Annotated in this window: 46 protein-coding genes, 2 tRNA genes and 2 pseudogenes (1 of these 50 running past the window's edge); 17 read left to right on the top strand and 33 right to left on the bottom strand. The window is 73.0% G+C overall.

The window, feature by feature from the left end; all coding sequences use genetic code 11:
• The 3 genes from AB0O19_RS11915 to AB0O19_RS11905 all read right to left on the bottom strand — a co-directional run.
• Positions 1-1,279 carry the 5' portion of a S8 family serine peptidase gene (locus tag AB0O19_RS11915; protein ID WP_363619222.1) on the bottom strand. 41 nt of this gene lie to the left of the window's left edge, so only the first 1,279 of its 1,320 coding nucleotides appear in the window; it begins with the start codon at positions 1,277-1,279; its stop codon lies beyond the left edge, outside the window.
• Positions 1,280-1,378: 99 nt separating this feature from the next.
• The gene (locus tag AB0O19_RS11910; protein WP_363619221.1) at positions 1,379-3,055 is read right to left on the bottom strand and encodes a hypothetical protein; all 1,677 of its coding nucleotides are present in this window, start codon (positions 3,053-3,055) and stop codon (positions 1,379-1,381) included.
• A gap of 43 nt (positions 3,056-3,098) precedes the next feature.
• Complete coding sequence (locus tag AB0O19_RS11905; protein WP_363619220.1) at positions 3,099-3,545, bottom strand: hypothetical protein; 447 nt, start codon at positions 3,543-3,545, stop codon at positions 3,099-3,101.
• A 417-nt stretch (positions 3,546-3,962) separates the two neighbouring features.
• Between AB0O19_RS11905 and AB0O19_RS11900 the strand changes: the two genes are divergently transcribed.
• The gene (locus AB0O19_RS11900; protein WP_363619219.1) at positions 3,963-5,861 is read left to right on the top strand and encodes an FUSC family protein; all 1,899 of its coding nucleotides are present in this window, start codon (positions 3,963-3,965) and stop codon (positions 5,859-5,861) included.
• Positions 5,862-5,967: 106 nt separating this feature from the next.
• On the opposite strand, the gene AB0O19_RS11895 is transcribed toward AB0O19_RS11900, so the two are convergent.
• The 8 genes from AB0O19_RS11895 to rsmI all read right to left on the bottom strand — a co-directional run bounded on the left by AB0O19_RS11895 (position 5,968) and on the right by rsmI (position 14,820).
• Positions 5,968-7,827, bottom strand: a complete 1,860-nt coding sequence (locus AB0O19_RS11895) for an ABC-F family ATP-binding cassette domain-containing protein (RefSeq protein ID WP_363619218.1) — start codon at positions 7,825-7,827, stop codon at positions 5,968-5,970.
• Between the two features lie 244 nt (positions 7,828-8,071).
• A complete protein-coding gene (locus AB0O19_RS11890) occupies positions 8,072-8,989 on the bottom strand; it encodes a 4-(cytidine 5'-diphospho)-2-C-methyl-D-erythritol kinase (RefSeq protein WP_363619217.1) in 918 nt (305 codons plus the stop codon).
• The gene (gene rsmA / locus AB0O19_RS11885; RefSeq protein ID WP_363619216.1) at positions 8,986-9,909 is read right to left on the bottom strand and encodes a 16S rRNA (adenine(1518)-N(6)/adenine(1519)-N(6))-dimethyltransferase RsmA; all 924 of its coding nucleotides are present in this window, start codon (positions 9,907-9,909) and stop codon (positions 8,986-8,988) included. The genes AB0O19_RS11890 and rsmA overlap by 4 nt, the downstream gene beginning before the upstream one ends.
• Before the next feature lie 28 nt (positions 9,910-9,937).
• The gene (locus tag AB0O19_RS11880) at positions 9,938-10,537 is read right to left on the bottom strand and encodes a Uma2 family endonuclease (RefSeq protein WP_363619215.1); all 600 of its coding nucleotides are present in this window, start codon (positions 10,535-10,537) and stop codon (positions 9,938-9,940) included.
• A 70-nt stretch (positions 10,538-10,607) separates the two neighbouring features.
• A complete protein-coding gene (locus tag AB0O19_RS11875) occupies positions 10,608-11,486 on the bottom strand; it encodes a TatD family hydrolase (protein ID WP_363619214.1) in 879 nt (292 codons plus the stop codon).
• Entirely contained in the window at positions 11,486-13,105 is a 1,620-nt protein-coding gene (metG, locus tag AB0O19_RS11870; RefSeq protein ID WP_363619213.1) for a methionine--tRNA ligase, read from the bottom strand. Before metG ends, AB0O19_RS11875 begins: the two co-directional genes overlap by 1 nt.
• Before the next feature lie 151 nt (positions 13,106-13,256).
• Positions 13,257-13,682: a hypothetical protein gene (locus AB0O19_RS11865; RefSeq protein WP_363585339.1), complete on the bottom strand. Its 426-nt coding sequence runs from the start codon at positions 13,680-13,682 to the stop codon at positions 13,257-13,259.
• A 247-nt stretch (positions 13,683-13,929) separates the two neighbouring features.
• On the bottom strand, positions 13,930-14,820 hold the full coding sequence (gene rsmI, locus AB0O19_RS11860; protein WP_363585340.1) for a 16S rRNA (cytidine(1402)-2'-O)-methyltransferase: 891 nt from the start codon (positions 14,818-14,820) through the stop codon (positions 13,930-13,932).
• A 97-nt stretch (positions 14,821-14,917) separates the two neighbouring features.
• Between rsmI and AB0O19_RS11855 the strand changes: the two genes are divergently transcribed.
• Together AB0O19_RS11855 and AB0O19_RS11850 are read left to right on the top strand one after the other, a co-directional pair.
• Positions 14,918-16,813: a phospholipid carrier-dependent glycosyltransferase gene (locus AB0O19_RS11855; protein ID WP_363619212.1), complete on the top strand. Its 1,896-nt coding sequence runs from the start codon at positions 14,918-14,920 to the stop codon at positions 16,811-16,813.
• A 174-nt stretch (positions 16,814-16,987) separates the two neighbouring features.
• Positions 16,988-18,754 (top strand): penicillin-binding transpeptidase domain-containing protein, encoded by a 1,767-nt coding sequence (locus tag AB0O19_RS11850; RefSeq protein ID WP_363619211.1) that lies wholly within the window; start codon positions 16,988-16,990, stop codon positions 18,752-18,754.
• 25 nt (positions 18,755-18,779) lie between these two features.
• On the opposite strand, the gene AB0O19_RS11845 is transcribed toward AB0O19_RS11850, so the two are convergent.
• The 6 genes from AB0O19_RS11845 to AB0O19_RS11820 form a co-directional block, all read right to left on the bottom strand.
• Positions 18,780-19,979: a glycosyltransferase 87 family protein gene (locus AB0O19_RS11845; RefSeq protein ID WP_363619210.1), complete on the bottom strand. Its 1,200-nt coding sequence runs from the start codon at positions 19,977-19,979 to the stop codon at positions 18,780-18,782.
• Between the two features lie 334 nt (positions 19,980-20,313).
• Positions 20,314-21,813 carry an amino acid permease gene (locus tag AB0O19_RS11840; RefSeq protein ID WP_363619209.1) on the bottom strand — a complete coding sequence of 500 codons (1,500 nt, stop codon included), beginning with the start codon at positions 21,811-21,813 and terminating at the stop codon, positions 20,314-20,316.
• Between the two features lie 229 nt (positions 21,814-22,042).
• The gene (locus AB0O19_RS11835; protein ID WP_363619208.1) at positions 22,043-23,563 is read right to left on the bottom strand and encodes a penicillin-binding transpeptidase domain-containing protein; all 1,521 of its coding nucleotides are present in this window, start codon (positions 23,561-23,563) and stop codon (positions 22,043-22,045) included.
• Entirely contained in the window at positions 23,563-24,927 is a 1,365-nt protein-coding gene (locus AB0O19_RS11830) for an FtsW/RodA/SpoVE family cell cycle protein (RefSeq protein WP_363619207.1), read from the bottom strand. The genes AB0O19_RS11835 and AB0O19_RS11830 overlap by 1 nt, the downstream gene beginning before the upstream one ends.
• 185 nt (positions 24,928-25,112) lie before the next feature.
• Positions 25,113-25,793 carry an ABC transporter gene (locus AB0O19_RS11825; protein ID WP_363619206.1) on the bottom strand — a complete coding sequence of 227 codons (681 nt, stop codon included), beginning with the start codon at positions 25,791-25,793 and terminating at the stop codon, positions 25,113-25,115.
• On the bottom strand, positions 25,790-26,635 hold the full coding sequence (locus AB0O19_RS11820; RefSeq protein ID WP_363619205.1) for an ATP-binding cassette domain-containing protein: 846 nt from the start codon (positions 26,633-26,635) through the stop codon (positions 25,790-25,792). Before AB0O19_RS11820 ends, AB0O19_RS11825 begins: the two co-directional genes overlap by 4 nt.
• A 264-nt stretch (positions 26,636-26,899) precedes the next feature.
• Between AB0O19_RS11820 and AB0O19_RS11815 the strand changes: the two genes are divergently transcribed.
• The 5 genes and pseudogenes from AB0O19_RS11815 to AB0O19_RS11795 all read left to right on the top strand — a co-directional run bounded on the left by AB0O19_RS11815 (position 26,900) and on the right by AB0O19_RS11795 (position 31,223).
• Positions 26,900-28,141: a VWA domain-containing protein gene (locus tag AB0O19_RS11815; protein ID WP_363619249.1), complete on the top strand. Its 1,242-nt coding sequence runs from the start codon at positions 26,900-26,902 to the stop codon at positions 28,139-28,141.
• A 2-nt stretch (positions 28,142-28,143) separates the two neighbouring features.
• The gene (locus AB0O19_RS11810; RefSeq protein WP_363619204.1) at positions 28,144-29,031 is read left to right on the top strand and encodes a peptidase; all 888 of its coding nucleotides are present in this window, start codon (positions 28,144-28,146) and stop codon (positions 29,029-29,031) included.
• 158 nt (positions 29,032-29,189) lie between these two features.
• Positions 29,190-29,452 (top strand): annotated as a pseudogene (locus tag AB0O19_RS11805) (ATP-dependent DNA ligase); the annotation flags it as partial.
• Positions 29,453-29,702: 250 nt separating this feature from the next.
• A complete protein-coding gene (locus AB0O19_RS11800; RefSeq protein ID WP_359896573.1) occupies positions 29,703-29,921 on the top strand; it encodes a ferredoxin in 219 nt (72 codons plus the stop codon).
• 96 nt (positions 29,922-30,017) lie between these two features.
• Positions 30,018-31,223, top strand: coding sequence for a cytochrome P450 (locus AB0O19_RS11795; RefSeq protein ID WP_363619203.1), 1,206 nt, complete (start codon positions 30,018-30,020; stop codon positions 31,221-31,223).
• A gap of 54 nt (positions 31,224-31,277) precedes the next feature.
• On the opposite strand, the pseudogene AB0O19_RS11790 reads toward AB0O19_RS11795, so the two are convergent.
• Positions 31,278-31,637, bottom strand: a pseudogene (locus AB0O19_RS11790) (transposase); the annotation flags it as partial.
• On the opposite strand from AB0O19_RS11790, the gene AB0O19_RS11785 reads away from it, so the two are divergent.
• Positions 31,561-31,821: a hypothetical protein gene (locus tag AB0O19_RS11785; protein WP_363619252.1), complete on the top strand. Its 261-nt coding sequence runs from the start codon at positions 31,561-31,563 to the stop codon at positions 31,819-31,821. The pseudogene AB0O19_RS11790 and the gene AB0O19_RS11785 overlap by 77 nt on opposite strands.
• A gap of 259 nt (positions 31,822-32,080) precedes the next feature.
• Here the strand turns inward: AB0O19_RS11785 and AB0O19_RS11780 are convergent.
• The 8 genes from AB0O19_RS11780 to AB0O19_RS11745 form a co-directional block, all read right to left on the bottom strand.
• A tRNA-Ala gene (locus AB0O19_RS11780) sits at positions 32,081-32,154 on the bottom strand.
• A gap of 82 nt (positions 32,155-32,236) precedes the next feature.
• Positions 32,237-33,367, bottom strand: coding sequence for a gephyrin-like molybdotransferase receptor GlpR (gene glpR / locus AB0O19_RS11775; protein ID WP_363619202.1), 1,131 nt, complete (start codon positions 33,365-33,367; stop codon positions 32,237-32,239).
• 149 nt (positions 33,368-33,516) lie between these two features.
• Positions 33,517-34,143 carry a GNAT family protein gene (locus AB0O19_RS11770; protein ID WP_363619248.1) on the bottom strand — a complete coding sequence of 209 codons (627 nt, stop codon included), beginning with the start codon at positions 34,141-34,143 and terminating at the stop codon, positions 33,517-33,519.
• A complete protein-coding gene (locus tag AB0O19_RS11765) occupies positions 34,140-34,643 on the bottom strand; it encodes a MogA/MoaB family molybdenum cofactor biosynthesis protein (RefSeq protein ID WP_363619201.1) in 504 nt (167 codons plus the stop codon). Before AB0O19_RS11765 ends, AB0O19_RS11770 begins: the two co-directional genes overlap by 4 nt.
• Positions 34,644-34,681: 38 nt before the next feature.
• The gene (moaC, locus tag AB0O19_RS11760) at positions 34,682-35,122 is read right to left on the bottom strand and encodes a cyclic pyranopterin monophosphate synthase MoaC (RefSeq protein WP_350877780.1); all 441 of its coding nucleotides are present in this window, start codon (positions 35,120-35,122) and stop codon (positions 34,682-34,684) included.
• Positions 35,123-35,275: 153 nt separating this feature from the next.
• Complete coding sequence (gene glp, locus AB0O19_RS11755; protein WP_363619200.1) at positions 35,276-36,616, bottom strand: gephyrin-like molybdotransferase Glp; 1,341 nt, start codon at positions 36,614-36,616, stop codon at positions 35,276-35,278.
• A gap of 25 nt (positions 36,617-36,641) precedes the next feature.
• A complete protein-coding gene (gene galU, locus AB0O19_RS11750) occupies positions 36,642-37,562 on the bottom strand; it encodes a UTP--glucose-1-phosphate uridylyltransferase GalU (protein ID WP_363585354.1) in 921 nt (306 codons plus the stop codon).
• Positions 37,563-37,612: 50 nt separating this feature from the next.
• Positions 37,613-38,524, bottom strand: coding sequence for a GGDEF domain-containing protein (locus AB0O19_RS11745; RefSeq protein WP_363619199.1), 912 nt, complete (start codon positions 38,522-38,524; stop codon positions 37,613-37,615).
• A 101-nt stretch (positions 38,525-38,625) separates the two neighbouring features.
• Between AB0O19_RS11745 and AB0O19_RS11740 the strand changes: the two genes are divergently transcribed.
• Positions 38,626-39,201, top strand: a complete 576-nt coding sequence (locus AB0O19_RS11740; RefSeq protein ID WP_363619198.1) for a 5-formyltetrahydrofolate cyclo-ligase — start codon at positions 38,626-38,628, stop codon at positions 39,199-39,201.
• Positions 39,202-39,264: 63 nt separating this feature from the next.
• Here the strand turns inward: AB0O19_RS11740 and AB0O19_RS11735 are convergent, their stop codons facing one another.
• The gene (locus tag AB0O19_RS11735; RefSeq protein ID WP_363619197.1) at positions 39,265-41,976 is read right to left on the bottom strand and encodes a penicillin acylase family protein; all 2,712 of its coding nucleotides are present in this window, start codon (positions 41,974-41,976) and stop codon (positions 39,265-39,267) included.
• A gap of 311 nt (positions 41,977-42,287) precedes the next feature.
• Here AB0O19_RS11735 and AB0O19_RS11730 point away from each other — a divergent pair, with 311 nt between their 5' ends.
• The 5 genes from AB0O19_RS11730 to mscL all read left to right on the top strand — a co-directional run bounded on the left by AB0O19_RS11730 (position 42,288) and on the right by mscL (position 47,086).
• The gene (locus AB0O19_RS11730; protein WP_363619196.1) at positions 42,288-43,772 is read left to right on the top strand and encodes a potassium/proton antiporter; all 1,485 of its coding nucleotides are present in this window, start codon (positions 42,288-42,290) and stop codon (positions 43,770-43,772) included.
• A 495-nt stretch (positions 43,773-44,267) separates the two neighbouring features.
• Positions 44,268-45,539: an MFS transporter gene (locus tag AB0O19_RS11725; protein ID WP_363619247.1), complete on the top strand. Its 1,272-nt coding sequence runs from the start codon at positions 44,268-44,270 to the stop codon at positions 45,537-45,539.
• A 193-nt stretch (positions 45,540-45,732) separates the two neighbouring features.
• Positions 45,733-46,065 carry an FmdB family zinc ribbon protein gene (locus tag AB0O19_RS11720; RefSeq protein ID WP_350877692.1) on the top strand — a complete coding sequence of 111 codons (333 nt, stop codon included), beginning with the start codon at positions 45,733-45,735 and terminating at the stop codon, positions 46,063-46,065.
• Positions 46,066-46,372: 307 nt separating this feature from the next.
• The gene (locus AB0O19_RS11715; RefSeq protein WP_363619195.1) at positions 46,373-46,636 is read left to right on the top strand and encodes a hypothetical protein; all 264 of its coding nucleotides are present in this window, start codon (positions 46,373-46,375) and stop codon (positions 46,634-46,636) included.
• 30 nt (positions 46,637-46,666) lie between these two features.
• Positions 46,667-47,086, top strand: coding sequence for a large conductance mechanosensitive channel protein MscL (gene mscL, locus AB0O19_RS11710; protein ID WP_363619194.1), 420 nt, complete (start codon positions 46,667-46,669; stop codon positions 47,084-47,086).
• Positions 47,087-47,096: 10 nt separating this feature from the next.
• On the opposite strand, the gene AB0O19_RS11705 is transcribed toward mscL, so the two are convergent.
• Complete coding sequence (locus AB0O19_RS11705) at positions 47,097-47,372, bottom strand: hypothetical protein (RefSeq protein ID WP_363619193.1); 276 nt, start codon at positions 47,370-47,372, stop codon at positions 47,097-47,099.
• A 140-nt stretch (positions 47,373-47,512) separates the two neighbouring features.
• Entirely contained in the window at positions 47,513-48,484 is a 972-nt protein-coding gene (locus AB0O19_RS11700; protein WP_363585362.1) for a sigma-70 family RNA polymerase sigma factor, read from the bottom strand.
• A 441-nt stretch (positions 48,485-48,925) separates the two neighbouring features.
• Here AB0O19_RS11700 and AB0O19_RS11695 point away from each other — a divergent pair, with 441 nt between their 5' ends.
• Together AB0O19_RS11695 and AB0O19_RS11690 are read left to right on the top strand one after the other, a co-directional pair.
• Complete coding sequence (locus tag AB0O19_RS11695; protein ID WP_363619192.1) at positions 48,926-49,738, top strand: phosphatase PAP2 family protein; 813 nt, start codon at positions 48,926-48,928, stop codon at positions 49,736-49,738.
• 75 nt (positions 49,739-49,813) lie between these two features.
• Positions 49,814-50,686 (top strand): carbon-nitrogen hydrolase family protein, encoded by an 873-nt coding sequence (locus AB0O19_RS11690; RefSeq protein WP_363619191.1) that lies wholly within the window; start codon positions 49,814-49,816, stop codon positions 50,684-50,686.
• A gap of 77 nt (positions 50,687-50,763) precedes the next feature.
• Here AB0O19_RS11690 and AB0O19_RS11685 read toward each other — a convergent pair whose 3' ends face one another.
• The 4 genes from AB0O19_RS11685 to AB0O19_RS11670 all read right to left on the bottom strand — a co-directional run bounded on the left by AB0O19_RS11685 (position 50,764) and on the right by AB0O19_RS11670 (position 56,666).
• Positions 50,764-53,247, bottom strand: a complete 2,484-nt coding sequence (locus AB0O19_RS11685; protein WP_363619190.1) for an ABC transporter permease — start codon at positions 53,245-53,247, stop codon at positions 50,764-50,766.
• Between the two features lie 243 nt (positions 53,248-53,490).
• Positions 53,491-53,566, bottom strand: a tRNA-Arg gene (locus AB0O19_RS11680).
• Between the two features lie 213 nt (positions 53,567-53,779).
• A complete protein-coding gene (locus AB0O19_RS11675) occupies positions 53,780-55,072 on the bottom strand; it encodes a transglycosylase family protein (RefSeq protein ID WP_363619189.1) in 1,293 nt (430 codons plus the stop codon).
• Positions 55,073-55,220: 148 nt separating this feature from the next.
• A complete protein-coding gene (locus tag AB0O19_RS11670; RefSeq protein WP_363619188.1) occupies positions 55,221-56,666 on the bottom strand; it encodes a hypothetical protein in 1,446 nt (481 codons plus the stop codon).
• Positions 56,667-57,020 lie beyond the last annotated feature (354 nt).

Raw genomic sequence — 57,020 nt, 5'->3', positions numbered from 1 at the left:
GTCCACCGGCCTTCCGCCGCCGCAGCACGACGAACACCACACCGACGACCAGCACCAACCCACCCACCACACCGGCCACGACCGGCAATGCACCACCCGAGCCGGAGGACTTCTCCGCCGCCGGCCCCACCGGAGGCACCCCCACGGCCACCTCACTCGGACTCGGGGCGGCCGTACTCGGCGAAGGCGTCGAAGTAGCCGACGGGCTCGCCGACGCGGACGGGCTGGCCGAAGGCGCAGTCTCCGCCGCCGGAACCGGAGACACGTCCGCCGGCCCGGGATCACCAGGGTCCGCCAGAGCGACCCGAGGCCGCACTACGCCATAACCGACATCATTGTTGCGGACGGATCCATCAGTCGGCTTCCCGGCCGTATTGATCAACACCCGCAGAACCTGATTCGCCGACCAATCCTTGTGAATAGACCAGATCAATGCAGCCGAGGCAGAAACCAGTGCAGTGGAATCCGAAGTTCCATGGCTCTTGCAATAGCCGGTAGGGCCAGTGCAAGCCTCGATCATGTCTACGCCAGGAGCAGCAAGAATGACTTGCGGACCCTGCTGAGACTCTGCCGTCGCAATGACATCGCGACCAACCGCCCCCACCCCTACGACGTTGGGCAACGCTCCCGGATACTCGACCAGATTTCCTGACTGCGCAGAGTTGCCAACACTGGAAACAACCAGCGAACCCTTTGCCCTCGCCATCGCAATGATTGAATTCAACTTGGCCACGTCGCCGGGCGATGTCCTGGCAGCAGAAATTCCCTGCGAGATGTTGATGACCTTTACACCCTGATCGACCGCATAGGTGATGGCCTGTCCAATCTGGCCAAGGAAATCGGCAGAGACAAGCGCCCCCTCGGTCCCATTAGCAATCTTCAACGGAAGGATCTTTGCTTCTGGCGCCAGCCCGTAAGCTCCGTTCCCTCCTTTCGCCTTTCCAGACCCCGCAATGAGACTGGCCATCTGTGTTCCATGCCCCTCAGAGTCGAACCCGACTCCACCAGAGCTGCCACTGAAGTCCATGCCAGGCAAAAACTGCCCCACGAGATCCGGATGATCCATCTTGAAGCCGCCGTCGATCACTGCAACAGTGATCCCATCGCCTTTGGAAATCTTCCACATCTCCGACGCGTGCATGGCGTCCAAGTGCCACTGATCCGCACGGATCGAACCATCGGCAACCGCTGGGGCTTCGGCTGTACCGACCAAAGTCACCCCGGTCAGGAGTGCCGTAGCAAGCACCTGCCAACGCACTCGCGCGTTCGTCCGCCCCATCGCAACTCCTCGTCAATCTCTCCGTCGACCGGGGAGCGTGCCCCGAACAGGTCTGCCCGGCCACCGGGAGAGCCCAGTGGCCGGGCAGTCGTTGCCGTCCTACTCAATCACGTCCGGGTTGCTGTGCGGCGTACCGCTGGTCCAGGTCTCCTCGTCCTCGTGGAGGTAGTCGGCCCGCTTGCGGCGATCGCGCTCGTTCCGCCCGGAGTGACCCGCCGTTCCAGGGGCCATCATGCCGTTCTGCCCCGAACGGGCTTCGCCCTCGGCGACTCCCGCAGCAGCCGCCCGGTTACGCAGGCCCGTACCACCCGGCGTGAACTCCCCGCCAGCAGCCGGTCCCTTGCGGCCGCCGACCGCTCCCCCTCCGGTCGAGGTCAGGCCCCGGCCCCGCGAGCTGCCACCCGAACCAACGACTCCGGAACCACCACCCATCCCCGGATGCATGCCGCCCACCCCGCCCGTGCTGCCGGCTGCTCCCGCCCGACCCGCCTGGGCCTCGCGCGCGCCGAAGACCGTCCCGCTGGGCAGACCCGGGCTGCCACCGGACTTTCCCGGCACCGAGCCACCGCCGAACGGAGCCGTACGGGCGGGGATCGAGCCCCCGCCCCTGCCGGAGACGGATCCGCCACCACCCTTGGCCGGGATCGAGCCACCGCCGACCCCGGCCGAGAAACCGGTCACCGGGCCGCCACCTGGACCACCCGGATATCCCGGGGTGCCACCGGGGCCACCCGGGTATCCGGGAATCCCACTCGGACCGTCAGGCGAGAGACTTCCACCACCACTGGGGCCGAGCGGGCCGGTCTGACCTGGCAGGGTCGGCACGGTCGGCAGGCTGTCGAGGCCGGTACCGGGGCGGCGGACGGGTTCCGACGGCACAGAGGGAGGCGTCGAAGAGCCCGGGTCCACCGGCGTCGGCGGCACCTGGCCACCGCTTCGCGGAGGAATCGGGCCACCGTGTCCCGACTCGCTCGGCACCTGCGAGTCCGACCTGGGGTTGTGAATCGAGACCGAGCCGCCGCTGTAGCTGCCGCCGGACGGGCGGTAACTCCCACCGGCGGTACTGGTACTCGTACGAGCGTTGCGAACAGTGCCTCCGTAGCTGCCGCTGTATCCGTCATCACCCGAGTAGTTCGACTTGCCATCGCGATTGCCCGTGTCCGGCGTGCCCGGCAGAGCCACGTCCCCGAGCCCGGCCAGCTTCGTCGTCGCCGCCTCGTACGCCTGCCCCAGCTTCTCCATCTGGTGGATGGCTTCCTGGTGAGCCTTGTAGACCCGCTGGGAGGCGGCCAGAGCCTCCGTCTCGGTGACCCAGGAGCAGTTCTGCTTCTTCATCATGGCATCGACGGTGGCGGTGGTCGGCCCGGCCGGGGTGAAGTTGGCGCTCGTGAGCGCCAACTGGTTGGGCGCCCCCTGGGTCGAGCGCGTCTTGACGATGTCGACATCGTCGTGTGGCACGTCCGGCACGGCCACCTTGGCGGTGCTGAGTGCCTCACCGGCCTGGTTCATGGCGTCGCCGGCGGTTGTGGAGTAGTCACCGAGCAACGCGGCAGACTGCTGCAGGTTGCCGGCCCAGGTCTTGAAGCTCTCGGCGGCCGGCCCTTCCCAGCTGACGTTGCCGATGTGCGATTTGAGTGCCGCGCCGAGTTCCTTCAGGACACGGCCGGCCGACTGCAGCTGAGTCCCGCGACTCAGCACCGTCGTGGGGTCGGTGCTCTGGACCATTTTCTTGAGCTGGGCGTGTCCGACGCCCTCGAAGTTCGTTCCGTCTGCCACTACTTACTCCCCGTTTCCCCGTGGGCACCCTCGCCGACCACCATCAGAAGCCCTCGCCGCCGGCCCGCGTCGGCGTGGGGCCGCCCGCGTTCTTCGCGACGGCGTTCTGCGCGGCCGCCGTGTCGTCCTCGTTGGCCGAGTAGTTGCCCGCCGTCGCCGCGACCGCGGTCTTCATCGCCTCGATCTGCGCCACGAAGTCCTTGTGCAGCTTGACGAGCTGGGTGTGCACCTTGTCGTAGGCCGCGGTCAGGGCCGTCGCTTCGGCGAACTCCGCGCTGGCGAAGCTTCCGCCGGTCAGCTTCTGTTCCTGGAGTTTGTACGGGGCCGCCGGGGAGCCCTCCATGGCCTGGAGCAGGGCTTCGATCTTCTTGGCGAACGCGGTGAGCGTGTCGAGCTCGACCTTGACGTCCTTCTTGCCGAAGGCGGACACCAGGTCGGCGGCGCTGACGTTCGTCTGCACGGTGCTGACGAGGGGGCCGAACCCCAGCATGTGGCTGAGCATAAATGGCGTGACGTCACCGGACGTGTCCGGACTGGCCCCCGTGTTCGGTGGAACCTCTCCTGCCACAGCAGTTCACCTCTCCCCCGTACGGGCGGCGGTTCGGGGTAGCCCCGGGGCCGCCGCTCCGCAACATACCGTCAACTTCTCGGTCGTACAGTGCTGGTCGGTGCACCGCCCGCCCTGGGGGCGGTCTCCGCCTCCGTAATCGTAGCCACCGCCCCTGTCGGGTCGGCAGGGCCCTTGGCCCGCCTGTGCGGGATCGGTACGAACTTGACACGTGCGGCCCTCGGGGGTGTCGCGCCGGGCCCCGGTAGACTGGTCTCGCCCGGTTGGACCGGGTACGCCCCCATCTGCCGCGCAATGTCGCACAGCAGCGACCCATGGCCGCAGAACGGACGTGACCTGATGCCCGCAGACGAGTCCGCCCCCTCCTGGTGGGCCCGTGCCGCCCGTCCTTCCCGGCCGCCGGTGCCGCTGGCGCTGATGGCCCGCGCGGCGGTGGGCATGGCGGTGCCGCTGGCCGCAGGGCTGCTGGCGCACCGGCTGGATCTGGGGGTGTTCGCCGGTCTGGGCGCGATGCACGCGACGATGAACGACCGCGCGGAGCCGAGCGGCCTGCGGGTGCCCCGGATCGTGTCGGCGGTGCTGGCTTCGGCGCTCGGCATGCTGATCGGCACTTCCCTCCAGCACGCGCACGTTTCGGCGGTGGTGCTCGGTGCGGCGCTCACGTTCACGGCGTTCGCGTCCGGCGCGCTGAGTGCGACGGGCCCGCGGGGTTCGGCGGCGGGGATGCTGCTGCTGGTGTCGGCGGCGTTGGGCAGCGGGATGCCGTTGCCGGATCCGTGGTGGGCGGCGGCGCCGATGATGCTGGCGGGTGCCGCGTTCGTGGTGGTGCTGGGTCTGCCGGGGGGCGCGCACCGCCGTCCCGCCTCGGATCCGCGCAACCGTGCGCTGGCGGCCGTGTACGAGGCGTTCGGCCGGACGCTGGCCGATTTGGGCACGCCGCAGGGCGCGGCTTCGCGCCAGGTGTTGACGGCCCGGTTGAACCAGTTGCAGGACCTCCTCCCGCGACCGCACCGCCCGGGGTCGGAGTCCGCCCGTACGGTTCGGCTGCGCCGGATGTACGAGGCGGCGTTGGCCGCCACCGAGGCGGCGACGGGCCTGTTGTGGGCGTGGCGGCCGGTGCCGCCCGAGGTCGCGGAGGTGCCGCTCCGGTTGGCGGACGCGGTCCGGCGGGGCGGCGGCGAGGTCGCCGTTCCGCAGTGGCAGCCGGACACGCCGTCCCGGCAGGCCCTGGACGTGGCGTTGCGCGCGGCGGCCGACACCGTGGCCGGCCGGGAGGCGGAGGTCGGTACCGCCCCGGCGCCGCCGCCCGATCCGTGGCGGCTGCGGGTGCGGCTGCTGTCGCGCGGTTCGGTCCGGTACGGGCTGCGGGTGGCGTTGTGCATCGCGGTCGGTTCGGCGGTGACGGCCAGCTACCCGCTCAGCAAGAGCTACTGGGTGCCGATGACGATCGCCTTCGTGTTGAAGCCGGATCTCGGTTCGGTGTTCCTGCGGGCGGTGAGCCGCTCGGTCGGCACGGTGCTCGGGGTGGCGGTCACGGCGGCCGTGGTGTCGCTCACGACCGACGCGTGGGTACTGACGGCGATCGCCGCGTTCTGCGTGGCCCTGCTGCCGTACGCGACGGCGGCGCACTACGGGCTGAACACGGTGGCGATGACGCCGATGGCGTTGATCCTGCTCCAGTTGGGCGGGCAGAGCAGCGCGGCCGAGTTCTGGCCGCGGGTGCTGGACACGGTGCTCGCGAGCGCGATCGTGCTGCTCTTCGGCTATCTGCTGTGGCCGGAGCGTCCGCGGCACCGGATCGAGCCCCGGCTGGTGGACGCGGCCACCGCGCTGCGGGCCTATCTGGACGCGGTCACCGGGGACGCGGGCCGGGCCGAGGTGTGGCTGCGCCGTACGGCGTACCGGGCGTTGGAGGACGCCCGCCAGGAGGTGCGGCAGGGGCTGGCCGAGCCGCCGCCGACGGGACGGTTGGCGGAGCAGTGGCTGCCGGCGACGGCGGCGTTGGAGCGGCTGGGCGGCGCGGTGGCGGCGTTCGCGGCGCAGCTGCGGTACGGCGGCCGGGTGCCGGATCCGGCGGAGGTGGGGCGGGTGCGCCGGGCGCTGGACGAGCTGACGGCGGCGGCCCGCGAGCACCGCCCGCCGACCGGGGCGGCGGCCCGCCCGACGGCGCCGCACGACCCGGCGCGCAGTGCGCTGGGCCGTGCGGCGGACGAGCTGGAGGCCCTGCTGGCCCGGTAGGGCCCGACCGGAGTCCCGGTCCCGGCCAGAGGACTCCGACCAGAACTCCAGCCAGAACCCCGATCAGGACTCCGATCAGGACTCCGACCAGAACCCCGACCGGGGCTCAGACCTGCTCGGCCAGCTCCAGCCAGCTCAGCTCCAGCTCCTCCTTCTCCTCCCGGACGGCGCGCAGCTGCGCGTCCAGCTCCGCGACCTTGGAGAAGTCGGCGGCGTGCTCGGCGAGTTGGGCGTGCAGCTTGGACTCCTTCTGGTCCAGCTTGGCGATCTGCCGCTCCATCTTCTGCATCTCCTTCTTCGCCGCCCGCAGGTCGCCGCCCGACAGGGCCGACGCGGCGGTCCCGGCGTCCGAGCCGCCGGACGCCGCGGCCGAAGCGGTCGAGGCGGTCGAAGCACCCGACGCGGCCGAAGCGGCGGCGGCGATCGAGGCGGCCATCCGCGCCCGCCGCTCCAGGTACTCGTCGACGCCGCCCGGCAGCATCCGCATCTTCTGGTCGCCGAGCAGCGCGTGGACGACGTCGGTGGTCCGCTCGATGAAGAACCGGTCGTGGCTGATGACGATCATCGAGCCGGGCCAGCCGTCGAGCAGGTCCTCCAGCTGGTTGAGGGTCTCGATGTCGAGGTCGTTGGTGGGCTCGTCGAGGAACAGCACGTTGGGCTCGTCCATCAGCAGGCGCAGCAGCTGGAGCCGCCGCCGCTCGCCGCCGGACAGGTCGCCGACGGGCGTCCACTGCTTGTCCTTGCCGAAGCCGAACTGCTCGCACAGCTGGCCGGCGCTCATCTCCCGGCCCTTGCCGAGGTCGACGCGCGAGCGGACCTGCTCGACGGCCTGGAGCACCCGGATGGCCGGGTCCAGTTCGACGACCTCCTGCGACAGGTAGGCGAGCCGCACCGTCTTGCCGACCTTGATCAGACCCGACGCGGGCTGCACGTCGCCCTCGGAGGCGTACGCGTCGCGCAGGGCGCGCAGCAGCGAGGTCTTGCCGGCGCCGTTGACGCCGAGCAGGCCGATCCGCTCGCCGGGGCCGAGCTGCCAGGTGAGGTTCTCCAGCAGCAGCTTGGGGCCGGCCTTGACGGTGACGCCTTCCAGGTCGAAGACGGTCCTGCCCAGTCGCGCGTTGGCGAACTTCATCAGCTCGGACCGGTCCCGGGGCTCCGGCACGTCGGCGATCAGGGCGTTGGCGGCCTCGATCCGGTAGCGCGGCTTGGAGGTGCGGGCGGGGGCGCCGCGGCGCAGCCAGGCGAGTTCCTTGCGGGCGAGGTTCTGGCGCTTCTGCTCCTCGACGGCCTCGATCCGGGAGCGCTCGGCGCGGGCGAAGACGTAGTCGGAGTAGCCGCCCTCGTACTCGTGCACGGCGCCGCCCTGGACGTCCCACATCCGGGTGCAGACCTGGTCGAGGAACCAGCGGTCGTGGGTGACGCAGACCAGCGCGGAGCGGCGCTTCTGCAGGTGCTGGGCGAGCCAGTTGATGCCCTCGACGTCGAGGTGGTTGGTGGGCTCGTCGAGGACGATCAGGTCGGGCGAGCCGAGGAGCAGCTTGGCGAGGGCGATCCGGCGGCGCTCGCCGCCGGAGAGCGGGCCGATGACGGTGTCGAGGCCGTCGGCGAAGCCGGGCAGGTCGAGGCCGCCGAAGAGGCCTTCGACGATGTCGCGGATGCGGGCGTCGCCGAGCCACTCGTGGTCGGCCCGGTCGGCGATCACCTCGTGCCGGATGGTGGCCGTCGGGTCGAGCGAGTCGTGCTGCGTGAGGACGGCCAGCTGGAGGCCGCCGTTCCAGGTGATCCGGCCGCTGTCGGCCTCCTCCAGCTTGGCGAGCATCCGGATCAGGGTGGTCTTGCCGTCGCCGTTGCGTCCGACGACGCCGATCCGGTCGCCTTCGCTGACGCCGAGGCTGACTCCGTCCAGGAGGGCGCGGGTGCCGTAGACCTTCGTGACGGACTCGATGGTGGCGAGGTTGACGGCCACGTCTGCTGCGCTCCTGGGATTGGCGGTCTCGGGGCGGCCCGCCGGTCGCGGCCGGGCACCCCTGTCGGGGACGCCCCGATCTCCCCAGCCTAATGGGCCCGCCGAAGCGCCCTCACCGCCTGCGGCGGCGGGGGCCCGAAACCGGCGGGCCCCGAACCGGCGAAGCCCCTACGGCACGGGCGGGGTCCCCACCACACGAGCGGGGTCCCTACGACACGGGCGGGGTCCCCGAAACCGGCGGGCCCTACGGCACCAGCGCCGCCCCCGGCACCGGCCCGTACGTGGCGTGCGCGGTCCGGCAGGTGCCGGAGGCCCGCAGCGCCTCGGCGACGGCGGCGGCCGCGTCGGCGTCCTTGGCGAGGAACGCGCAGGTCGGCCCCGAGCCGGAGACGAGGGCGCCGAGCGCGCCGGCCTCGGTGCCGGCCCGCAGGGTGGCGGCGAGCGCGGGCCGCAGCGAGAGGGCGGCGGGCTGGAGGTCGTTGGCGAGGGCGGCGGCCAGGGCGACGGCATCGCCCTGGGCGAGGGCGGCGAGCAGCGCGGGGTCGGCGTCGGGGGTGCGGACGTCGGTGTCGCTGGAGCCGGTGCCGGCCTCCTCGCGCAGACGGTCGCACTCGCGGAAGACGGCGGGGGTGGAGAGGCCGCCATCGGCGACCGCGAACACCCAGTGGAAGGTGCCGTCGACGGTGAGCGGCTGCAGGATCTCGCCCCGGCCGAGGCCCAACGCGACGCCGCCGAGCAGGGCGAACGGCACGTCGGAGCCGAGTTCGGCGGCCAGCTCCAGGAGGGTGTCGAGGGGGGTGTCGAGCTGCCAGAGCGCGTCGCAGGCGACCAGCGCGGCGGCCCCGTCGGCGCTGCCGCCGGCCATGCCGCCGGCGACCGGGATGGCCTTGGCGATGTGCAGGTGCACGCCGGGGTCCGCGATGCCGTGGTGGGCGGCGAGCAGGCGGGCGGCGCGGGCGGCGAGGTTGCTGTCGTCGAGGGGGACGACGTGGGCGTCCGGCCCGGTGCAGGAGAGCGTGACGCCCTCCCCCGCCGTGGCGGTGACCTCGTCGCCGAGGGCGACGGCGAAGAACACGTTGGCCAGGTCGTGGAACCCGTCAGCGCGCAGTCCGCCCACCCCGAGCTGGACGTTGACCTTGGCCGGAACCCGCACGGTGATCACTGGGAGTCCGCCTCCGGCTCGTGCTCGGCGATCTCCGGCTCGTGCTCGGCGATCTTCGGCTTGTGCTCGGCGATCGCGGCGAACTGCTCCACCGTGAGCATCTCGCCGCGCAGCTTGTGGTCGATCCCGGCCGCCGCGAGCGCCTGCTCGGCCCCGGCGGCGGAGCCGGCCCAGCCGGCCAGCGCGGCCCGCAGGGTCTTGCGCCGCTGGGCGAACGCGGCGTCGACGACGGCGAACACCTCCCTGCGGCTGGCGGTGGTCTTCGGCGGCTCGCGGCGAATCAGCGAGACCAGCCCGGAGTCGACGTTGGGGGCGGGCCAGAACACGTTCCGGCCGATGGCACCGGACCGCTTCACGTCGGCGTACCAGTTGGCCTTGACGGACGGGACGCCGTACACCTTGTTGCCGGGCTTGGCGGCGAGCCGGTCGGCGACCTCGGCCTGCACCATCACCAGGGTGCGCTCGATGCTGGGGAAGGTCGCCAGCATGTGCAGCAGGACGGGCACGGCCACGTTGTACGGCAGGTTGGCGACCAGCGCGGTGGGCGCCGGCCCGGGCAGCTCGGTGACCTCCATGGCGTCGCTGAACACCAGGTCGAAGCTGTCGACCTTGCCGGGCATCCGGGCCGCGACGGTCGCCGGCAGGTGCTGTGCCAGCACCGGGTCGATCTCCACCGCCGTGACGTGCGCGGCCACCTCCAGCAGCGCCAACGTCAGCGACCCGAGCCCGGGCCCGACCTCGACCACCGCGTCCTCGGCCGTCACCCCGCCTGCCCGGACGATCCGCCGCACGGTGTTGCCGTCGATGACGAAGTTCTGCCCGCGCTGCTTGGTCGGCTTCACGCCGAACGCGGCCGCCAGCTCCCGAATGTCGGCGGCGCCCAGCAGGTGGCTGTCAGGGGTGGGGTCGGTGGTGCTCACGCGCCAAGGATACGGGCGCGCGGGGCCCTCAGAGTTCGACGACCTGGGCGAGGTCGATCTCGACGGGGTACGGCACCGAGGTGCGGAGCACGCCCTCGTGCTGGGCGACGGGCAGGTAGACGCCTTTCTCCTCGTCCCGGTGGAACTCGTGCACGATCGGCAGGTTGTCGAGGCCGCGCTCGACCCGCCAGTAGTACGGGATCTTCTTCTCGGCGTACTGGCCGGGCTTGCGGAAACGGTCGGCGACCCTGGAGCCGGGTGATACGACCTCGACCGCCAGGACCACCGACTCGGGCGGGGTGCACTCCAGCTCGAAGAAGTCGAGGCCGGTCTTGTCGATGACGACGACGTCGGGCTTGGAGGTGTTGTACTCGTCGAGCAGGACGCAGCGCTCGGCGTTCACGACGTAAGGCGTGGTCCGCGCGCCGGACAACCTGATGAGCAGCTGATCGCGCACCTGGTCGTGCCACCACTTCGCCGTCCCTCGGACCACGACGGCTCCGTCCACCAGTTCCCAATCGAACGGCAGGTCGAGGTCCTTGACCTGCTCGTACGTCCAGCCCTGGGACGGCGGATGCATCCAGTCGATCGGCTCGGCGGTCATCGCCACCTCCCCCACTGCACTCATGCTAGCCAGCCTGAGAAGCAGCCGGGAGTGCCGAATCGTTCCACCGGAATCAGACTTTCGTTCGACCGGCTCAGTACCCGAAGGCCCGGGCCGTGTTCTCCGCGATCGCCGTGGACAGCTCGTCCTCGTGCAGCCCCAGCGTGCCGGCCATCGAGCGGACGGTGACCGGGATGAGGTACGGGGCGTTGGGCCGGCCGCGGTAGGGGTGGGGGGTGAGGAAGGGCGCGTCGGTCTCGACCAGGATCCGGTCGAGGGGGGTGGCGGCGAGGGCGTCGCGCAGCGGCTGGTTGGCCTTGAAGGTGACCGGGCCGGCGAAGGACAGGTACCAGCCGTGTTCGGCGCAGACCTTGGCCATCTCGGCGTCGCCGGAGTAGCAGTGGAAGACCGTCCGCTCGGGGGCGCCTTCCGCCAGCAGGACGGCGATGACGTCCTCGTGGGCGTCGCGGTCGTGGATGACCAGGGCCTTGTCGTGCCGCTTGGCCATCTCGATGTGGCGGCGGAACGACTCCTTCTGGATCTCGACGCCCTCGGGGCCGGTGCGGAAGTAGTCGAGGCCGGTCTCGCCGACGGCGCGGACCTGCGGGAGGGCGGCGAGCCGGTCGATCTCGGCGAGCGCCTCCTCCAGCGCGGCCTCGCCGCCCGCCTTCCGCTGCTGGCCGGACCAGCCGTCCGCGTCGCCGAGGAAGATCCGCGGCGCCTCGTTGGGGTGCAGGGCGACGGCCGCGTGCACCTGCTCGTACTGGGCCGCCAGTTCGGCGGCCCAGCGCGAGCCGGGCACGTCGCAGCCCACCTGGACGACCGTGGTGACCCCGACCGAGGCGGCCCGGGCCAGTCCCTCGGCCGGGGTGCCGGCCTGCATGTCGAGGTGGGTGTGCGAGTCGGCCACCGCCACGGCCAGGGGTTCCGGCAGTGGCGGCGGGGTCGACCGGGCGTCGTCCTTGGCAGACATCAGGAGGCGGGCTTCTCTTCGAGGCGCGGGAACAGGATCTCGCCCTTGGTGACGGTGCTGCCGGCGGGCAGCCGGCCCCAGTCGGCGGTGGTGGCGATGGTCTGCGCGGCGAGCGCGCCGAGGCCGGCCTCGGCGCCGAGCGAGGTCCACAGCTTCTCGGCGGTGGACGGCATCACCGGGTTGAGCATGACGGCGGTGCCGCGCAGCGCCTCGGCGGCGGTGTAGAGGATGGTGGCGAGGCGGGCCCGGCCCTGCTCCGAGTCGTCCTTGGCCACCTTCCACGGCTCCTGCTCGGTGAGGTAGCCGTTGACCTGCTTGACGAACTCGAAGATCGCCGCGAGGCCGCCGGCGAAGTCCAGCTCCTCGCCGATCTTCCGGTCGGCGGTGGCGAGGGCCGTGGCGAGGCCGTCCGCGATGGCCTGCTCGGCGTCACCGGGGGCGGCGGCGGCCGGCAGCGCGCCGTCGAAGTACTTGCCGACCATGGCGGCGACCCGGGAGGCCAGGTTGCCGAAGTCGTTGGCGAGTTCGGAGGTGTACCGGGCGGTGAAGTCCTCCCAGGAGAACGAGCCGTCGGTGCCGAAGGGGATCGCCCGCAGGAAGTAGTAGCGGTAGGCGTCCACGCCGAAGTGCGAGGTGAGGTCGGTGGGCGAGATGCCGGTCAGGTTGGACTTGGACATCTTCTCGCCGCCGACCATCAGCCAGCCGTTGGCGACGACCCGCTTGGGCAGCGGCAGGCCCGCGGCCATCAGCATGGCGGGCCAGATCACCGCGTGGAAGCGCAGGATGTCCTTGCCCACCAGGTGGACGGAGGCCGGCCACAGTTCGGCGAAGCGCTCCGGGTCGCTGCCGTAGCCGGCCGCGGTGATGTAGTTCTGCAGCGCGTCCACCCACACGTACAGGACGTGCTTCTCGTCCCAGGGCAGCGGGACGCCCCAGTTGAAGGTGGAGCGGGAGATCGAGAGGTCCTTCAGGTCCTGCTCGACGAAGCGCAGCACCTCGTTGCGGGCCGAGGCCGGCTGGATGAAGTCCGGGTTGGCGGCGTAGAACTCCAGCAGCTTCGGGCCGTAGGCGGAGAGGCGGAAGAAGTAGTTCTCCTCCTCCAGCCATTCGACCGGCCGCTTGTGCACGGCGCAGAGCTTCTCGTCCTCGGTGGCGCCGTCGAGCAGTTCGGCCGGGAGCTTGAACTCCTCGCAGCCGACGCAGTACGGGCCGGAGTAGCCGCCCTTGTAGATCTCGTCCTTGTCGTACAGGTCCTGGACGAACTCCTGCACGCGGTCGGTGTGGCGCTGCTGGGTGGTGCGGATGAAGTCGTCGTTGGCGATCTCCAGGTGCTCCCAGAGCGGCTTCCAGGCCTCTTCGACCAGCTTGTCGCACCACTCCTGCGGGCTGACGCCGTTGGCCTCGGCGGTCCGCATGATCTTCTGACCGTGCTCGTCGGTGCCGGTCAGGTACCACACCTTCTCGCCGCGCTGGCGGTGCCAGCGGGTGAGGACGTCGCCCGCCACGGTGGTGTACGCGTGGCCCAGGTGCGGGCGATCGTTGACGTAGTAGATCGGGGTGGAAACGTAGTACGCCGGGGCGGTCGCCCCGGTGGTGCTGTGGTCTGCAGTGGCCGCCATGGTCGGAAAGCTTAGTCGGGCCCGCCCGCAGCCCTCGACCGGATTGCCACCCGCCGCCCTCGACGGATCACCGCCCGGCCGGCGACGGCGGGGGCCGCCCGCCGCGCTGCTCGCGGCGGGCGGCCCCCGGGTGCGCTCCCGGTGCCGGCGGTCAGCCCAGCAGCCGCGACCAGAACCGGGCCCAGCGTCCGCGCGGCTTCGCGGGGTCGGTCACCGGGGCCGCCCCGGCCGGCTCGGCGTGCGCCGGGTAGCCGGGGGCGTGGTGCCAGGACTGGTCGGCGGTGGCGACCCGGCCCTCGCGCATGATCCGGACGGTGTGTCCGCCACACCCCGGGCAGGTCGGCTTGAGCAGCGGGGACGGTACCCGGACACCGTTGGCGTGGTATTCGAACACGACGTGCCCGTCCTTGCCGGCGTGGTGCTCGATGTCGTACGCCTGCTCCCAGCCGTACCCGCATCGCAGGCAGGCGAAGGAGTAGGCCTCCCGCACGGTCTCGACGGGAGTGTGCGGCCGTCCGGCCAGGCCGGGGGCGCTCAGCGCGTTGCCACCGAGGGGGCTACCGATCATCTCGCTCATAGCCGTCTCCCAGCGCCCGCCGGGCGCTCGCCCGGCTGGGTCTTTCCATTCCAGGAAATGCCCTGACGGCCTCGGCCGATGCCCTGCTTGTGAAGAGTTGGACGCGGGTTGGGAACTCCTATACGAAAGGCCTGGATCGTTCCGGAAACCGCGACCGAACTTTCAGCTCCGTGGGCGTTTACCGGGGCCTTCCCTCAAAGGTACGACTCCCCCGGGGTCACGCAACCCCCCGGAATTCACCCCTCTTTCACGGCCCCGTCCCCGCCCCCTTCGCGGCCTCGTTCTTCGCCTCGTTCTTGGCCGCCACCACCGCGTCGAACACCTCCCGCTTCGGCAGCGCGAGCTCCGCCGCGACGGCCGCGATGGCCTCCTTGCGGCGCTCCCCGGCCTCCTCCCGGACGGCCACCAGCCGGGCCAGTTCGGCGGGGGTGAGCTCCTGCGGCGCCGCCGGCGGGGCGCCCGCGACGACGACGGTGATCTCGCCCCTGACGCCTTCGGCGGCCCAGGCCGCCAGGTCGCCGAGGGGTCCGCGCTTCACCTCCTCGTACGTCTTGGTGAGCTCGCGGCAGACGGCGGCGGGCCGGTCGGCGCCGAACGCCTCGGCCATCGCGGCGAGCGCCTCGGCGATCCGGTGCGGCGCCTCGAAGAAGACCATGGTGCGCGGCTCGGCCGCGATCGAGGCGAGTTGCCGGGCCCGGTCGCCGGTCTTGCGCGGCAGGAAGCCCTCGAAGGTGAAGCGGTCGACGGGCAGGCCGGACAGCGCGAGCGCGGTGAGCACGGCGGACGGCCCGGGCACCGCGGTGACCTTGACGTCGGCCTCGACGGCGGCGGCGACCAGCCGGTAGCCGGGGTCGGAGACGGACGGCATGCCGGCGTCGGTGACCAGCAGCACCCGGGCGCCGCCGAGCAGTGCCTCGACCAGTTCGGGGGTGCGGCCGACCTCGTTGCCCTCGAAGTAGGAGACCACCCGCCCGGCCGGGGTCACCCCGAGCGCCTGGGTGAGCCGGCGCAGCCGCCGGGTGTCCTCGGCCGCGATCACGTCCGCCGTGGCCAGTTCGGTGAGCAGCCGGGGCGGGGCGTCCGAGACGTCGCCGATGGGGGTGCCTGCGAGAACGAGTACTCCTGTCACGGGCCCCATCCTTGCAGCTACCGCGGCCCGGGGGCTTTTGGTGACGATTCGGGCAGCTTCCGAGGGAGCGGTCACACGTGCGAGAAGCGCCCCTACGATGTGGCGGATGAACGGCGACACGGCGGCGCGCACGCCCACTGGTACAGACCACACCGCGCAGGATGGCGGCGACGTGGCCGGCCTGCCGTCCTCCGCCGTCCCGGCTTCCCGGCCCGCCGACCAGGCCGGGAGCCCCGCGCGGCCCGACCAACCCGACCAGTTCGACCGCCCGGACCAGCCCGACCAACCCGGCCAACCCGACCAGCCCGGCAGCGCCGCGCGCAGCTGGCGCGAGCGGCTGGCCGGGTTCGGCTACGTCGGCCGCCCGGTGGCCCCGCTGGCCGAGCGCCTGGTCCCGCCGATGCCGGACGGCCCCGGGGTGACCCCGGCGGTGGTGCCTCCGTCGCCGCTGCTGCTGCGGCTGGGCGTGTCCGTGCCGCCGGCCGTGTGGTCGTGGCTGTGCCGCTGGTCCGGCTGGCTGGGCCCGATCGCGGTGGCGGTGTTCGCCGGGATCCTGCGCTTCACCAACCTCGGCCAGCCGCACGCGATCATCTTCGACGAGACGTACTACGCCAAGGACGCCTACGCGCTCTGGCACGGCGGCTACGAGATCAACTGGCCGGACGGCGCCAACGAGCAGATCATGACGCCCGGCGCGGCCGTCCCGTACCGCTCGGCGGCCTCCTACGTGGTCCATCCGCCGGTGGGCAAGTGGATCATCGGCGCCGGCGAGATGCTGTTCGGCATGAACCCCTTCGGCTGGCGGTTCGCGGTGGCCCTGCTCGGCACGCTGTCGGTGCTGATGGTGGCCAGGATCGCCCGCCGGCTGTTCCGCTCGACCCTGCTGGGCTGCGTGGCCGGCCTGCTGCTCTCGGTGGACGGCCTGCACCTGGTGCTCAGCCGCGCCGCGCTGCTGGACCTGGTGGTGATGTTCTGGATCCTCGCCGCCTTCGGTTTCCTGCTGCTGGACCGCGACCGCACCCGGGCCCGGCTGGCCGACCGGCTCGGCGGGGTGCCGGACGCGGTGCTGGCGCAGCGGGCGAACCTGGGCTGGCGCCCGTACCGGATCGCGGCCGGCGTCTGCGTCGGCCTGACCTGCGCCACCAAGTGGAGCGGCCTGTACGTGGCGGCGGCGTTCGGCGTGATGACGGTGCTGTGGGACGTCGGCGCGCGCCGCCTGGCCGGGGCCCCGCGCCCGTACCTGGCGACGCTCGCCCGGGACGTGGTGCCGGCCTTCGTGTCGGTCGTGGTGGTGTCGCTGGTCGTCTACGTCACGTCCTGGTGGGGCTGGTTCGCCAGCAGCAACGTGCCGGGCAAGGGCGGCTGGGGCCGGGACTGGGCGGTGGGCCGCTCGACCGACTACCCGTGGATACCCGAGGGGCTGCGCGCCCTGTGGCACTACCACTCGACGGTCTACGACTTCCACACCCACCTGAGCGACCCGCACACCTACCAGTCGAACCCGTGGTCCTGGCTGGTGCTGGGCCGGCCGGTCTCGTTCTTCTACGAGTCCCCCAAGCAGGGCCAGAGCGGCTGCACGGCCGCCGAGTGCGCCCGCGAGGTGCTGGGCATCGGCACCCCGCTGCTGTGGTGGGCGGCCGTGGTGGCGCTGGTGTACTGCCTGTGGCGCTGGGTGGCGCGGCGGGACTGGCGGGCGGGCGCGGTGCTGTGCGGCCTGGCCGCCGGCTACCTGCCGTGGTTCGCCTACCAGCAGCGGACGATCTTCCTCTTCTACGCGGTGGTGTTCGTCCCGTTCCTGGTGCTCGCGGTGACCATGCTGGTCGGTGCGCTGATCGGGCCTCCGGGGGCCTCCCGGGACCGCCGGATCATCGGTTCGGCGGCGGCCGGGCTGCTGGTGCTGCTGATCGTGTGGAACTTCCTCTTCTTCTTCCCGCTGTTCACCGGGCAGACGATTCCGATGGACGACTGGCGCCAGCGGATGTGGTTCAACAGCTGGATCTGATCGACACCGCTGTTCCCCGAATCGTCCGTATGCGGTGCACGACACGTACCAGATCCGTCACAACTCGCGGGCATTTCGTCGGCGCACCGATCGGCGCTGCCTAGGGTGGGGGGAACAGCGTGTCCGGCCCCGGTCGGTCGCGCCCGTCCGGCAGACCCTTGGGGGAACAGCACCATGCGCAGAGGCGCGAAGATCGGCATCATCACCGGCGTCTCCGTCGCCGTGCTCGCGGGCGGTGGCTACGGGGCGTACAGCCTGATGGGCGGCTCGGACTCCGGATCGTCCTCGGCGAAGAAGCCCCGCACGGTGGTCGCCGAGCCGCCCTCGGCCGAGCAGGCGACCAACGGTGCGAAGGACTTCCTGGCGGCCTGGGCGGCCGGCGACCTGGACAAGGCCGCCGCGCTGACGGACGACCCGGCCGCGGCCACCACCGCGCTGACGGCGTTCCGCGACCAGGTCAAGCCGAGCGCGCTGACCCTGGCCCCGGCCGGCCCGGCCACCCCGCAGGCCTTCGCGTCGGCCACCGGCACCCCCGCGCCGGCCAAGCCCTCCGCCGGAGCCTCGGCCACGCCGTCGGCGGGCGCGACCCCCGGTGCCACCGACTCGCCGTCGGCCTCCGCCTCGGCCGGCCCCGCCGGTGTGCTGATGGGCTTCAAGGCGCGCGCCGAGTTCGCCGGCACCAACCGGGTCTGGGACTACAACGGCTTCCTGAACGTCGTGAAGATGAGCGACAACACCCCGGCCGTGCACTGGGCGCCGACGGTGATCCACCCGCACCTGTCCGGCAACGAGACGATCGCCACCCAGCAGGTCTTCGCCCCGCCGTCCACCGTGGTGGACCGCAACGGCAAGCCGCTGCAGGGCGCCTCGCTCACCCCGGCGCTGCTGTCCACCCTCCAGGACAACGCCCACAAGCTGCTGCCGCCGGACCCGAACAAGGACCAGGACGCGGGCAGCGCGGTGGTGATCAGCGACCCGGCCGGAAAGGGGGCCTCGGACAAGCTGTTCACCATCGTCGAGCCCAAGCCCGGCAAGCCGTTCAAGGTGACCATCGACAACACCATCCAGGCGGCGGCCGAGAAGGCGATGACGGACCTGGGCGGCAAGTCCGGGTCGATCGCCGCGATCGAGCCGAGCACCGGCCAGGTGCTGGCCTTCGCCAACGCGCCGGCCAGCGGTCAGAACCGGGCCTTCACCGGCCTGCTCGCGCCCGGCTCGACGATGAAGATCGTCACCTCGACGGCGCTGCTGGAGGCCGGGGTCAACCCGGACACCGTGGTGGCCTGCCCGGAGAAGAGCAGCAACCCGGTCGCGATCCCGAACGACTTCCCGGGCGCCTTCCCCAACAACACGCTCCAGCAGGACTTCATGATGTCCTGCAACACGGCCTTCATCAACCAGGGCCTGACCAGCCTCAAGCCCGAGACGCTGTCCAGCACGGCCAAGGACGTGTTCGGCATCGGCCTGGAGTGGAAGACCGGCCTGCCGAACACCGACGGCAAGGTGCCGCCGACGCCGGGCAGCAAGGACGAGCAGGCCATGAACTACATCGGCCAGGGCAAGGTCCAGATGAACCCGCTGGCCATCGCCTCGATCACCGCGACCGTCCAGAGCGGCGCGTTCAAGCAGCCGATCCTGGTCGCCGGCCTGCCGCAGCAGGCGGCGGCCCGCCAGATCGCGCCGGACGTCGCGGGCAAGCTGCGCGCGATGATGAACGCCACCGCCACCGGCGGCACGGCCAAGGACGTGATGGCCGGGATCACCGACAACGCGGGTGCCAAGACCGGCTCCGCCGAGGTCGCCGGCGCGACCACCACCAACAGCTGGTTCACCGCCTTCCGCGGCAACATCGCGGTCGCCGCCGAGGTTCAGGGCGGCGGCCACGGCGTGGACGCGGCCGGCCCGGCCGTCGCCTCGCTGCTCAAGGCCGCGGGCCGCTAGAACAACCCGCCCGGACGGAGCCCGCTCAGCCCCGTGGCAGGGCGGGCTCCGGTCTGCCACGCAGCCGGTGCGGCGGGATCGGGCGCCGGCTGCTCCAGCGCCGGGCCGCCAGCCGCGGCCAGATCACCAGGACCACCGGCAGGGCGAGGTAGCCGAACCGCCCGGCCGGGGCGAGCATGAACGCGATCGCCAGCCCGGCGGCCAGCAGGTCGGCGGCCGCGATCGCGGACACCGGCGGCCGGGCGAGCAGCCAGATGGCCACCCCGATCCCGCCCATGGTCATCAGCGCCAGCGAGACGGAGTGCCCGGTCGGCCCGAAGCCGGCCAGCACCTTGCCGGGCAGCGGGCTGCCGGCCGGCGTGCGGATGGCGGTGAGCCCGAGCGGGAAGCGCACCACCTGCTCGCGCAGCGCGTCCGCCCGGGTCAGCACGGAGGGCAGGAGCACGGCCAGGCCGGTGCCGAGCGCGATCAGCGTGGTCCGGGCGGCGGGCCGGCGGCCGTACAGCCGCCACAGCAGCAGGGCCGCGACCGGCAGCGCCGGCCAGGCCGTCCACTTGAGGGTGCAGGCGAGGGCGAGCACCAGGCCGGCGCCGACGGTGCGGTCCCGCTCGGCGAGCGCCATGGCGAGGCAGCAGAGGCCGATCAGCGGCAGGTCCACCCCGCCGACGACGAGGGCCAGCGAGATCAGCGGCGAGGCGGTGAGCACGGCGAGCGGCAGCAGCGGCGCGCGCTCGCGGGTGGGCCGCAGCAGCCGCCAGCTGGCCAGCAGGCAGACCACGAAGGCCAGCGCGAACCAGATCCGGGCGTCCCCGGCGACCTGGGCGAGGTCGGAGCCGTCGCCCAGCAGTTGGCGCGGCATCCCGAACAGGGTCATGGCCGGCAGGTACGGGTTGTAGTCGGTGACCACCACCGGGTGCGGCAGGTACGGGCTGCCGGTGGTGAGCAGCAGGTGCGCCGAGCGTTCGACCACCATCACCTCGGACTGGTGGCGGCCCTGCACGGCGAGCAGGGCGAGCGGCGCGAGGACGGCCCCGGCGAGCGCGACCACGGCGGCGGCGCGGGCCGCGTAGCGGCGCGGCAGGGTGAGGCAGAGCAGCCCGGCCAGGACGTAGGCGGGGGCCGCGATGAAACCCCACATCCGCTGGTTGGGCAGGTCGGAGACGAGCGGGAAGGCGGCCGCCCAGCCGGCTGCGATCAGGCAGCCGAGCAGTTGGACTGTGCGCATCGAGGCGAGTCGGGCGGGATTCAGCCGATCGGGCGTGGGCGGGAACGTGCTCTCGCCACGCTGGCGGGGGAACGGCCGACTGGAGAAGCCGAGGGGCGGTCGTCCTGGTCCGGACGGCGCTCCGGCGGGGGTCGGCGGGGCCGGCGTTCTGCTGCGGCCGGTGAAGCGGCCGCGCGGGCGGGAGAAGCCGGGCGTGCGGGTGCTCACCATGGTGGAAGGTTATGGGTGGTGGCCGGGCCCTGTCGCCATGGCGTGGGGCACGTGGCGGGAGGTGGCATGAGGGGGGCCGCCGGGTGTCGTGATCGGCGGCCCCCCATGTCCGGATTCGTCCGGCTCAGCTGTTGCGGTGGCCGGTGGAGCTGTCCGCCGTGGCGGCCTGCGCCTGCTGCTCCAGCTTGGAGTGCTTGATGCTGTAGCCGAAGTAGACGACCACGGCGACGGCGAGGGCGATCGCGCCGGCCCGGAAGGTGTCGGCGTGCAGGCCGGTGATCAGGTAGGCGCAGAAGGCGACGCTGAGCAGCGGGACGACCGGGTAGCCGGGGACCTTGAAGCCGCGCGGCAGGTCGGGCTGGGTGCGGCGCAGGATGATCACGCCGATCGAGACGACCGAGAAGGCGATGAGCGTCCCGAGGCTGGTGATGTCGGCCAGTTCCTTCAGCGGGACGAAGGCGGCCAGCGCGCCGACGCCGAGGCCCACCACGAGGGTGTTCCAGACCGGGGTGCCGGTGCGCGGGGAGAGTTCGGCGAAGCGCTTGGGCAGCATGCCGTCGCGGCCCATGGAGTACAGGATGCGGGTCTGGCCGTAGATCACCACGAGGGTGATGCTGAAGATCGAGAGGATCGCGCCGATCGCGAAGACCATCGAGGGCCAGGTCTGGCCGGTGATGTCCTGGAGGATCTGGGCGAGGCCGGCCTCCTGGCCCTGGAACTTCTGCCACGGCTGGGCGCCGATGCCGGCGAGGGCGACCAGGATGTAGAGCAGGGTCACCACGACCAGCGAGATGATGATCGCCAACGGCAGGGTGCGGCGCGGGTTCTTGACCTCCTCACCGGCGGTGGACACGGCGTCCAGGCCGATGAAGGAGAAGAAGATGCTGGAGGCGGCGACCTGCACGCCGCCGATGCCGAGCGGCATGAACGGGGTCAGGTTGCCGGAGTGGAAGCCGGTGAGCGCGACGCCGACGAACAGCAGCAGGATCAGGATCTTGATCCCGACCATGGCCGCGTTGACCTTCACCGACTCGCTGACGCCGCGGATGAGCAGCACGCAGACCATCGCGACCAGCAGCAGCGCCGGCAGGTTGAACCAGTGGGTGTCGTTCGGCGCGCCGGACAGCTGCTCCGGGATGGTGAAGCCGAAGGCCAGGTCGAAGAACTTGTTCAGGTACTCGGCCCAGCTCACCGCGATCGCGGAGGCGGAGACGCCGTACTCCATCAGCAGGCAGATGCCGACGCCGAACGCGACGCCCTCGCCGAGGGTGGCGTAGGCGTAGGAGTACGAGGAACCGGAGACCGGGATCGCGGAGGCCATCTCGGCGTAGCAGAGCGCGGTGAGTCCGGCGGTGACCGCGGCGAGCACGAAGGACAGGATGACGGCCGGGCCGGCCGAGGGCACCGCGCTGCTGAGCACGAAGAAGATGCCGGTGCCGATGGTGGCGCCGATGCCGATCGAGGACAGCTGCCAGAGGCCGATCGTGCGGCGCAGGTGGATGCCGGAGCGTCCGCCCTCCTCGGGCGCGCCGGCCGGGGGGCCGTCCCGGCCCTCGCTCTCGGCGATGAGGGACGAGACGGGCTTGCGTCGCAGCAGACGCGCACCGAGAGAGTTGCTGGTCACAGCTGCGGTCCTTCTGGGCGGGGGAGGGTGTCCTGGCGGCCGGTCACTCGACGCGTCATGGGGTGTCATCGGGGACCAACCGAACAAAGATGGGACAGTACCCCGCGAAAGCACCAGTGTCGCAAACGAACAGTCCGGATCGGCGCATTGTACGAATTGGCGCATGAGTCTATACAAACCGGACACTTCGCAGACGGCGGATTCGCCGTCCAGCAGCTAGAGCAGCAGCTCAGCGGCCCAGCACCGCCCGCATCACCGAGCGGGCGATCGGCGCGGCCAGCCCGCCGCCGGTGACGTCCGTGGCGTCACTGTCCGCGATCACCACGGCCACCGCCACCGGCGGCACCGCGTCCGAGCCGGCGGGCTTGGCCCAGGAGATGAACCAGGCGTACGGCGTCCCGCTGTTGTCCACCCCGTGCTGCGCGGTGCCGGTCTTGCCGCCGACCACCGCGCCGCCGATCCGGGCGTTGCCGCCGGTGCCGTTCTCCACCACGTCGGTCATCAGCTTCTGCACCTGCCCGGCCACCGCCGGGGTCATCGCCCGCCGGTACACGGCGGGTTTCATCAGCTGCACCGCGGTGCCGTCGCCCTTCGTCAGCCTGTCCACGAGCTGTGGACGCATCACCGTCCCGTCGTTGGCGATCCCGGCCGCGACCATCGCCATCACCAGCGGGGTCGCCGCGGTGTCGAACTGCCCGATCGAGGAGAGCGCCACCTGCGACTGGTTCATCGTGGTGTCGAAGTTGGACCGGGCCGGGCGCACCGGCATGTCCAGCCTGGCGTCGTTGAAGCCGAAGTTCTCGGCCATCGCCACCATCGGGTCCAGCCCGGTCCGCACCCCGAGGTAGCCCAGCACGCTGTTGCAGCTGTAGACCATCGCGGTGTCCAGCGACTGGCCGGGCCGGTCGCACGCCGAGGTGTCGTTGACCAGCGGCGTGGTCGTCCCGGGCAGCACGTACGGGTACGGCGCGTCGGTCGGCGCGTCGGGGTCGGTGACCACCCCGGCCGCGAGCGCGGCCGCCGCCGTGACCACCTTGAAGGTCGAGCCCGGCGGGTAGGTCTGGCGCAGCGCACGGTTGAGCATCGGCTGGTCGGTGTCGGCCTGCAGCCGGTTCCAGGCGGCCTGGTCGGCCGCGGCGGAGCCGGCGAAGCTGCCCGGGTCGTAGGACGGCGTGCTGGCCAGGGCGAGGATCCGGCCGGTGGCCGGCTCGATCGCGGCCACCGCGCCCTTCTGGCTGCCGAGCCCGCGCACCGCGGCCTCCTGGGCGGCCCGGTTCAGGGTGGTGTAGACGTCCCCGCCGGGGTTCTGCCTGCGGGCGACGGCGTCCCAGACCGCCCAGCCGGCCAGTCTGCTGTCCGTCCCGGACAGCAGGTCGTCCTCGATCCCCTCCAGCTGGGTGTTGCCGTACGCCTGCGAGGCGAAGCCGGTGACGGCCGCGTACGTCGGACCGTCGGTGTAGGTGCGCTTGTAGTCGTACCGGCCGCCGGTGGGTTCGGAGCCTGTCACGGTGTCCGCGCCGACCCGGATGTCGCCGCGCGGCTGCGAGTACCGCTCGATGGTGAGCCGCTGGTTGGCGGCGTTGTGGTTGAGGTCCTTGGCCTGGAACACCTGCACCCGGGTGGCCTGGACGCACAGCGCCGCGACCAGCAGCAGGCAGAAGACGCCCGCGCGGCGCCCGGTGACGGAGATGCCCGGCAGGCCCTGCGGCCCGTTGCCCCGGGCGCGCGGACGGGAGCGGGTGCGCGCCATCAGTCCTCCTCCGGCAGAGACGCGGACACGGGCAGGGCCGGGGCCGGGGCCGGCCGGCGCGCGATGTCGCTCATCCGCACCAGCAACGCCACGATGATCCAGTTGGTGACCACCGAGGAGCCGCCCTGCGCGACGAACGGCAGCGTCATCCCGGTCAGCGGGATGAGGTCGAGCACCCCGCCGGCCACCACGAACACCTGGAGGCCGACGATCGCGGCCAGGCCGATCGCCAGCAGCCGCCCGAACGGGTCGCGCAGCGCGATGCCCGTCCGGAACCCCCGGGAGATCAGCAGCGCGTACAGCAGGAACACCGCGACGAGCCCGGTCAGGCCGAGTTCCTCGCCGATGGTGGCGAGGATGAAGTCCGACTTGGCGGCGAAGCCGATCAGCACCGAGTGCCCGTCGCCGAGCCCGGTGCCCAGTTCCCCGCCCCAGGCGAAGGCGAACAGCGACTGGGCGATCTGGTTGGCGCCCTTGCCCGCCGCGATCGAGCCCAACGGGTCCAGCCAGTCCGTCACCCGGCTGTGCACGTGCGGCGAGAGCCAGCCCACCGTGACCGCCCCGACCGCCGCCAGGACCAGCCCGATCACGATCCACCCGGTGCGCGCGGTGGCCACGTACAGCATCACCACGAACAGGCCGAAGAACAGCAGCGAGGTGCCGAGGTCCGTCTCCAGCACCAGGACGCCGACGAACGCCGCCCAGATCAGCAGCACCGGCCCGAGCACCCGGCCGCGCGGCAGCTGCCAGCGCCAGACCCGGCGGCCGGTGAGCGCCAGCGCGTCCCGGTGCACCGCCAGGTAGGCGGCGAAGAAGACGGCCAGCAGGATCTTGGCGAACTCCCCCGGCTGGAAGGACAGCGGCCCGACGACGATCCAGATCCGCGAGCCGTACACCGGCGGGAAGAAGATCGGCAGCACCAGCAGGACCAGCGCCACCAGCGCCCCGAGGTAGGCGTACCGCTGCAGCCGCCGGTGGTCGCGCACCAGCAGCACGACCGCGATGAACAGCGCCACCCCCAGGCTCGACCAGAGCAGCTGGGTGGAGGCCGCGCCGACGCCCGAGGTGGCGCGGTCGAGCCGGTAGATCACCACCAGGCCGATCCCGTTGAGCAGCACCGCGATCGGCAGCAGCAGCGGGTCCGCGTACCGGGCCCGCAGCCGGACCACGGCGTGCGCCAGCAGGGCGAGCACGCCGAGCGCGGCGCCGTACTCGGCCGCGTCGGCCGGCACCCTGCCGTCCAGGTTGACGCCGACCTCGACGTAGCCGAACACGGCGATCAGCACGGCGGCCAGGACCAGCAGCAGCTCGGTGGTGCGCCTGGTCGGCACCGGCCGGCTCGGCCGGGCTGCGGTTCTCGTCACGGCGGGGGGTGTCGCCACGGACCGTCCTGGGGGTCGCGGGGAGCCGGAGCGCTGTTCCGGGGGATGCCATCGGAATGGACCGGCGACACGAAGCCGGTTCACCCAGGTTCGTCACCCTAACGAGCACTATCCATATTTATCGGCTTTTTGCTGCGGTGTGTCCTCCCTTGGCGTGAATCCTCCGCTCACTCGGGCCGCCGTCCGGCCAGCGCCGCCACCCCGGCCGCCGCCGCGGCCAGCAGGGCGGCGGGCGGCAGTTCCGCCCACGGCACGGCGACCCGGCCGGTGCGGGCCGCCGAGACCAGACCGCGGACCGCCGCGTTGGCCGGCGAGAGGGGCGCCACCAGCGCCAGCGCGGCCAGCGCCAGCGCCAGCGCGATGCCGTACTGCGGCCGCGCCAGCACCGGCCGGTTCGCCAGCGCCCCGGCCACCACCCCCAGCAGCACGCACACCACCGCGGCCGACGCACCGGCCGCCAGCGCCGGTCCGACCGGCGGCTGCCGCTCCACCCCCGGGTTGGCCACCGTCCCGCTCAGCCACCACAGCGCCGCCACCTCCGCCGCCGCCAGCACCAGCCCGGCCGTCAGCGCCGCCAGCAGCGCGCCCAGGTGCACCCGCGGCGGCCCCGCCGCCGCGACCAGGCAGGCCCGCGAGGCCGGCGGCTCCGCCCCGAGCGCGCTGCGCACGTACCAGGCGCTCACCGGCAGCAGCACGGCCGCGCCGTAGCCGAGGTCGCCCAGCAGCGGGTTGCCCGCCGACACGCCCACCACCAGCAGCAGCGCGTACGCCAGGAACGGCGGCAGCCAGGCGTGCGAGCGCACCAGCAGTTCCAGGTGGTACCGGGTCAGCGCCCCGAGCTGCCTCACCGCCGCCCCTCCCGCTGCCGCACCGCCAGCACCCGGACGGCCGGTCGGCCGAGCAGCAGCCGGCGCAGCAGCGCTTCCGTGTGCGCGGCCGGCACGGTCAGCCGCACGGCCGTGCCGGCCAGCGGGGTGAGCCGCGGCGCCCCGGGCAGCCGGGGCGGCAGCGGGGTGCCGTCCGGGACGTCCACCTCGACCTCCGTCTCCGGGCCGCCGTCCGGCACGGGCCCCGCCTCCTCGGCGGGCCGCAGCGCGCCGTCCGCGCCGACCCGGTAGGCGGCGCTGGTCAGCCCGGCCAGCCGGGCCGGGTCGTGGTCGACGAACAGCACCGCCCCGCCGTCCGCCGCCCGCTCCGCGGCCGCCTCGTCCAGCACCGCCCTGGCGTCGGGGTCGAGCCCCGTCCAGGCCTCGTCCAGCAGCAGGACCGGGGCCTGGGCGAGCAGCGCCTGCGCGACCGCGACCTTCTGGCAGGTGCCCTTCGACAGCCGGCTCAGCGGCGTGCCCGCCCGGTCCGCGATGCCGAAGCGGTCCAGCCAGTCCCCCGCCCGCCGCCGCGCCCGCTCCGCCGACAGCCCGTGCACCCGGCCCACCCGCAGCAGGTACGAGGCGGCGTCGAAGGGCAGCGCGGGCGGGAAGCGTTCGGGCACGTACGCGGCACCGCCCGCGCGGGCCACCCGCCCGGCGGTCGGCCGCTCGATCCCGGCCGCCAGCCGAAGCAGCGTCGACTTGCCGCTCCCGTTCGCCCCGGCGATCCGCACCAACTCCCCCGGCCCGACGGCGAGATCGACCCCGCGCAGGACCCATCGCCCGCGCCGCCCGTACCGTTTTCCGACCCCCGTCAGCTCCACCGCGCCCCCACTCCCGCCCGGACTCGCACGAAACCCGCACGGAAGGCTATCCAGCCCGGGTAGGGCGGACGTAAGTCCGCGCAGGCCCGACGGCCTTTCCACGCGCCGGAGTTCACGCCGTGGCGGGGTGGCGCACGATCCGCTCTCGTTTGGCCATCGCGAACTGATGATCCCTAGGATCACCGGGTGACTACCGGACGACGACCAAAGACCAGGCTCGGCAGCCTGCTGGGCGCCCTGGCGATAACGGGCGCCTCGCTGCTCATCGGCCTGCCCGCCCACGCCGACGAACCATCAGCCGGAGCCGCCGCGCCCAAGGAGGCCCCCAGGGTCGACCTCGTCCTGGACGTCAGCGGCTCCATGAACGAGCGGGACATCCAGGGCAAGAGCCGGATCTCGGTGGCCCAGCAGTCGCTGAACGACGTGATCGACGCGCTGCCCGCGGAGACCGAGTTCGGCATCCGCACCCTGGGCGCGAACTACCCCGGCAACGACAAGACCCAGGGCTGCCAGGACACCAAGCAGCTGTACCCGGTCGGCAAGACCAACAAGGTCGAGGCCAAGACGGCCGTCGCCACCCTGCGACCCACCGGCTGGACCCCGATCGGCCTGGCCCTGCGCGGCGCGGCCCAGGACCTCGGCAAGGGCGAGACCACCCGCCGGGTGGTGCTGATCACCGACGGCGAGGACACCTGCACCCCGCCGGACCCCTGCGACGTCGCCCGTGAACTCGCCTCCCAGGGCATCCACCTGGTCGTCGACACCCTCGGCCTGGCCCACGACGACAAGACCCGCCAGCAGCTGCTCTGCATCGCCAACGCGACCGGTGGCACCTACACCGACGTCCGCACCCAGGAGCAGCTCACCGACAAGGTGAAGCAGCTGGTCGACCGCTCCAACGACACCTACGCGGTGACCCCGGTGAAGACCTCCGGCGCCGACAAGTGCGAGAGCGCCCCGGTGCTCGCCCCGGGCGTGTACAGCGACCGCGAGAAGTTCTCCGAGCACCGCGTCTACAAGGTCCCGGTCAAGTCCGGCCAGGAGCTGCGCGCCTCGGTCAGCGTCGGCCTGGACCGCGCGGTGGCCCGGGACTACGGCGTCCTGCTGCAGGCCACCAGCGCGACCGGCCAGGAGCTGGTCCGCGGCACCGACGCCGGTAGCAGCCGCACCGACGTGATCTCCACCGGCCTGCGCTGGTCCACCAGCGACTCCAAGGGCTACATCACCACCGGCCCGACCTCCTCGTCGAGCGCCAAGCCGGAGACCACCGTCTGCCTGGTCGTCAGCAACTCGCTGGCCCCGCAGGCCGGCGTCCAGGCCGACCCCGGCCTGCCGCTGGAGCTGACCGTCGACCTGGCCACCGCCTCGTCCGCCCCCGAGGGCGCGGCGATGGGCCTGGGCCGCGGCTGGATCCTGCTGCTCACCCTCGCCCTCGCCGGACTGCTGTTCGGCCTGGTGTTCGGCTGGATCGCCCGCTGGCGGATCTCTGTCTGGCGGGAGAACTGACCATGCGACCGACCACGCGCACGACCCTTCGCGGCGCCCTCGCCGCCCTCGCCCTGCTGCCCGCCCTCGCGTTGGCCGCCCCGACCGCCTCCGCCGCCTCCCCCTCGCCCTCGGCGAGCGCGAGCGGCGCCCCGGCCCCGGCCACCAAGGCCGGCACCTCCTTCCTGACCGCGACCAACCTCTCCCCCGGCCAGGACGCCAACGTCGCCGCCTCCACCGGTGACTACCTGTACTGGGCGTTCGGCGCCTCCGAGGGCCAGACCCCGACGATCGGCCTGACCGTCAACCTGGCCCCCGCGACCGACCGGCACGGCCCGCAGACCTGGTCCGCCGAGGTCTTCGACGGGCTCCGCCGCCGCCAGTCCTGCACCGCCGGCACCCAGAACGCCACCGGCGACCAGAACACCGGCACGCTCACGCTGAGCTGCACCCTGCGCGAGATCCGCTCCTGGGCCGAGCCGTGGTCCGGCGACCCGCTGCCCGGCACCTACTACGTGCGGCTCTCGGTCAGCGACGTCCCGCAGACCGACCTCGGCCTGGCCACCTCCGTCCAGCTGCACGTCAGCGCGAAGGGCAACGCGGACAACGCCCAGCCGGAGGGCGGCGAGCTCAAGGCCCCGCTGGTCCCGCCGGCCGGCGGCGGCGCCAGCACCGCCAAGGCGGCCGCCCCGGTGGCGGCCGAGGAGCACTGGTACACCGGCTGGTTCTCCGGCTGGAACAGCCGCTGGTACTGGACCATCGGCGGCGGCGCCCTGGCCGCCCTGGCGGGCGTCCTGGGCTACAACCTGACCCGGCACCCACGCGGCTACCGCCCGCCCCGCTACGGCGCCGTCCCGCCGCAGTCCGGCGCCCCCCAGCCCGGCCCCTACGCCGGTTCCCAGCGCCCCTGACCCACCCCGCCCAACCCTGAGGGCCGGCCGGACTCCCCCGGCCGGCCCTCGGCCGTTCCCGCTCCGGTTCCCGCTCCCGCCCCCGTGCGCGACCGACCGGCGACCGGGACCGTCCGAGGGCCTCGCCGGCCGCCCGGGCGGCCGGCGAGCCGGGGCTCGGCCCGTGGGTGATGCTCGGCAAGACCTTCAAGGGGCTGACCGAGCGGACGCTCGCCTGGCAGACCGCCGAGTTGCTCGCCCGGGAGACCGGGCGGGACGCCCGGACGCGGTGCCGGTCCGGCCGAAACTGGTCGTCGAGGTCGCCTTCGACGGCCTCCAGCGCAGCCCCCGCTACCCCGCCGGGCTGGCCCTGCGGTTCGCCCGGGTGGTGCGCTACCGGCCGGACAGGAGCGCCGCCGAGGCCGACACGGTGGCCTCCGTACGGGAGTTGGCCACCGCCGAAGGCTCTTGTGAGGCCGTCCGCGCGGCCGGATCCGCCGACCCGTCCGGCGAAGTACCGCCGGTTGAAACGCATTGCGCCGCAATGGGGGTTCACACACAGGGGCCGAGTCAGCCATTCTCGATCCGGCCACCGTACCCCTCCGTGAACGGACCAGCGACGGCTAGGTTGACCGTGACAACGAGAGGCGGCCGCCGGGCAGCCGGCGCCGCCCTGGCGAAAGGTGCCCGACATGCAGGTGAGCGTCGACCGGGACCGCTGCTGCAGCTCCGGCATGTGCGTGATGAACGCCCCCGCGGTCTTCGACCAGGACGACCGGGACAGTCTCGTGAGACTCCGCCAGACCGTCCTGCTGCCAGAGCAGTTCGACGACGTCAGGCTCGCCTCCGAGCTCTGCCCGGGCCGGGCGATCACCGTCACCGGGGACGAGCCCGCGCGGACCGGGGCCTGACGGACCCCCGCCGCCGCCGGCCCCGCAGGCCGCGCCGGGAACCTTCCCGGGCCCCGAACCCCACGAGAACACCCGCGACGTGAGGAGACCCCCGCCTTGACCACCGCATCCACCACCCCCGTCCTCCCGCTGCCGGCCCGGCACTCCGGTGGCTGCCCGTTCGGCCCGCCGCCCGCGTACTCCGAGGCCGCCGCCACCGGGCCGGTGACCAGAGCCGAGCTGCCCGACGGCGACCTCTGCTGGCTGGTCACCGGCTTCGCCGAGGTCCGCACCGTGCTGTCCGACCGCCGGTTCAGTGCCGACATACGCCACCCGGCCTTCCCGCTGCTGGTCGCCGGCGCTCGCGAGCTGATCACTGACAATCCGGACTTCCTGCGGCTGGACGACCCCGAGCACGCCCGCCAGCGCCGCATGATCACCGGGGAATTCCTGGTCAAGCGGGTGGAGGCGCTGCGCCCGGAGATCCAGCGGATCGTGGACGAGGCACTGGACCGGATGACCGCGGGCCGGAGCACGGCCGACCTGGTCACCGACTTCGCGCTGCCGGTGCCCTCGCTGGTGATCTGCCTGCTGCTCGGCGTGCCGTACGAGGACCACGACCGCTTCCAGAGCCTGAGCCGCACGATGCTCAGCCGGGAGAGCACCGTGGAGCAGCTCCGGGAGGCCCAGGAGGAGGTCCGGGACTACCTTCGCGACCTGACGGCCCGCAAGCGCGCACAACCGGAGGACGATGCCCTCAGCCGACTCGCGGCGCGGGACGACCTGACCCTGGACGACGCGGCCGCCATGGGCGTGCTGCTGCTGATCGCCGGGCACGAGACGACCGCGAACATGATCTCGCTGTCGACCGCACTGCTGCTGGAGCACCCCGAGCAGATCCCCGGCCTGGCCGACCCGGCCACCCTGCCGGGCGCGGTGGAGGAGCTGTTGCGGCTGCTGACCATCGTGCACACCGGCCTGCCCCGGGTGGCGCTGGAGGACGTGGAGCTGGGCGGCGTCACCGTCCGGGCCGGGGAGGGCGTGATGGCGATGCTCTCCACCGCCAACCGGGACGAGGCGGTGTTCGGCGGCACCGGCCATCGGGCGACGGACGAGCTGGACCTGGACCGGGACGCCCGGCGGCACCTGGCGTTCGGCTTCGGCGTACACCAGTGCCTGGGCCAGCCGCTGGCCCGCGCCGAACTCCAGATCGCCCTGGAGACGCTGTTCCGCCGGCTGCCGGGGCTGCGGCTGACCGGCGAGCGCGAGTTCCGTACCGAGTCGTTCATCTACGGGATGCGGTCACTGCCCGTGACCTGGTGAGCGGGGCCCAATGGAGAACTCTCGCTGGAGTACCAGGCGGAGCTGTCCGGGCGGTCACGTGCGGAGCCAGCTGACGAGAGCGGCTGCGGTGACGGTGCCGAGGTAGACGTATCCGCGCTTGTCGTATCGGGTTGCGACCGCTCGGGCACGCTTGAGCTTGTTGACGGCCCGTTCGACGGTGTCGCGCTTCTTGTACCGCTTCTCGTCGAAGGCCGGTGGGCACCCGCCGCGTGAGCCTTTGCGCAGGCGGGCGGCCTGACTGTCCGCCTTCTCCGGGATCGTGTGCCGGATGCCGCGCCTGCGCAGGCAGGCGCGGCACGGGCCGCTGCTGTAGGCCTTGTCGGCGGCCACGCTGTCGGGCGTCTTCCGGGGCCTGCCCGGCCCCGTCCGCGGGACACGGATCTTCTCCGGTACCGGCGGACGCGTCGCCCAAGCGGTCCTGCTCGCCCTGATGGCCTTCATGATCAACCTGTTGACCGTCCAGCACCGGCTCCGCGCCAGCAGCCCCGGGCTGACAGCGGCGAACAGCATCGAGGACTACGACGGCCTCACGCCCGCCCCCGCAGACTTCAACGGCCTGCCCCCGCCGCACAGCTGACGAACGACTCGCAGACACCCCGAAGTGGCCTACCCCACAAAGCCGTTGGCCAGCCGCTCGACGGCGGCTTCCGCACGACCGCAACAGCTCGGCCGGCCCCGAGAAAGCCCGCACAATCGCGTGATCTACGTCACGAAGCCCCATCGCCATCGCACGCCGCCTCGAACAGACCCGCTCAAAGCAGAAATCCCGCCCGACCGAATCGGTCGAGCGGGATCTCGTGACCACTCACGAATCAGACTCGTGAACAGTCGTTGGGTGGAGCTGAGGGGATTCGAACCCCTGACCCCCTCGATGCGAACGAGGTGCGCTACCGGACTGCGCCACAGCCCCAACGAGAAGAAACTCTAGCACCTTCCGGAGGGGGTCCGTGACCACCCCCGGCGATGCGGCGCTGGTCCGGGGGCCGGGAAGGTCACTCGTTGGCCGCCCGGGGGCGGGCCTCCGGGGCCGACGGTTCGGCGTACTGGTCGAACAGCGGGGTGTTGCGGGCGGACTCGGCGGGGCGGCCCGCGGTCCAGGTGCCGGGGGCCGTCAGGTCGAGACCGCGGGAGACCCGGGGGGCGACCGGCGCCGTGACGTACGTCGGCAGCGGGACGGGCACCGGCTCCCAGGAGTCCGGGCCGGCCGCTCCGCGCTCGCGCATGCCGTCGACCCACTCCTCGTGCTCGGTCGCCTCGGCCACCGCGGAGGCGGACGGCGCGGAGACGGCGGCCTCGCCGGGGCCGGCGGCCAGCCGCAGGTGCGGGCGGCGCCCGGCCCGCCCCTCGGCGGCCGGGGCCTGGGCCCGGACGTGGGCCTGGGTGTGGACCTGGGTGTGAGCCTGGGTGTCAACGGCCTCGGCAGGGACGCTCCGGGCCGCGGCGCGCTGCTGCTCGCGCTTGCGCAGCCGCTCGGCCGCCTGGGCGGCCCGGGCGCGGTCGAGCTTCACCTCGTAGCGCTGGCGCTCCAGCTTGCGCAGGTGGCCGATGTACAGGGTGAGGAGGATCGCCGGGACGGCCGGGACCCAGAGGAAGGCCAGTCCGGCCACCGCCGCGACCACGGCGCCGAGCGCGAAGGCCAGGAAGAGGGCGGTGACCATCCGACGCCGGCGGGCCAGCAGCCGGGCCCGGCGCTGCGCCCCGCCGTGCGGCGCGGAGCCCGGACGCTCTCCCCGGGCACCCCGCTCGGGCGAGGACGAGGATGCGGGCGAGGACGCGGACGCGGACGCGGACGCGGGCACCGGCGCGGGCGGAGGCTCGACGGAGGGCGGGGACTCGGGCCCCACGGCGGGCGGCGCGGAGTCCGCCGCAGGGTCGCCAGGGGCGGCCCCGTCCCGTCCGGGAGGGCCGTCGCTGCTGTGCTCGTCGTCACGCGGTTCGTCGCCCAGGGCCCGGGCTGCCCGCCGCTCCAGCCCCGAACGCCCGGCCAGCAGGCGGATGGCGGTGCTGAAGCGCTCCGTCGGGCGCGCCTCGTTGAGTTCGTCCTGCCTGCGGAGCCACATCGGCACCAGATAGGCGGCCCAGGCCCCTACGATGACGGCGTAGATAAGGCCGCTACTGCTCACGATCCACACCGTACGGGCGCCGGGAAGGCCTGGCAGCAATTTGGCTCGGCGTGTCGTGTGATCAAGCTGATTCTCCGACTATTTTGCCGGTATTTGTGCCAGTCCGCCGTCGCGACGATGCCATATCGATATTTGTTTCGAACATATATTCAATTACTTGACTCGTGACCTGAACTGATCGACCGCCAGCGTTCCAGCATCCCCTCCGGCACCTCCTCGGCGGTCAGCGCGTACACCAGGTGGTCCTGCCAGGCGCCGTCGATGTGGAGATAGCGCGGGCGGATTCCCTCCGAGCGGAAGCCGAGCTTTTCCACCACCCGGCGGCTCGGGCCGTTCTCCGGGCGGATGCAGACCTCGATCCGGTGCAGGCCGAGGGTGCGGAAGCAGTGGTTGACGGCAAGCGCCACGGCCGTCGGCATGATGCCCCGGCCGGCCACCGCCTCGTCGATCCAGTACCCGACGTTCGCCGAGCACATCGAGCCCCAGGTGATGCCGCCGACGGTGAGCTGGCCGACCAGCTGGCCCTTGTAGAGCACGACGAAGGGCAGCATCCGCCCGGCCGAGCCCTCACCGCGCAGGAAGCGCACCATCTGCCGGAACGTCGGGCGCGGCCCGGCGGCCTGCCCGGCCGGACCGGGCGGGACGGTCGCCTCCCAGCGGCGCAGCCAGTCCCGGTTGCGGAGGCTGACCTCCTGCCACTCGCGCTGGTCGCGGGCCCGGATCGGGCGCAGCGCGACCTCCCCCTCGTGGAGTTCTACCGGCCAACCGGCGTTCAGTGCGTTCTCCCGGAAGCTGGTGCGTCCGGCCGGGGGTGGTCCCCGCCGCCGAGCTGGTCGACGGCGTGGACGAGCAGCGGTTCGAGGACGGCCAGGCCGTCCTTGACGCCGCCGGTCGAGCCCGGCAGGTTGACGATCAGGGTACGTCCGGCGAGCCCGGCCAGCCCGCGGGAGAGCGCCGAGGTCGGCACCTTCTCCCGGCCGTACGCGCGGATGGACTCGGCGATGCCGGGGACCTGCCGGTCGATCACCCGGGCGGTCATCTCCGGGGTGAGGTCCATCGGCGAGATGCCGGTACCGCCGGTGGTGAGCACGACGTCGTAGCCGGCCGCGACGGCCTCGCGCAGGACGGCCTCCACCGGCTCGCCGTCCGGGACGACCCGGGGGCCGTCGGCGGTGAAGCCCATCGCGGTCAGGCCGGCCACCAGCAGCGGGCCGCCCCTGTCCTCGTAGACGCCGGCCGAGGCCCGGTTGGACACGGTGACCGCAAGGGCCCTCATCCGCCCGGACCCCTCGGTGGTGAGCTCGCTCCGCCCGCTCACTCGCCCGCCTCCGGCGCGAACCAGTCGCCGCTCTTGCCGCCGGTCTTGCTGAGCACCCGGACGGATTCGATGGCGGCGCCCTTGTCCACGGCCTTGACCATGTCGATGACGGTGAGGCCGGCCACCGCGACGGCGGTCAGCGCCTCCATCTCGACGCCGGTGCGGTCGGCGGTCCTCACGGTGGCGGTGATCTCGACGGCGTCGTCCGCGACCGTGAGGTCCACCGTGACGCCGGAGACGGCGATGGGGTGGCAGAGCGGGACCAGGTCGGGGGTCTTCTTGGCGCCCATGATCCCGGCGATCCGGGCCACCGCGAGGGCGTCGCCCTTGGGCACGCCCTCGCCGCGCAGCAGCTCGACCACCTTCGGGGAGACCCGGACCCGGCCGGCCGCGACGGCGGTGCGCGCGGTGGTGGCCTTCTCGGAGACGTCGACCATCCGGGCCGCGCCCTGGTCGTCGACGTGGGTGAGGCGGTCGCCGGGGGGAGGTGTCGTCACGGGTGGCTCCAGGGGCACGCAGGTCGAATACCGCGCTACCGTACAGCTCCCCCGCCGCACCCCGTGGGAGGGGCCTGGTCCGCGAGACATGTCCTAGGAACCGAGCAGGACCACGTCGACCTCGCTGCCGGCGGGCAGGGCGGTGACGGCCTCGGGGACGGTGATCAGGCAGTTCGCCCGGGCCAGGGCGCCCACCAGGTGCGACTCGGCGCCGCCCACCGGCTCGACGGTGCCGTCCGCCGCCGAGTAGCGGCCGCGCAGGAACTGCCGGCGGCTGGCCGGGGAGCGCAGCGCCGCCGGGCAGAGCGCGCGGACCACCGGGCGGTGGACGTCGGCGGCGCCGAGCATGGTGCGGATGACCGGGCGGACGAACAGCTCGAAGGAGATGTAGGCGCTGACCGGGTTGCCGGGCAGGGCGAGCAGCGGCACGCCGGCCGGGCCGCCGATCCGGCCGAAGCCCTGCGGCTTGCCGGGCTGCATCCGCAGCCTGCGGAAGTCGACGCCGCCGTAGGACTCGAAGACCTCCTTGACCACGTCGTACGCGCCGACGCTGACCCCGCCGCTGGTGACGATCAGGTCGGCCCGGCCGAGCTGGTCCTCCAGGACGGCGCGCAGCCGGTCGGCCTGGTCCGGGACGGCGCCGACCCGGTAGGCGATGGCGCCGGCGTCCTGGGCGGCCGCGGTGAGGGTGAAGCTGTTGGAGTCGGAGATCTGCCCGGGGCCGACCGGCTCGCCGGGCTGGACCAGCTCGCTGCCGGTGGACAGCACCACGACCCGGGGGCGCGGGCGGACCTTGACGGTGGCGCGGCCGATCGCGGCGAGCAGGCCGAGCTGGGTGGGGCCGAGCCGGGTGCCGGCCCCCAGGACCTTGCTGCCGGCCGCGACGTCGCTGCCGCGGCGGCGGATGTGGGCGCCCTCGGCGACCGGGCGCAGGACGCGGACCTCCTCGTCCTCGGCGGGCGCGGTCATCGCGTCGGCGGGCACGCCGGTGCCGGTGCCGCCGTCGGTCCACTCGACCGGGGCGACGGCCTGGGCGCCGGGCGGGACGGGGGCGCCGGTCATGATCCGGGCGGCCTGGCCGGGCCCGACCCGGGGCAGTTCGCCCGCGCCGGCCGCGATGTCGCCGACGACGGCGAGCACCGAGGGGTACGGGTCGGTGGCGCCGGCGGTGTCGGCGGTGCGCACGGCGTAGCCGTCCATCGAGCTGTTGTCGAAGGGCGGCAGGTCACCGTCGGCGAGGACGTCCTCGTCGAGCCGGCAGCCCTGGGCGTCGAGCAGTTGCAGCTCGATGGCGGGCAGCGGGCCGACCGCGGCCAGGACGTCGGAGAGGTGTTCGTCCACCGTCCAGAGGCGGGGGGCCGCCGGTGCCGGGTCCGTGGTTCCGTCGCAGCAGGCTGCGGCGGATCCGGTGGTGTGTTGGGTGGACCCGGTCATCGGCGGCTCGCTCTCTGTCGTCGTGTCAGTCCTGCAGCTCGGAGGCGACGAACTCGCGCAGCCAGGAGCGGAACTCCGGGCCGAGGTCCTCGCGCTCGGAGGCCAGTCGGACGATAGCGCGCAGGTAGTCCGCGCGGTCGCCGGTGTCGTAGCGGCGGCCCTTGAAGAGCACGCCGTGGACCTGGCCGCCGGCCTCCGGCTCGCGGGTGGTCAGCTCGCGCAGGGCGTCGGTGAGCTGGATCTCGCCGCCGCGGCCGGGCGGGGTCTCCCGCAGCACGTCGAAGACCAGCGGGTCGAGGACGTAGCGGCCGATGACGGCGTAGTTCGAGGGGGCCTCGTTCGTCTCGGGCTTCTCGACCAGGTCGGTCACCTGGAAGACGTCCTCGCCGAAGCCGTTCGCCTTGACGGCGGCGCAGCCGTAGAGGTGGATCTGGGAGGGGTCGACCTCCATGAGGGCGACGACCGAGCCGCCGAGCTCCTGCTGGACCTCGATCATGCGGGCGAGCAGCGGGTCGCGCGGGTCGATCAGGTCGTCGCCGAGGAGGACGGCGAAGGGCTGGCCTGCCACGTGCTGCTCGGCGACCGAGACGGCGTGGCCGAGGCCCTTCGGGTCGCCCTGGCGGACGTAGTGCATGTTGGCCAGCTCGACGGATTCGCGGACCCGGCGCAGGCGGTCCTCGTCGCCCTTGCGGGCGAGCAGCTCCTCCAGCTCGTAGGCGCGGTCGAAGTGGTCCTCCAGGGCCCGCTTGTTACGGCCGGTGACCATCAGTATGTCGGACAGCCCCGCGGAGGAGGCCTCCTCGACGACGTACTGGATGGCCGGCTTGTCGACGACGGGCAGCATCTCCTTCGGAGTGGCCTTGGTTGCCGGGAGGAAGCGGGTGCCCAGTCCGGCCGCGGGTACCACGGCCTTGGTTACCGGGATTCGGGAGTTGGTCGTCGTCATGCGTTTACCTTACTCAGGCACGTTTTCGCCCGGCCGGGCGCGGTCGACGGCTAGGACAGCACGTCGCGGGGCCCGGCCACGGCGGCAGGCGTATGGGAATTGACCGGCTGGGCGAGGGGGTCCCCGTCGGCACAGGGCGACAGACTACCCGGCTTTCCCGAACGGTCACGCTCGGCAGTCGCGTTGGGCCGCGCACCGGCGGCGGGCGGGGCGGCCGGCCGCGCCGCCGACCGGTCGCCGGGGCCCGGGCGGACCCGCCAGCAGTCGCCGCCGGCCGCCCTGGCCTCGGCGAGCGCGCGGTCGGCGGCGCGCAGCAGCACGGCGGCGTGGGTGCCGTCCTCGGGCAGCACGGCGACGCCGACGGCGGCGGTGAGGCCGTTGCCGTGGGCCGGGCGGGACTCGCGCGGGCCGGAGGACCAGTCGAGCAGCAGGTGCCGGCGGACCGACCAGACCAGGCGCTCGGCGACCTGTGCGGCGCCCTCGGCGCCGGTGTCCGGCAGCACCACCAGGAACTCCTCTCCGCTGTAGCGGCCGAGGGTGTCGGCACGGCGGATCTCCATCGCCAGCCGCTGGGCGAGGTCGCGCAGCACCGCGCCGGCGCGGCCGCGGCCGTGCTCGGCGACGACCGCGTCGAAGCCGGTGATCTCCAGCAGCAGCACGGCCAGCGGGCGCGGCCCTTCGGGCTGGTCGGTCCGCTCGGCGCGGCGGGCGCGCTCGATCTCGCGGTCCAGGGTGAGCTGCAGGTGGCGGTAGTTCCACACGCCGGTGAGCGGGTCGCAGGAGGCGGTGCGCTCCAGGTCGGCGCAGCGGGTCTCCAGTTCGGCGATCCGCTCGCGCAGCCGTTCCTGCCGGGCGGCGGCTTCGGCGCCGCCCCGGCGCAGCCGCAGGCCGAGCACGGTGGCGCCGGCCAGCGCGGGGGCGCTGAGCACGGCCAGGGCCTGGACCAGCAGCGGGGTGGACAATCGCGGCGCCCTTTCGCGTGTCAGGCTCTGCGCGTCGATGGCGCCGGCCGGCGGGACCGGTCGGCGGCACGGCCCGACGGCACAGAGTTGCGGAGGATCCGATGCACAACGAGAAGAGCGATCTGAGGACACGGCTGTTGACCCGGCGCCGCGCGCTCTCCGCTGAGGGGCGCGCGGAGGCCGCGCTCGCGCTGGCCGGGCACGCCGGGGAGCTGGCGGCGCCGGGCGCCACCGTGGCCGCGTACGTGTCGGTGGGTGCCGAGCCCGGGACCAGGCCGTTGCTGGACGCGCTGCGGGCGCGCGGGGTGCGGGTGCTGCTGCCGGTGCTGCTGCCCGACAACGACCTGGACTGGGCCGCCTACCAGGGCCCGCAGGAGCTGGCCCCGGCCGGACGCGGGCTGCTGGAGCCGGTCGGCCCCCGGCTCGGCCCGGAGGCGGTCACGGAGGCCTCCGTGGTGCTGCTGCCGGGCCTGGCGGTGGACCGGCGGGGGCTGCGGCTGGGCCGCGGCGGCGGCAGCTACGACCGGGTGCTGGCCCGGCTGGGGCGGGCGGGCGCGCGGCCGGTGCTGGCGGTTCTGCTCTACGAGCACGAGCTGCTGGACGAGGTGCCGGCCGAACCGCACGACCGCCCGGTGGACCTGGCGGTCACGCCCGCCGGGCTGCGGAGGCTGGGGTGAGACGGCGGCGGCCCCGCTCCGGGGAGGGAGCGGGGCCGCCGGGGTCGTGCGGGTCGTGCGGGGTCAGCCGTTGCTGAGCACCAGCTTGTGCTTGGTGGCCTTCTCGACCGCGTCCGGCGTGTAGGCCCAGGTCAGCAGCTTGCCCTTGAGCCAGAGGTCGGTCTGGTCGTTGTAGTTGTCGTGGAAGGCGTGGCCGGAGGCGCCGCCGACGTTGATCCACCGCGAGGAGTCGAGGTCACTCAGGTCGATCACCATCCGCATCGACGGGATCCAGTCCACCTGGTAGCCGGCCGCCGCGTTCCAGCCGGCCGCGTCGACGGCCGCCGAGCCGCCGGAGAGCCGGTACGGGCCGCGGTTGAGCAGCCGGTGGACCGCGCCGGAGGCGATCGAGGAGTCGTCGGTGCCGAGGGTCTGCTCGCGCAGGGTCAGCTTGTGCAGGCGGCCCCAGCTCCAGGTGGAGATGTCCTTGCTGAGCAGCGAGGTGAGGTCCTGCCGGGCGTCCTTCATCGCCTCCTTGAGCAGGTTGTCCAGGCCCTTCTGCTCCTTGTGCTGGGAGTCGATGTACGTCCACCAGGAGCTGTCCGGCTTGTCCAGCTGCTGCCGGACCACCTCGGTCCAGCGGTCGCCGCCGTCCGGCTGGGCCTTGCCCGGGTCGCGGGTGCCGCACTCGGTGACGATCTTGCTGGAGCTGTCCGGCCTGGTCGGGTCGTCCTGCTGGCGGACCAGCAGGCAGTTGCCCTTGGCCCGCAGGTCGGCCGGGAACTTCTGGCCGAAGGCGAGGCTGAGCAGCTGGCGCCAGACGCCGTTGTAGTAGGCGGCGGCGGCCGAGTCGGCGTCCTGGTGGTAGTTCCAGTCCTTCAGCAGGTCCTGCGCCTCGCGCACGTACGGGTCGTCGATCTGCTGCTTGAGCAGCAGCGGGACGAGCGTCTTGGCCATGATGCTGGTGTTGTCCAGCTGCATGGTCTGCATGTCGTCCGGCGAGATCTTGCCGTTGTTCTTGAGCAGGCCCTCGATCTGGTCGGTGATCTCCTTGGCCCGGGTGCCGTACTCCCAGTCCTTGGTGAGCGAGTACTTGTAGCTCGGGTCCACCACGGCCTGGTTCGCGGTGACGATGTAGCCCGCGGACGGGTCCAGGCTGTACGGCAGGGCGGTGAAGGGGATCGAGCCCTTCCACTGGTACGTGGAGTCCCAGCCCGGGGCCGGGTAGGTGCCGTCGCCCTTGCCGCGGACCGGGATGTCGCCGGGGGCCTGGTAGCCGATGTGCTTGGCGTCGGCGTAGACCAGGTTCTGCGCGGGGACGGCGAAGTCCTTGGCGGCGGCCCGGAACTCGTCCCAGTTGCGGGCCCGGTCCAGCTCGAACACCGCGTCCATGGTCTTGCCGGGGTTCAGCGCCGTCCACTGCAGGGCGACGCCGTAGCCGCCGGTGCCGCGGTCGGGGGCGGCGCTGCCGTTGGGGGCGTACTTGCCGACGTTCTGCTGCTCGGTGCTCTGGTCGGAGATGAGCGGGGCGCCGGTCTGGGTGGTGCGGACGGTGATCGTGCGGTCGTCGCCGCCAGCGACCTTGATGGTCTCCTTGCGGAGGTCGAACTTCACGTCCTTGCCGTCGACCTGGTAGGTGTCCGGGCCGGTGACCTTCTCCAGGTAGAGGTCGGTCACGTCGGCGCCGAGGTTGGTGAAGCCCCAGGCGACGTCCTTGTTGTGGCCGATTATCACGCCGGGCATGCCAGCGAAGCTGAAGCCGGAGACGTCGTACTGGCAGGCCGGCGAGCTGGTGCGGCAGTGCAGGCCCATCTGGTACCAGACCGAGGGCAGGCCGGGGCCGAGGTGCGGGTCGTTGGCCAGCAGCGGCTTGCCGGTGGTGGTGTGGGTGCCGGCGACGACCCAGGAGTTGGAGCCGATGCCCTGGCCGGGGCGGCCGAGCAGCTGCGGCATGCCGTCGATCCGGTCGGTGAGGCCCTGGAGCAGCGCCTTGGTGGTGGCCGCGCCCTGGGTGGTGGCGGTGCCGCCGCCGGACGGGGGTGAGCCGTCGGCGGGGCGGTAGTTGTCGCCGGCCACCGTGCCGGTCTTCACGATCGTGCCGTTGCGGGTGTACGGGTAGTCGGGGTACAGCTCGGCGATCTTGTCCGGACCGAAGTCCTGGGCCAGCAGCGAGCGGTCGATCTCCTCCTGGAGGTTCCCGGAGAGGTTCCAGGCCATCGCCTTGAGCCAGGCCACCGAGTCGACCGGGCTCCACTGCTCGGGCTGGTAGTCGCCGTTGACGGCGCCGAGCAGGGCGTACTCCAGCGAGGCCTTCTCGCCGCCGGGGTGCTCGGCGAGCCAGGCGTTCACGCCGTCCGCGTAGGCCTGGAGGTTCTTCTTGGTGTCGGCCGACAGCTTGGTGTCGAACTCCTTCTGCGCCACCTGCCGCCAGCCCATGGTCCGGATGAAGGCGTCGGTGTCGACCTGGCCGTCGCCGAACATCTCGGACAGCCGGCCGGCGGTGATGTGCCGCCGGACGTCCATCTCCCAGAAGCGGTCCTGCGCCTGGACGTAGCCCTGGGCGCGGAAGAGGTCCTCGTTGGTGTCGGCGTAGAGCTGCGGGATGCCGTTGGCGTCCCGCTTGACGTCGACCGGCGCGCTCATGCCCGCCACCTTGACGGTGCCGTCGACCTCCGGGAAGGACGCGCGGACCGCGGTGACCCCGCGGTAGCCGCCGTAGCCGACGCCGGCCACCAGCAGCACGACCAGCACGATCACGATCAGACGGGCGCGCCGGAACTTCTTCGAGCGGGGCATCTGGGTCCTTGCGGTCCTGACTTCGGGGCGGGCGGGCGTGTCCAGGGCCGGGGGCCGTGACAGGGCACCACATTAGGCCGAGTCGGCCGAGCGGCGTGCACGGGGGACGCTCACCGTGGGATCGGAGGAGGTCAACGAGGAGGCCCGGAAGCGGCGGTTGGGGGCCCGGGGAGGAAAAGAAACTAAAGATATGGCAAAATGTTAGACTGAGTAACGATCCGCAACAGGAGCATTGACGCCTTCTTAACGGGTCGCGCCCTCCAGCACCACCAGACACCCCGCCCGCCCCTGCCTGCACGAGGTGCCACTGCGTGAACATCGACCACCTGAACCAGCTCCTCCTCGAGTTCTCCGTGATCCTGCTGGTCGCGGTGGTCGCCGTGCGGATATCCACCCGCTCAGGGCTACCGAGCCTGCTGATCTACCTCGGGATCGGCGTCGCCCTGGGCCAGAACGGCATCGGCGTCTCCTTCAACAACGCCGAGCTGACCCAGGTGCTCGGCTACGCGGCGCTCGTGGTGATCCTCGCCGAGGGCGGCCTCAAGACCAGCTGGCGCGAGGTCAGACCCGTGATGCCGGCCGCCACCGTGCTCGCCACCGTCGGCGTCGGGGTCAGCGTGTTCGTCACCGCGGCCGGCGCGCACTGGCTGGTCGGCCTGGACTGGCGGACCTCGATGCTGCTCGGCGCGATCGTCTCCTCCACCGACGCCGCCGCCGTCTTCTCCGTCCTGCGCATGGTCCCGCTGCCGCACCGGCTCACCGGCCTGCTGGAGGCCGAGTCCGGCTTCAACGACGCGCCCGTGGTCATCCTGGTCGTCGCCTTCGCCACCACCGGCGAGCTGGACTCCTGGTACGTCCTGGTCGGCACGATCATCGCCGAGCTGGCGATCGGCGCGGCGGTCGGCTTCGCGGTCGGCAAGCTCGGCGCGTACGGGATCAAGCACGTCGCGCTGCCCTCCTCCGGCCTGTACCCGATCGCGGTGATGGCGCTGACCGTGCTCGCCTACGCGGGCGGCGCGCTGCTGCACGGCTCCGGCTTCCTCGCCGTCTACATCAGCGCGGTGATCCTCGGCAACGCCAAGCTGCCGCACGGCCCGGCCGTCCGGGGCTTCGCCGACGGCCTGGCCTGGATCGGGCAGATCGGCATGTTCGTGCTGCTCGGCCTGCTCTGCACGCCCGAGACCATGGGCTCCGCGGTGGTCCCCGCGCTGGTGATCGGCGGCGTGCTGGTCTTCCTGGCCCGGCCGCTGTCCGTGGTGCTGACGCTGACCCCGTTCAAGGTGCCGGGCCGGGAGCAGGCACTGCTCAGCTGGGCCGGACTGCGCGGGGCGGTGCCCATCGTGCTGGCGACCATCCCGCTGGTGTCGGGCGCGCCGAAGGCCCAGGACGTCTTCAACATCGTCTTCATCCTGGTCGTCGTCTTCACCCTGCTCCAGGGCCCGACCCTGCCCTGGGTGGCCAAGCAGCTGCGGATCGGCGAGGGCTCGATGGGCCAGGACCTGGACATCGAGTCCGCCCCGCTGGAGAAGCTGCACGGGCACCTGCTGTCGGTCGCGCTCTCCCCCGGCTCCCGGATGTCCGGCGTGGAGGTCAGCGAGCTGCGGCTGCCCAAGGGGGCCGCCGTCACCCTGGTGGTGCGGGAGGGCAGCTCCTTCGTGCCGGACAAGGCGACGGTGCTGCGCGGCGGGGACGAGCTGCTGGTGGTCACCACCGACGAGGTCGGCGAGGCGGCCGAGCGGCGGCTGCGGGCCGTGGACAAGGGCGGCAAGCTCGCGGGGTGGCTGAACGGGCGGTGAGGCCCGGCGTCGGGCGCTGAGACCCGCCGTCGGGCGCCGAGCCGGGAGGGTGGGCGGCGGGTGGCGACCGGAAGGCCGGAAGACCGGAGGACCGGAAGGCCTCACCCGCTGTTCACCTTCGATGGGCAGGACAATTTTGGACGGGCCTTGTAGTCTGGGGATCAGCGCGACATCTACGCGCGTATATGTATGATGGTCAGATCACACCCAGCATCTGCCTGAAGCAGAGTTGGCGCGACCGTTCGGCGGCCGCGGTCCGGACCTCGGCCACCACGCCGGGCCGGCCCGGTATCTACCCCGGTCGACGCGCGAGAGGACGACTCTCGGCGCCGTCGGGGCCACCCCATGCCCTGCCGCGCTACCAGGCAGCAGGAAGGACCGACCGTGACGGCCCGCCGAACGGTCGACGACCCCGCGGACACCGCGACCCCGCGTGACACCGCCAACGCCACCCCTGCCGGCGGCACCGCCGATGCCGCCGGCGCCCCCGCCCCCGTGCGGGTCGGATACGGCGCACTGCTGCGCACGCCCGGCGCCTGGACGTTCCTGGCGCCGGCGTTCCTCGCGCGGCTGCCGTACGCGATGCTCAGCATGGGCATCCTGCTGCTCGTCAAGGAGACCCACGGCTCGTACGGCACCGCGAGCACCGTCGCGGCCGTCGCCGCCGTCGCCCAGGCCCTGATCGGCCCGCAGACCGGCCGGCTCGCCGACCGGTACGGCCAGACCGCCGTCCTCGTCCCGACCGTCGTGGTGCACGCGGCCTCGGTCGGCGCGCTGATCGCGCTGTCGCTCGGCCACGCACCGGCCTGGAGCCTGTTCCTGGCCGCCGTCCCGGCCGGCGCGAGCGTTCCGCAGATCGGCGCCATGGTCCGGTCCCGCTGGATCGCCGAGTTCACCGCGGACGGCGCGTCCGCCTCGTCCGCGGCCAAGGTGGGCACCGCGTTCGCCTTCGAGTCCGTGACGGACGAGTTCACCTTCGTGATCGGCCCGATCCTGGCCACCGCCGTCGCCACCACGGTCAGCCCCTCGGCCGGGCTGATCGCCGAGGCCACGCTGACCCTCGTCGGCGGCCTGGCCTTCGCCGCCCAGCGGCGCACCGCGCCCGCCCGGGCGGTGCCCCAGCCCGGCGTGCGGCGCGCCTCCGCGCTCGCCTCCCCCGGCGTCCGGCTGCTGGCCGGGGCCTTCCTCGGGGTGGGCGCCGTGTTCGGCGGCATGCAGGTCTCGGTGAACGCCTTCGCCGACTCGGTCGGGCAGCACGCCGCCGCCGGCACCGTGTACGGGATCTTCGCCGGCGGCTCGATGGTGGCCGGCGTGCTGTACGGCGTGATCGCCTGGCGGCGGGCCGTGCAGCAGCGGATGATCATGAGCTACGCCCTGCTGGTGCTGGGCTGCTCGACGCTGTGGGCGATGCCCAACCTGATCGCGCTCGCCGTCGCCGGACTGGTCTGCGGCCTGGCCATCGCGCCGACCCTGATCAGCGGCTACACCCTGGTCGAGACGCTCGTCGCGGACGGCGCCAAGACCGAGGCGTTCACCTGGCTGACCGGCGCCATCGGCCTCGGCCTGGCGGTCGGCCAGATGATCGCCGGGCAGCTGATCGACGGCCACGGGCCGTCCAGCGGGTTCCTGGTGCCGGTGGCCGGCGCCGGCCTGGGCCTGATCGCGCTGGTGTCGCTGCGGCACCTGCTGACCGCGCCGGGCCAGGTGGTCGCGGCCGCACCGGAGCGCGGCGCCGCGCCGCAGCTGGTGGGCGCGGCCAAGGGCTGAGCGGGCACGCGGTGGCGCACCGCGCGAAGCCGTGGGCGGCGCGCGGTGGGGGCGGCGCGGAGCCGCGGTGGAGGAGCGTGCGCGGCTCGGCCACGGCTCATCTCACATCGGAGTCGCTGGACTGATCCAGCGGAATGCCGCATCATTGACCATCGTTAGCACTCATCAGGCGAGAGTGCCAGGAGGAAGACAAGTGCCCACGTACCAGTACCAGTGCACCGAGTGCGGCAACGGCCTGGAGGCGGTGCAGAAGTTCACCGACGAGGCGCTGACCACGTGCCCCGACTGCCAGGGACGGCTCCGCAAGGTCTTCTCGGCCGTGGGCGTCGTGTTCAAGGGCTCGGGCTTCTACCGCACCGACAGCCGTTCGTCCTCCAGCAGCACGGTGGGCGCAGGCTCCTCCGGTAGCTCCTCGGCGTCGTCGTCCGGCTCGACCCCGGCGTCGTCCTCGACGTCATCGACGTCCTCGTCCTCCGGTTCTTCGAGCTCTTCCAGCTCTTCCAGCCCGGCTCCGGCCGCGAGCTGACCTCGACGCCGGACGCCCAGCGCATCGACAAGGCCCGCCACCCCGCGTTCTTCGCGGGGCGGCGGGCCTTCGTCGTCCCGGTTCACCGTCCCCGTGCGCTGTCCCGGCTCGTCGCCCCGGTTCGTCATCCCGGGCGGGCCGGATGCACTCGTGCGGGTGTACGAATTCATCCACAGGGCCCGAGTTGTCCACAGGCTGCGGATAAGGGCTTTCCGGGGCGGCGCGCGGCGCACATCGTAGGGGCGCCGGAGAACGACCGGCCCGCACAGGAGCGGCCCCCACGACCTCGGTGGTGACCATGACGACCATGAGCCTCTCCGTACCGCTGCCCGCACCCGCCGTACCGCCCCGGCGAGAGGTGCCGCGCTTCCCGCCGATCCGGCGCGGGGCCGGCGGGTGGCACCGCTGGCGGCACGCCGTACGGCGCCGGGCCGGGGTGCCCGCGCTGGTGCTGCTCGCGGTGGCCGCGGCGCTCGCGGTCGGGCCCGCGCGGGCCGGGCTGCCATCGCCGCCGGGCGGCCCGGCGGGCCGGACGGGTTGTCAATCCGGACCAACGGAAGATCACCCGTAACCGGGCAACGACTTCGTCGTTCACGGCGGCATGAAAGGCTTCAAGGAATTCCTGCTGCGTGGAAACGTCGTCGAACTCGCCGTCGCCGTCGTCATCGGCGCGGCCTTCACCAACATCGTCAACGCCTTCGTCAAGGGCGTCATCAATCCGATCGTCGGCGTCTTCGGAACGAAGGACCTGGCGTCCTACAGTTCCTGCCTCAAGGGCCCCTGCGAGCTGAACGCCACCGGCGAGGTCACGTCCGGGATCCTCATCCTGTGGGGATCGGTGCTCAGCGCCCTGCTGCAGTTCCTGATCACGGCGGCCGTCGTCTACTTCGTCCTGATCGTGCCCATGAACAGGCTGGCCGCCAGGCGGAAGAGCACCGCCGAGACGATGGCGGAGGCCGAGGCCAAGGAGGTCCAACTGCTCACCGAGATCCGCGACGCGCTGGTCACCCCGCAGCGCTGAGCACCGCTCCTCAGTCCCCGTGGTGCGGCGGGCGCTGGCTCAGGTACCAGTCCAGCCCCCGCCCACCGCTCTCCCCCGCCCCGGGGCGCTCACCCCAGCCGGTGTCGGTGTCGTCCCGGGACTGCTGGTCCAGCGGGTCCCGGAAGACCAGCCGGGCCTTCGGCGCCGCCGGCCGCGCCTCCCGCCCCTGCTGCTCACCCTGTCCCTGTCCCTGTCCCTGTCCCTGTCCCTGTCCCTGCTCCGGCTCCCGCGCCTGCCCCTGCCCCTGCTCGCTCACCCTGCTCACTTCCGCTTCCCGTCGACTGCCGTCCGGATCGTCCCGTCCCTCCAGCCTAAGAGCCCCGCGACACACCCCGGGCCCTGGTGCGGAGCGCTCCGCACCAGGGCCCGGGGCGGGATGGAGCCGCAGGCAGTTGGCTCGGGTTCTCAGGCGGCCTCGAAGCCCGCGTGGTCGGCGATCTTCTTCAGCTCGGCCAGCGCGTGCTTCTCGATCTGGCGGATCCGCTCGCGGGTGAGGCCGTGCTGCTTGCCCACCTCGGTGAGGGTGCGCTCGCGGCCGTCCTCCATCCCGTAGCGGGAGCGGATGATCGAGGCCGTGCGGTCGTCCAGCCGCCCGATCAGGCCGTCCAGCTCCTCGCGGCGGAGCATCACCATCACGGCGTCCTCGGGGGACGTCGCCCCGGTGTCCTCGACCAGGTCGCCGAACTGGGTCTCGCCCTCGTCGTCGACCGCCATGTTGAGGCTGACCGGGTCGCGGGCCCAGTCCAGCACGTCCTTGATCCGGGCCTCGGTGGTGTCCAACTCGGCCGCGATCTCGGCCGGCTCGGCCTCACGGCCCAGCTCCTTGGACTTCTCCCGCTGCACCCGCCGGATCCGCCCCAGCTCCTCGACCAGGTGCACGGGCAGCCGGATGGTGCGGGACTGGTCGGCGATCGACCGGGTGATCGCCTGCCGGATCCACCAGGTGGCGTAGGTGGAGAACTTGAAGCCCTTGGCGTAGTCGAACTTCTCGACGGCGCGCACCAGGCCGGCGTTGCCCTCCTGGATGAGGTCCAGCAGCGGAAGGCCGCTGCGCGGGTACCGGCGGGCGACCGCCACCACGAGCCGGAGGTTGGAGCGGATGAAGACGTCCTTGGCGCGCTCGGCGTCCTCGGCTATCGCCTCCAGTTCCTCGCGCTTCACGCCCTCGGGGAACACGCCCTCCTCCAGCAGGTGCTGGGCGTACACGCCGGCCTCGATCCGCAGTGAGAGCTCGACCTCCTCGGCGGCATCGAGCAGGGGTGTCCTGGCGATCTCGTCGAGGTACATACCGACCAGGTCGCGGTCGGCCTCAAGGTTGGTCGGGCGGGCCGCGCGAGTCCGGTCGGCCCTGTCGCGAACGACGGCACGGGTGGCCATGCTTGCTCCCTTTGCTGGAATTGCCGAGGTCTGCCTGCCTGCCCCCCGAGAGGGCAAGAAGTGCGGGCCCCGCGGGGCTCACACGTAACGATCCAACGAACAGAATCCGGACAACATTCCCAAGTCACTCAGATTCTTCCCCGCGATGCAGTATCCTGCCGGTTTTCACCCCGGCCATGGACACCGGGTGACCGGTCGAGCACCTTCGGTGTCGTTTCCGCGACCGCTTCCGAACGCTTCCGTCACGCCCCGCACACGCGCCCGCCGCCCCACCGGCCGCCATACAGGGTGAAACCCCCGAACGGGCACGCGCGTTCCCGCGCGCCCCCCGCCTTCCACCGGCGCCCGCCCCCCGGCGCACGCAGGTTCTCCCCACAAACGATGCCGAATCGCTATCACCCGTGGTCCTGATCGCCCCGGGACACTGGGAAGGTGTCAGCCATGCACCTGACCAACAGCTCGACCGCCGTCACTGCGCGTCACCGCCGCCTCTTGCGGGATTCGGCGCTCGCGGTGGTCTGTGCCGCGCTGTTCGGCCTCCTGGCCGCCCTGGTGACCCGACACTGGCATCCGCTGGAACAGCTCGACCAGAGCTGGATCGGCGAACTGCACACCTTCGCCCGGCGGCACCGGATCTGGACCGCCTCGGTGCAGACGCTCTCCGACATCGGCGGCACGGTCACGATGCGCACCCTGCTCGGCATCGCGGCCGTCTGGCTGTGGCTGATCGGCGCCCGGGTCCTGGCCGGCTGGGTGGCCGCCCAGACCCTGGTCGGCTGGGGCGGCCAGTGGGCGCTGAAGCTGGCCGTCGACCGCCAACGGCCCTCCTTCGCCGACCCGGTCTCGCACGCCGGCGGCCCGGCCTTCCCCTCCGGGCACGCCATGGCCTCGGCGATCGCCTGCGCGGTGCTGGTCGGCCTGGTCTGGTACCGGGTCCGCCGACGCGGGCGGATCGCCGCCTGCGCGGTGGCGGCGGCGACGGTGCTGACCATCGGCTGGACCAGGATCGCCCTCGGGGTCCACTGGCCGAGCGACGTGGTCGCCGGCTGGCTGGCCGCCGGATTCGTGCTGGGCGCCGTGACGGCCGTCGTCGAACTCTGGCGACCGGGCGCGCTCGCCCGCGACGTACGGCGGGTCAACTGGCGTACCCGGCCGAGGGTCCAGCGGATCACCGTGCCGTCGGTCCGGTCGCCGCGCGGCACCGACCCGCTGGGCGACGCCGCCACCGACCACCCGGACGGGGCCGTCCACTGAGAGGCCGTCGGCATCCACGCGCGGCCGTCCGGGGCCGTCCGGGGCTGCCCGAAGCCGTCCGCTAGCGTGACGGCCATGTCTCCCGACCCGGTCCCCACCGCCGCCGCCCGTCACCCCGAGCGCCCGCTGCGGATCGCCACCGTCCAGGCCCAGGCCGTGGCCGGTGAGATACCCACCAACGCCGCCCAGGCCGCCGAGTTGATCCGCGAGGCCGCCGCGGCCGGCGCCCGCCTGGTGCTGTTCGCCGAGAAGTTCCTCTCCGGCTACGAGCCCGAGCTGATCCGCACCGACCCGCTCAAGTACGCCGTCCAGCCCGGCGATCCGCGCCTCGCGCCGATCGCCGAGGCCTGCCGCGAGACCGGCACCGCCGCGATCGTCGGCGCCGCCGCGCAGGTGGGCGACGAGCTGCGGGTCTCCGCCTTCGTCCTCGGCCCGGACGGCGGCCTCGTCACCCGCTACGACAAGCAGCACCTGTTCAAGACCGAACGCGACTACTACCGCCCCGGGGCGGCCGGTTGCACCCTGGAGCTGGACGGCTGGCGGCTCGGCCTCGGCGTCTGCTACGACTCGGGCTTCCCCGAGCACGCCCGCGCCGCCGCACTCGACGGCTGCCACGCCTACCTGGTCGGCGCGCTGTTCAGCGTCGGCCACGGCCACCACGAGTCCCGCACCTGGTTCCCCGCCCGCGCGCTCGACAACACCCTCTACACGGTGCTCGCCAACCACATCGGCCACACCGGCGGTTGGCACACCTGCGGCGGCAGCGCGGTGTGGGCCCCGGACGGCCGACTGCTCGCCGAGGCGGGCGAGGACCGGCGCGAACTGGTGGTCGTCGACCTCGACCCGGCCGTCCTGCGCGCCGCCCGGGAGACCGAGACCATGCTCGCCGACCTGGCCGTCGCCGGCGCCCGCCCGGCCGCCCCGCGCGCCCTCTTCACCCTGGCCTGAGCCGGTCGAACCTCCGTGCCCGGCCGCTCCGGGCAGGCGGGGTGGCCCGGCCGCTCCGAGCCGGGTGCGCTGGCCGGTCAGGCGGTCCGCATCGCGTCCACCACGGTCATCCGGCCGACCCGACGGGCTGGCAGGACGGCGGCGGCGAGCCCGGTCAGGACGGTCAGCCCGAGCGCGGCCAGCACCAGCACCACCGGCGGGCCGCCGACCGTCCCCACCGTGGAGGTGAGCGAACGCGCGGCCGCCCAGCCGTAGCCGACGCCCAGTCCGGTGCCGACCAACGCCCCGGCCAGCGACAGCAGCACCGCCTCCAGGGTGAGCATCCGGCGCAGCTGCCGCCGGGACATCCCGATGGCGCGCAGCATGCCGATCTCGCGGGCGCGTTCGCTGACGCTGAGCATCAGGGTGGCCGCGACGCCGAGCCCGGCGATGGCGACCGAGAAGGACAGCAGGGCCATGCTGACGGTCGTCATCCGGTCCAGCAGCAACCGCAGCGTCTCCGCCTGCGCGCCGATGTCGGTGACGGCCACCTCCGGGTGGTCGGCGAGCGCCCGGTCCAGCGCCCGGCGGGCGGTCGACCGGTCCTCGCCCGCGCCCGGGCTGATCCAGACCGTGGTGACGGCCGCGCCGGGGGCGAGCCGGTCCAGGGTCGCGGGGGTCACCAGCAGCGTCGCACCGGTCTGCAGGGTGAGCGGCAGGCTGCTGCGTCCGGGTTCGACCCGCAGGTCGGTGCCGGGCCCGCCCGCCGGGCCCCCGACCCGGCGCACCCCGCCGCCGCCGAGACCGCTCAGCGCGGCGCCGTCGGCAAGCGCCCCGGCCTGGTCGACGCCGTCCGCCGAGGGGTTGAGCCGGGCCAGGTCGGCGGCCGCGACCAGGGTGGGCCGGCCGTCGAGTTCGACGGTGGCCGAGCGGACCGGCGTGACGGCGAGCCCGCGCTGCGCACCGAGCGCGGTGACCGCCCCGGCGGGCAGCGCGCCGCCCCCGGTGACGACCGCCGAGAAGACCCCGGGTTGGCGCGCGGACACCGCCGGCACCAGGGAGTTGGAGGTGATCTCCAGCGCGGTGACTGCGCCGACCATCACGGTCACGCCGAGCAGCAGCGCCGAGCCGGTCGCCCCGGTGCGGCCCGGGTTGAGCCGCAGCTGCTGGGTGGCGAGCCGCCCGGCCGTCCCACCGAGCCGCCGGGCCGGGCCGCCCAGCACGCCGACGACGGCGGGCAGCAGCCGGTCGGCGAGCCGCAGCACGCCGAAGAAGCTGACGATCGCGCCGACGGTGACCGCGAGCAGCGACAGCGGCGGCGGGGCCACCGCGCCGGCCACCAGCAGCGCCGTCCCCGCGCACAGCAGCACCGCCGTCCACACCGCCGCCCGGGCCTTGGCCGCCCCGCCGACCGGCCCGTGCGTGCCGCCGAGCGCGGCCACCGGCGGCACCGCCGCCGCGGCCTTCGCCGGGCCGCGGACGGCCAGCAGGGTGAGCAGCACTCCGAACAGCCCGGCCAGCGCGCAGGCCAGCGGGGCCGGCGCCAGCGAGAGGTGCACCGGGCCGAGGTCGAGCGTACCGACGACCACCGTCCCCGCCGCGCACAGGCCGACCCCCAGCAGCACGCCCGCCGCCGAGGCTCCCGTCCCGAGCAGCAGCCCCTGGCGGCGGATCAGCCGGCGCAGCTGCCGCCGGTCGGCGCCCACGCAGCGCAGCAGGGCGAGTTGGCGGGTCCGCTGGGCCAGCACCACCGTGAAGGTGTTGCCGACCACCATCCGCGCCACCGCGAGCGCGATCAGCACGAAGGAGAGCGCGGCGATCAGCACCACCCCGTAGAGGGTCCGGCTCTGCCGGGTCGCCTCGGTGACGGAGGCGTCTCGGGTGCGCACCTCGACGCCGTCGCCGAGGACGGCGCGCAGCGCCTCGACGGTCCGGGCCCGCGAGGCGTCCGGCCGGACCCGGACGTCCAGCTGGGCGGTGGTGACGCCGGTCGCGTACTGGGCGACCGCACCGGCCGGGACGCCGACGATCGGGCGCCCGGCGAGGCTGGGCGCGCCCCGGCCGTCCAGGACGCCCGCCAGCCGGGCGGTGGCGGGGGAGCCGTCGGCCCGGGCCAGCCGCACCTCGGCCCCGGGGGCAGCGTCGAGCCGGTGCGCGGTGTCGGCGTCGAGCAGCACCTCGCCGGGCCCGGCCGGCCAGTGGCCGCCGGTGAGCAACTGCCAGCGCAGCGCCGGGTCGTCGGCGACCGCGCTGACCGCGGCGGTCTGGTCGAGCGGGCGCCCGTCGGCCGTCAGCACCGATCCCTTGCCGACCAGTCGCGGTGCCACCCCGGCCACCCCGGCCGTCCGCCGGGCCCGCTCGGCGGCGGCGTCCAGCCCGCCGCCGGCGGCGGTCCTGGTCACCTGCACGTCGCCGGACCCGACCTCGGCGGCCGCGGTCTGGCTGAAGGAGTCCACCAGCGCCCCGCTGCCGCTGACCGAGGCGATCAGGAAGGCCACCCCCAGCGCGATCGCGGCCCCGCTCAGGAGCAGCTGCCGCAGTTGCCCGCGCAGCTCGGCCACGGTGTATCGGTACGTCGTCATCGCTCCCCGGCTCGTCCGCCCTGACCAGGCACGACGCACTGGCAGGGGCCTCACCGAGCCTAGGGTCCGCACCCGCCCCGGCCCGTCAGCACGAGGTCTCCTCGATGATCACTCCGAGGACGGACGGCCGACCGCGCCCCCTCCTCCCCGAGAGGTACGCCGCCCCCGACCCGGCCCGGCCCCGGAAACGCCGTAGGCCCCCCGCCCTGGTGGGCGGGGGGCCTACGGCGACACACGCGTCTCTGGTGCCCCAGGCAGGATTCGAACCTGCGACACCGGCTTTAGGAGAGCCGTGCTCTATCCCCTGAGCTACTGAGGCGAGGATCCGCCGGGGAGCGACTGCATCCCGTAAGCGGATCCGGGGCGGCCGGCCCGAGGGCAAGCCGCTACCGGCTCAGTGTAGCGGGTCGGGCGGCGCCCGGGCGGCGGGTTCGCGATCTTGCCGATGGCGGGGCCGGGCGCGCCGCCCTCCGGGCTCCGACGGGGCGTCGGGGCGGGCGGTGACGGCTGCCCGCCGGGCCGGGGGCGGCGCTCAGCTGCGGGAAACGACCATCTGGGCGCTGCCGTCCGGCAGGCCGGCGACGGCGACCTTCTGCCCGCCGAAGGAGGTGCTCCACCAGCCCTGCCAACTACCCGAGGCGTAGCGGGCGCTGTGGTAGACGACGCCGTCGTTGCCCACGGCGATCAGCTGGGCGTCGCCGTTCGGCATGCCGGTGATCGCGAAGCTCCCGGACTGGAAGCTCGCCGCGCCGGCGTAGCCGTCGACCACGTTCCAGTCCTGCCAGGAGCCGCTCGCGTAGCGGGCGCTGTGGTAGATCTTCCCGTCGCTGCCGGTCGCCAGCAGTTGGGTGTCGCCGTTCGGCATTCCGGCGATCGCGACGTCCTTCGCCTGGAAGGTCGCGGCGCCGACGCCCGCGACGGCGTTCCAGCCCTGCCAGGCGCCGTTCGCGGAACGGACGTTGTGGTAGACGTTGCCGTCGTTGCCGGTGATCAGCACCTGCATGCTGCCGTCCGGCAGTCCTGCGGCCGCGATCTTCTGCGCGCCCCAGTCTCCGATCGGCAGCCAGCCCTGCCAGGCGCCCGAGGCGTAGCGGGCGTTGTGGTAGATCTTCCCGTCCTTGCCGATCGCCATCACCTGGGTGTCGCCGTTCGGCATTCCGGCGATCGCCTCGGCCCGGGCCGCGAACCGCGCCGATCCGGCGTAGCCGTCCAGCGGCGCCCAGCCCGTCCAGGATCCGTTCGGGTAGCGCGCCGTGTGGTACAGGTTGCCGTCGGCACCGGTGGCCAGCGTCTGGGTCGAGCCGTCCGGGGTCGCCGCGATGGCGTCCTGCGAGCCGTTGAAGAAGGCCGAGCCGGCGTAGCCGTCCAGCGGGCTGAAGGACGTCCAGTTGCCGTCCACCAGGCGCGTGGCGTGGAAGAGGTCGCCGGCCTTGCTCACCGGCGCGGTCGGCGACGGGTACGGGTTGGCGTGGTCGGTGCTCAGGCCGCCGTTGCACTTCGCCGCCCAGGCCCCGGCGCCCTGGCCGGCCAGGATCCGCTCCGCCGTCAGGATCTGCTGCTGCTTGGTGGCCTGGTGGGGCATCGGCGCGTACTGGGTGCCGCCGTACGCCTCCCAGGTGCTCTTCGTGATCTGCAGGCCCCCGTAGTACGGCCAGCCGGCCTTGTAGTAGCTCCAGTCGCCGCTGCTCTCGCACTGCGCCACCCGGTCCCAGGTGGCCACCGAGGCCGCCTGGGCGGAGCCGGCGGCCACCGTGGACAGGCTCAGGGCGGCGAGGGCGGTGAACGTGAGGGCGGCTGCGCGGGGTCGGCGGGAGGCGCGGGACATCGTGACCTCTTCTCGGAGGGGCGGGACGGCTCGCGCGGGACGGAGCCGGGGGTGAGCGGCGCGACGGCAGGAGGGCGGCGGCGAGGGGGCCGGCCCACCGCGGCGGGGCGGCGGTGGGCCGGGGGGTGGAACCGGCGGGCGGGGACGGTCAGTTGTAGGTGCCGCCGATGGAGACGGCGTAGTGGTTGCCGCTCACGCCGTTCAGCTGGATCGGGGCCGCCGGGTCCCAGCTGCCGGAGCCGTCGCGGATGGTGTGCATGATCCGGTCGTCGTTGGTGATGAAGACGGCCTGGAACTCGCCGTCGATGTTGGCGGCGCTGACCCGGTTGGCGGTGAACGAGCCGATCACGGGGGCGAGCTCGGCGAACGGCTGCCACGTGCCGTTGCCGTAGCGGGCGCCGTGGAACTGCTGGCCGTTGTTGTTCACCACGACGATCTGCGCGTCGGATCCGGTGCCGGCGACCGCCACGTCCTGGGCGGGGCCGACGTTCCCGGCGGCGTCGTAGACGTTGCCCCAGGCCGACCAGGAGCCGCTGACGGCGCGGATGGCGTGGTAGACCGTGCCGCCCGAGACCGTCACGACCTGGAGTTCGCCGTTGACGCTCGCGACCGAGGCGCTGGTCACGGCGCCGCCCGCCGGGGTGATGTCGCCGAACGGCAGCCAGGTGCCGTTCGCGAGCCGGGCGGTGTGGAAGAGCTTGCCGTCGGCTACGGCGACGACGTGCAGGTCGCCGCCGATCGAGACCGCGGAGACCTTGGTGACGTTGCCCAGCCTGTTGGTCTGCGGGCCGATGTCGGTGAAGCGGTCCCAGCTGCCGCCGGTGTGACGGATGGTGTGGTAGATGTTCCCGTCGCCGCCGACGGCGAGCAGGTGGGTGTCGCCGTTGATGCCGGCGTCCGCGATGGACTGGACGCCACCGATGTCGCCCGCGACGCTCTCCACGTTCCCGAAGCCGGTCCAGCTCCCGTTGGAGGAACGGGTGGTGTGGAAGACGTTGCCGCCACCGTTCACCACGACCTGGGCGCCCCAGCCCACGGCCCCCTGCTTCGGCGGCAGCGGGGTGCTGTCGACGGTCTTGTCGTAGCGGAAGGGCTTGAAGCCGCCGCTGATCAGGGAGCTGCGCGAGTAGTTGATCTTGCGGGCGGTCAGGCCCGGCCGCGGCTCCTCGTAGACCACGGCGGTGTTGTGGCTGCCGTCGGTCCAGCCGGCGAACAGCACGACGTGCGTGCTGATGTTGTCGATCATGTCGCCGGGCTGCAGGTCGTCGAGGCTGCCGAGCTGGGTGGAGATGTCGTCGAGGGTGGAGGTGACCCGGCTGGAGCCGAGGTGCCAGGCCATCGAGACCAGGCCGGAGCAGTCCTGCCGGTAGGAGCCGTTGCTGTCGCTGTGCCAGAGGCTCTGGCTGTACGGCACCGCCTGGTCGACCCAGTTCTGGGCCCGGGCGATGATCTCGGAGCGGCTGATCGGGCCGTTGACGGACGAGGTGCCGACGGCCTGCGCCGGTGCGGTCAGCGACACGGTGGAGACGACCGCGCCGAGCGCGAGGGCCCCGGCGAGGGCGACGTTGGCGAGCTTCGAACGGTTGGCGGACATGGCGGACCTCCGGACGTGGTGGACGGGGTTGGCGGCTGGGCCCGGCTTCGAGGTGCTCGGGGCCCGACGGTGACGGGCGGCTCACGCGGCGCGCGGATTCCGGGCGGCTGCCCTGCGGGAGCAGCCGGCCTGGCGGCGGTTCGACGCGCTGGTTCGACGCGCTGGTGCGGGGCGCCGCGGGGTGCGGCGCTCGGCGAGGCCGGGGTACGGCACTCGGATCGGCCTGCCTCGGGAGCGGGCCCGGCGGGACGGCCGCCCCGCAGGAGCAGCCGGTCGATGGGGCCCGGCGGGGCCGGGGCGAGGTGGTGGGGCCGTCAGCCCCGGACAGGCGCTAAGAAGCAGCCGCGGCGGCGG

This window comes from Kitasatospora sp. NPDC091276, assembly GCF_040684355.1.
Classification (GTDB): Bacteria; Actinomycetota; Actinomycetes; order Streptomycetales; family Streptomycetaceae; genus Kitasatospora.
This window is presented reverse-complemented; position numbering and strand designations above follow the sequence as displayed.

Bases quoted from the DNA above. Each gene is read 5' to 3' on its own strand.
- AB0O19_RS11905 (WP_363619220.1), bottom strand. From the start codon at position 3,545: ATGCTGGGGTTCGGCCCCCTCGTCAGCACCGTGCAGACGAACGTCAGC.
- AB0O19_RS11900 (WP_363619219.1), top strand. From the start codon at position 3,963: ATGCCCGCAGACGAGTCCGCCCCCTCCTGGTGGGCCCGTGCCGCCCGT.
- AB0O19_RS11880 (WP_363619215.1), bottom strand. From the start codon at position 10,537: ATGAGTGCAGTGGGGGAGGTGGCGATGACCGCCGAGCCGATCGACTGG.
- AB0O19_RS11875 (WP_363619214.1), bottom strand. From the start codon at position 11,486: ATGTCTGCCAAGGACGACGCCCGGTCGACCCCGCCGCCACTGCCGGAA.
- metG (WP_363619213.1), bottom strand. From the start codon at position 13,105: ATGGCGGCCACTGCAGACCACAGCACCACCGGGGCGACCGCCCCGGCG.
- AB0O19_RS11865 (WP_363585339.1), bottom strand. From the start codon at position 13,682: ATGAGCGAGATGATCGGTAGCCCCCTCGGTGGCAACGCGCTGAGCGCC.
- rsmI (WP_363585340.1), bottom strand. From the start codon at position 14,820: ATGGGGCCCGTGACAGGAGTACTCGTTCTCGCAGGCACCCCCATCGGC.
- AB0O19_RS11855 (WP_363619212.1), top strand. From the start codon at position 14,918: ATGAACGGCGACACGGCGGCGCGCACGCCCACTGGTACAGACCACACC.
- AB0O19_RS11850 (WP_363619211.1), top strand. From the start codon at position 16,988: ATGCGCAGAGGCGCGAAGATCGGCATCATCACCGGCGTCTCCGTCGCC.
- AB0O19_RS11845 (WP_363619210.1), bottom strand. From the start codon at position 19,979: ATGCGCACAGTCCAACTGCTCGGCTGCCTGATCGCAGCCGGCTGGGCG.
- AB0O19_RS11835 (WP_363619208.1), bottom strand. From the start codon at position 23,563: ATGGCGCGCACCCGCTCCCGTCCGCGCGCCCGGGGCAACGGGCCGCAG.
- AB0O19_RS11810 (WP_363619204.1), top strand. From the start codon at position 28,144: ATGCGACCGACCACGCGCACGACCCTTCGCGGCGCCCTCGCCGCCCTC.
- AB0O19_RS11800 (WP_359896573.1), top strand. From the start codon at position 29,703: ATGCAGGTGAGCGTCGACCGGGACCGCTGCTGCAGCTCCGGCATGTGC.
- AB0O19_RS11765 (WP_363619201.1), bottom strand. From the start codon at position 34,643: ATGAGGGCCCTTGCGGTCACCGTGTCCAACCGGGCCTCGGCCGGCGTC.
- moaC (WP_350877780.1), bottom strand. From the start codon at position 35,122: ATGGTCGACGTCTCCGAGAAGGCCACCACCGCGCGCACCGCCGTCGCG.
- glp (WP_363619200.1), bottom strand. From the start codon at position 36,616: ATGACCGGGTCCACCCAACACACCACCGGATCCGCCGCAGCCTGCTGC.
- galU (WP_363585354.1), bottom strand. From the start codon at position 37,562: ATGACGACGACCAACTCCCGAATCCCGGTAACCAAGGCCGTGGTACCC.
- AB0O19_RS11740 (WP_363619198.1), top strand. From the start codon at position 38,626: ATGCACAACGAGAAGAGCGATCTGAGGACACGGCTGTTGACCCGGCGC.
- AB0O19_RS11735 (WP_363619197.1), bottom strand. From the start codon at position 41,976: ATGCCCCGCTCGAAGAAGTTCCGGCGCGCCCGTCTGATCGTGATCGTG.
- AB0O19_RS11715 (WP_363619195.1), top strand. From the start codon at position 46,373: ATGAGCCTCTCCGTACCGCTGCCCGCACCCGCCGTACCGCCCCGGCGA.
- mscL (WP_363619194.1), top strand. From the start codon at position 46,667: ATGAAAGGCTTCAAGGAATTCCTGCTGCGTGGAAACGTCGTCGAACTC.
- AB0O19_RS11700 (WP_363585362.1), bottom strand. From the start codon at position 48,484: ATGGCCACCCGTGCCGTCGTTCGCGACAGGGCCGACCGGACTCGCGCG.
- AB0O19_RS11695 (WP_363619192.1), top strand. From the start codon at position 48,926: ATGCACCTGACCAACAGCTCGACCGCCGTCACTGCGCGTCACCGCCGC.
- AB0O19_RS11690 (WP_363619191.1), top strand. From the start codon at position 49,814: ATGTCTCCCGACCCGGTCCCCACCGCCGCCGCCCGTCACCCCGAGCGC.
- AB0O19_RS11685 (WP_363619190.1), bottom strand. From the start codon at position 53,247: ATGACGACGTACCGATACACCGTGGCCGAGCTGCGCGGGCAACTGCGG.
- AB0O19_RS11675 (WP_363619189.1), bottom strand. From the start codon at position 55,072: ATGTCCCGCGCCTCCCGCCGACCCCGCGCAGCCGCCCTCACGTTCACC.
- AB0O19_RS11670 (WP_363619188.1), bottom strand. From the start codon at position 56,666: ATGTCCGCCAACCGTTCGAAGCTCGCCAACGTCGCCCTCGCCGGGGCC.